Origin of the sequence: Massilibacillus massiliensis (assembly GCF_900086705.1) — a bacterium.
Classification (GTDB): Bacteria; Bacillota; Negativicutes; order FLKF01; family FLKF01; genus Massilibacillus; species Massilibacillus massiliensis.
The window spans coordinates 2,857,516-2,915,186 of record NZ_LT575483.1 but is presented as its reverse complement, the minus strand read 5'-3'; the positions used below and the strand labels follow the sequence as shown (position 1 = coordinate 2,915,186).

The following is a 57,671-nucleotide window of genomic DNA, read 5'->3' as shown; positions in this document are numbered from 1 at the left end:
GGCGGACTTGGAACAAGAATCAGTGAAGAGTCCCACTTAAAACCAAAACCAATGATCGAAATCGGCGGCAAACCAATACTTTGGCATATCATGAAACTATATACGCATTATGGATTCAATGAATTTATCATCTGCCTTGGGTATAAAGGTTACGTCATTAAAGAATATTTTGCAGATTACTTTTTACATACTTCTGATATCACATTTGATTTTGCTAATAACAATCAGATGATTGTTCATAATAATGTCGCCGAACCATGGAAAGTAACATTAGTTGATACCGGCTATAATACTGCTACTGGAGGCCGAATTAAACGTGTAAAAGATTATATTGGCAACGAACCATTTATGTTGACCTACGGGGATGGGGTAAGCGATGTAAATATTGAAGAATTGGTAAAATTCCATCAACAGTATAAACCAATCGTAACCATGACTGCAATCCAACCTGGTGGACGCTTTGGGTTACTGAATATTGCTCATCACAGCAGCACCGTTAATAACTTCGTAGAAAAAGCCAAAGAAGACGGTGGTTGGATTAACGGTGGATTCATGGTTGTAGGCCCTAAAATATTTGATTATATCGAAGGAGATGAGACCTTCTTTGAAAAATCTCCACTTGAAACAGTTGCACAGCAAGGACAATTGCAAGCGTTCAAGCATTATGGGTTCTGGCAGTGTATGGATACCCAGCGTGATAAATGGCTTCTAGAAGATTTATGGGAAAAGAAAAAAGCACCTTGGAAAATATGGTGATTACCTTAAAAGGTATAGACCGACAAAAACAATCTTGAGACCTCATAAAATTTTGTGTAAAAAGAATAAAAAAACTTCCTTATTAGGTAATAATTGTAATATAAGAATTTCAAACCTGAAAGGAAGTTTTTTCTATGTTAACTGCACCTAAAGATTTAATGAAAGAGTATGTACAAAGCCAAAATTTCACCTCTACTACTGAAATTATGCAAGCCATGAAAGATATGTTTAAAGACGTTATCCAGCAAGTTATGGAGTCTGAATTAGATCAAGAACTTGGTTACGAAAAAAGTAAACGTCTGGATGATTCTGTCGATTTATCAAAGTCTCAAAATTATCTCTAAAAAGACTGTTAAAACTCAGCTTGGTGAAATTAACGTCAAAATTCCTCGTGATCGCAACGGTGAATATGAACCTCAAATCATTGCTAAATATAATTGTAATGCCGATGGTATGGAAGAAAAAATACTCTCTTTTTATGCCTGTGGTATGAGTCAAAGAGATATTGCTGAACAAATAAAAATCTCTACGATGTTGAAATTTCTCCTGAGCTTGTAAGTAAAATCAGCGAGAAGATCATGCCCGATGTAAACGCTTGGAAAACCAGACCACTTGAAGCAATTTACCCCTTTATTTTTATGGATGCCATACACTATAAAATCAAAGAAAACCATCAGATCGTTACAAAAGCTGCCTATGTTATTCTTGATATTACACTAGATGGAAGTAAAGATATTCTTGGTATTTGGATAGGCGAAGGGAGTGTCAAGAATTTTGTGTAACAAGATTAAAAGTGTTGTTCATATTTTTGAAAAATCGGCTGAATCCTAGTATCAATTGAAAGTTGGTTTCGAACCATAGACCAATTGAGAACTGGGCGATCATGCCATTTTTTATAAAGTTCTGTAACTCGTAAATACAATACTTTCAGTATGGCGTTTTCATTTGGAAACGCTCCTTTTTTTGTCACTTTTCGGAAACTTGAATTCACGCTTTCTATGGCATTTGTTGTGTACATAATCTTTCGCACTGCACTACCGTAATTAAAAAGCTGCTCTATATGTGAGAAATTCCGTTCCCATACGCTAACGGCTCCAGGATAGTTTGCCCACGCCACTTTAAATCGCTCAAATTCCGCAATTGCCGCTTTTAAACTTGAAGCTCCATATACTTTCTTTAACTGGGCTGTAAATCCCTTATAGTCCTTACTTGGAACATATTTTATAGAATTTCTTATTAAATGCACGATACATCTCTGTACATTTACGTCTTTAAATATTGCTTTAGCTCCATCTTCTAATCCGCTCAATCCATCCATACAGATGAATCCGATATCTTGTATTCCTCTAGCCTTGAGCTCATCGAAGATTTGCATCCAGGTATGCTTACTTTCATTTTCATTGATCCATAATCCTAAGATATCTTTATGACCATCCATGTTGTACCCAAGAATCGTATAAACTGCGCAACTCTTAACTTCATAATCTTTTCGAATTGTCACGTACATGCAGTCGACAAAAACAAATGGATAGAATGGATTTAAGGGACGTTTTTGCCATTGATCGAGCTCTTCTAATATTTTATCTGTGATGATTGAAATTTGTTCATGAGATATTTCAAAACCATAGATATCTTCAATCGTTGCGGCTATATCTCGTTGACTGAGTCCACGCGCATACATCGCTAAAACTTTTTGCTCAATGTCAGATACATTGGTTTTATGTTTGGGTATAATTTGTGGCTTAAAAGTCGCTTGACGATCACGCGGAACATCAATTGGAATAGAACCCAAAGAACTTTTAAGAGTTTTTTGTGAATACCCATTACGACGATTTGAGGATTCTTTTTCACCACGATCATTACTTGAATAACCAAGATGGTGATCTAATTCACCTTTTAGCATTGCTTGGAACATCGGTCCGAAAATATCTTTTAAGGCATTTTGCATATCTTCGACAGATTTTGGTTGATATTTTGCAATAATTTCTTGGGCAAGCTGTTCTTGTTCAGAGTTTTTTCTAGCCATTTTTTCGTCCTTTTCGTGTTTAATATTTTTTATTATCCAATATTAAAATAATCTGTGCAAGTTTTATACTTACACAGATTATTTTACACTCCCTAGGCGAACACGAAAGTAGCAAGTTTTGGTTAGGTGTCTTAAACGACCTGAAAAGTCGCGGAATACTTGATGTCTACCTCTTTTGTGTAGATGGGCTAAAAGGTTTCAAAGAAGCTATTAATGTAGCTTCTTTGAAAGCACAAATACAACGCTGTATCATTCACCAGATACGCTCTAGTACAAGGTATGTAAGCTATAAAGATATCAAAGAATTGATGGTTGATTTAAAACAAGTATATCCGTCGGTAACTGAGGAAGAAGCATTAAATCACTTAATGGAATTCAAAGAAAAATGGGTAAAAACATATCCATCGTGCGTAAAGAGTTGGGAAGAAAATTGGGATATATTATCAGCGTTTTATGCATATCCACCAGAGATACGGAGAATAATATATACGACTAACATAATGAAGGATTGAATCGACACTTTAGGCAAATAACAAAAAATAAGCCATCGTTTCCAAATGACGATAGCTTAAGAAAAATATTATATTTGGCATCAAAGAAAATCGTCGAAAGATGGACGCAAAGATGTCGAAATTGGGGATATGGTGTTAGACCAGTTAAACATCTTATTTTCAGATAGAATTGCCTGATAAAATACATTAGAAATAGTATCTCCCAATGGTTATAGTCGTTATTCACACTTTGGTGATAAATATCACTATAGCCATCGGGATAGAAAAATCACAAAGTATTTTAGGGCTATGCTTTTCAGTTACAAACTATACATTATCTTATAAATTTTACTTGTTTGGAAAATCAATTTACACAAAATTATATGGGCTACCACAATCTGTTTTTGTCGGTCTATACTTTTCATCGTATTATGTACTATTTTAGATAGTAATCTTCTTCCTATAGTTGGCACATAAATTTTATTTATCAATTTTCAATATTTTCTTGACCAAACTTTCAACACTCTCTGAATTCTTTAATAAATAACTCTGAATTCCATATTTACGTCCAGCTTCTACATCTGATACCGAATCACCAATCATAAACGAATTAACTTTATCAACGACATAAACTTTTTCTGCCTGCAAAAACAACCCAATATCAGGTTTTCGACAAATACATTCTCCCAAATCATGTGGACAATAATAAATAGCTTCAATTTCGCCTCCAAAATCAGCCACAGCTTCTATCATTTTTTTATGAATTTGATTTAGCTCATGCTCAGTTATGATTTTTCTAGCAATGCAACGTTGATTTGTAACAATAATAACTTTATATCCAAAATTATTTAACAATTTTATTCCTGAAAGAGCTCCATTTCTGAATTTAAATTGACTCCAGTTTGTTACATAACAGCCTTCCAGCATTTTAACATTTATAACACCATCACGATCTAGAAATGCTATCTTATTTAAACTAGAAATACTTTGATTTTTCGTTTCTATCACTCCTCGCAATATGTTTTTGTAAACAAATACACCTTTAGTATAAACTTGTTTTTATTTAAAATTTTTATCACATAAAAAAATCTTTTTAAAAGCTACTCGTTATGTTTAACCAATAATATGCTCAAATTTATTTACTGTTTTAGAGCCGAATCTTCCATACCGCAAAACAATTTTCCTCATATCTTGAAAATCTATTTTATTTTGATGCAACATTTCCAATAAATTTTTAAGCTCTTTTTCAGAATAATGATCGTTCTCCCATGCTCTTACTTGATGCATAAAGTCAATATTTTCATTTATATCTTTCATTCTTGAATCAGAAACACAATCTTTTAAATATTGGTTTTCTTTTATTAAACTAAAATAATAATCTGGAAATACCTTACAATCATAACCTTGTCCCAAAGTTAATCCTGCGGAAATACATTGCTCACAACGTAGATGTGAATATTTTTTTTGTATCAAAACATCAATATCATCTTTGAGCAAATTACCGCAAAGGATATTTTTTTCATATCCTTTAGGAAATGAAGAGCATATTCTCACATCTCCATCTACATTAACAGAAAGATAAGATTCTTGAAAATCACAATAATTACGCGGTGAAACCCTAATTTGCTCATCCAATACGCCTAAAAACAATTCCTTAGAAAGGTCTTTAAGTTCCTCATAAACCATGGTATTACTTACATAACTCATACATTTGTTTTTATCCATCAATATCGCATAATTAGGTGCAAAACGTATATCATTCTTCTCACAAAAAATTCGCGCATCTTCAATCTCATTCATATTAAACTGATAAATATGGTAAGTCATATCAAAAGGGATATCAGAAAAACATTTTTTCAATTTTAATATATTATTTTTTATATGTTCAAAATTAAAACCATGAATCTTATCATAGGACCTCTGCGAAAAACCTGGCATAGAGATCAGCACACGCTCGACCGCTTTTACACCTTCCGCATCAACATTAGGAACAACACTAGCATTTGTGCTAATATTTGTATGCACACCACATTTATGCGTAATTTTCAAAATTTCATTAATCTCTGGATGTAAAAGAGGTTCACCAAGACAATAAATTTGAAAAGCAGTTTCAATTGAAAAGTACATTTTATATTCCTGAAATTTATGTAATAATGCCTCATACTTTTCTAATGAAATAAATTCTCCTTTGTGAGAAAAATCATTTCCTGCTGGACAATATTTACATTTCGCATTGCAAAAGCCACTAATATCTAATGCAATTGATTTAAAACCTTTAGGAAATTTATTTTGCCATTGTTCTAGGGTTTTGACTGTATCACTCACAAATAATCACTCCTTGAAAGTTATTGCTTATATTTCCAAAAATATTTTTATACAAATTCTTTTAATAAACTAATCGTCTAAAACAATAATTTCATTTTTTAGTTTCATTTTATTAATAATTTGTTGTTTAATTTCTTCTTTAAATCCTATTGAGCCAATTAATATTTTATAGTCATAATCTTTTAAAGCCTCCGGAGGTAAAACCTTTATATTATTCCACTTTCCATCTGCGTATTTAGCGTTAGAATCAACAAAAGCTATAATATTACAATCTTTTAGATGTGTCAAAGTTAACGCTTTCATTATAAAAGTTCCTACGCCCCATATAATAATAGGTTCCTGCGTAGACACTAAACTCATAAATTTTTCATCAATATGCGCTAAAAACTGCTTTGACTTATCAGCATATTGATTCAAAACTTGCTTAGCTTCAATATCCTTTATACAATCCAAATTTTCTTTTCTTTTGCCATTTCTCAAAACAACTCTCAAAATAGGTTCCGAACTTGCACCATTGTTGATCCATTCTATACATTGATTGTATTCTTCAACAAAAAATCCATAATTACTAAAGAGATTTTTTAAAGAATGAACAGTAAAATAATTAACATGCTCCGAACTAAATTGTTGAAAGGGAGCGTCATAGCACTCTAAGAAATTACTTACATCTGGCACACTAAGAAATAGAGTCCCATTTTCTTTTAATAAGATCTTAATTTTTTTTATTACAAAATCCAAATCCACAACGTGTTCCAAAACTGCACTTAAAACGATTGAATCATATTTTTTATCTGAGACATATGATTCAATATCCGACTTTTCTGCCTTAATCTCATAAGATATTTGCAACGAATCTACACAGTTTTGCGCTGGATCTATTCCCTTTAAATTCTTATATCCATGGGATTTTAAAACACGTAAAAAAGTTCCCTGCCCACATCCACAATCCAAAACACTACTGTCCGGCTGTAAATATTTTTGTAGAAATAAAACACTTTTTTCGTAAAATTTTACATTCGAACATTCATTCAAAGGCATAGCTTTAATAGGTTCATATTTGGATTGTTGAGAATAATAAACATTTAAATTTTCTGGTTTTTCTATATTATCGGCGTACGCCATGCCACAATTATCACAAACTGCTACATCGTATGATTTTATAAAAGTAACCTTCTGTATACTCTCAAAATTCTGTTTAGCAATCAAACTTTTATTTGCGCTTCCACAAACAGGACAGTCTCTTCTATTTTCTTCTAAATTAATTTTACACATAGCACATCATCTCCCACTACGATTTAGTTAAAATAAAGGAATTTCATTTATTAACATTGTCTTATATTTAAGATTCCTGTAAATCATTTTTTATTTTCCAAAAAATCCCTTTTCTAACATAGCACATAATGTATGATAAATGGGCAAATGATAATCCTGAATTTTGTAAACAGCATCCGCTGGAACAGACAACACATAATCAGACATACTTTTTAGCCTACCACCATTTTCCCCTGTAAAAACAACAGTCTTCATACCTTTAATTTTCGCTATTTTAACAGCATTTATGATATTCTGCGAATTGCCAGAAGTACTAAATCCAATAAATACATCATCCTTATGTCCATAAACAAATACTTGCTGTGCAAATATCATTTCTGCACCAACATCATTCATAATAGCTGTCAGCAATGCCATCTGGGAATTTAACGAAATTGCTGATAAGCCCTGCTGTAATTTCATACCCAAATCTCGTTCATCTTGTTGGGCAAATTTCGATAAATCAACTGAATCCAAATTGCGCGGCAGTAAAAAACCCTTCATTAATTCCGCAGTCATATGCTCAGCATCCGAAGCACTGCCGCCATTTCCACAAATCAATATTTTCCCTTGATTCTTATAACAATGGCATAACAATAAATAAATTTCATGTACCGACTCTTTAAGTATTTCCAACTCTGGATATCTTATAAAAAGATCATTATAAAAACTTTTCACCATTTTATTCACTGCCAATTATCTCACTTTCCACTTAATAGACCTAAAAAATCATTCTGTGCCTTCCAGTAATCCTCTGGAATTCCTATATCGATAAAATACCCTACACTCTCATAGGCATACAAATTAAAATTTTGCATATAATCTTGTAAAACTTCTTTTTCAAAAGAAAATTTCTTTTTCTCAATTCCATCTAACAAGGTTTTTTTCATCAAATATAATCCACCATTAATATATCCTCTTGATTTCTTGTATTTCTCATGAAATTCAAGAATCCTATCATCCTGACATTCAATTGTTCCATAACGAGCGCAATCGCACATCATCTTTTTTGCAATTGTAAGATCAGCCTGTTTTGAACAATGAAATTGATACATTTTAGACAAATCTATTTCAAAATATGTATCCCCATTTAAAACAAAAACATTTTCCTCTTTGCAGTATGACAAAGCTTTCTTAATAGCACCACCTGTAAATAGAGGTTCTTCCTCAATCGAATACTCAATTGCCATTCCCTTGTAATTGTTTTTAAAATATGTTTGTATCTGTTCTCTTTTATAATTTACTGCTAAGATAACTTTTTCAATTCCCTGCTCGCATAAATTATCAAGAATATATTCTAAAAAAGGCTTTCCATTTACAGGTGCCAAAGGCTTTGGTAAATCCTGAACAGCTTCTCGCAATCTTGTACCCAATCCGCCCGCCAAAATAATAGCTTCCATAACTAAATCTCCAACTTCAAAAAATACAACGCAAACTACGCATTATAATATTCGCTCTTATGTACAATCTGATAAGCGTTCAACAGCTCCTTGATGCCTTCGGCAATTGTAACTTTCGCTTTATATCCTGCTTTTAATAATTTTTCATTACTTACAATATAATCACGTTTATCAGGATCTTCACCTATTCTGGCTTCAAAAATATTTAGCTGTGAAAGTTGCTTTTTGATTTCCTGACAAAGCTCCATTTTCGTATAATTTGCTTCATCTAATCCTAAATTATAAACTTCATCTTTCATTTGCTCAAAATTATCCATCGCAAATAAAAAAGCACCTACAACATCACGAATATGTACATAATTACGTTTAAAACTAGACTCAAATAATACAATAGATCGATCTTGATATGCACGATAAACAAAATCATTTACTAGTAAGTCCATTCTCATTCTTGGGCTCGCACCAAATACTGTTGCTAAACGGAATACAACACAATTTCCACGTTCACGAATCATCTGTTCTGTTTCAACTTTTAATTTACCATATAAAGATACAGGTCGGAGCGGGCTCTCTTCTGTACAAGAAGCTTCGCCATCACCAACGCCATATCCAGAGTTTGTATTTGGATAAATAATTCTTTGATTTGGCTTTAACATTTTTAGCATACCTTCCACAGCATCCCGTGTAACTGTAGTCGCTCCTATAGGATCTTGTTTCGATAAAGGAAAACCAGTAAAACAAGCCAATGGAAAAATATAATCTACATCTTGTACTAATTCTTTAACTAATTCTAAATTACGAACATCGCCACGAACCATTTTAAATTTCAGATTATGACAGCATTCAAGTAAAGAATTTTGTTTAAACATAAAATTGTCTAAAGCTACTACTTCATGACCTTTTTTCAATAATTCAGGTACTAGTACCGAACCAATATATCCTGCCGCTCCTGTTACTAAAACTTTCATATATAAAACATCTCCTTATTTTTTCATATCGCTAATAACAACTTATCCATTTCATTTTTTATTATTTCACTTACCACCTTAAAGCCTTTCTTAAGTTTACATTAAAAATTAATCTATTTAAATTGACTATAACCACGTTTTAATAAACTACTAGTCATTTTAATAATATCATTCAAAGTTTTCTCACCAAACATTTTATTTATTTTGTCTAAATATCTTGGATTTTTAAAATATACATCGAACGCATAATCTCTAAAGCTCAAAATTTCTCCTGACGATAAATAATTAGAATTTAACGGCATACACTCATAAGAATACTGAGAATAGCCTCTCCATGATTTCGGTAATGACACCTTATTTTCAATAGCCTCATGATAAAGTTTTGATCCAGGATAAGCCATGGTTGTATATAAATTTACCCATTCAGTATTTAATTCTATTGCAAATGCTAAAGTCTGCCACATAGAAGCAAAATTATCTTCGGGCAAACCAAAAATATAATTTGCATTGACATAAATACCCGATTTTTGTGTCATTTTAACTACCTTTTTCGTTTGTTCTAAAGTATATTGTCCTTTTGAAACATCCTTTAAAGATTTTTCACTTGCTGACTCAATTCCATATGCTAACCATTTAAAACCAGCTTTAGATAATTTCTGTAGAAGTATTTCGTCTACAGTGTCAACTCTTGCATATGCCCAAATATTTAAATCATAATTTCGCTCTATTAACAAATCACAAATTACATTTACATGTTTTTTGTTTAATACAAAACATTCATCTAGTATCTTTATATAATGCACACCATGATTTTTTACCAAGTGATCAATTTCTTCAATTACCTTTTCTGGCGATTGATATCTAACACACTTTTTCCCAAACAAGGCTGAAACAGCGCAAAATTCGCAATTAAATGGACACCCTAATGAAGTAGCTATAACAGCATAGTTCCCTACGCTTTGAACATCACCAAAACATTGCCAATTATGCGCCTTATACCGTTCCATCGGTACCAAATCCCATGCTGCCATTGGCATACTTGATAAATCTTGTTGAAGATCAATAGAAGGATTTCCTTTTTTCTCTCCGCTCTTTGTATAATAATAAATCCCTGGTATATCAAATTCTGTTTTATTTTGCTTTAATTCATCTAATAACGTACAAACAGAATTAAAGCCTTCCCCTTTTATAACAAAATCTATATTTTCTTCGCTTAAAGTTTGCTCTGGTAATGCGGCCGGATGTAATCCCCACATAGCCACTTTGCCATCGTAAACTTTTTTGATGCTATTGGCAAGGAGTCCTGCACCTTCCATTTTCCAAGTCGATGCTGATAAATTCGTACCAGTAACAATAATTTGCACCAATAATGGATTGATTTCTTTTACTTTATCGGCAACCTCATCTGGTGATAAATTATAAGTTTCTGCATCTATAATTTTCACACTAAAATTTTTCTGTCTTACAAATCCCGCAATTGTCGCTGCCCAAAAAGGAGGCTCACAAGCTGCTATTTGGGTTAAGTCTCCATAGATTGCTTTCTGATCATTCGGACGAATTAATAATAAATCCATATCTAAAATTCCTTTCAATCAAAAGGCTGTCGCTAATTTTCTCACCTTTTCTATGATATTTACAAAATCCATACCAAACTCACCTCGAATGGCTTCGCGTCCCCCATAATTATAACAATGTTCATAACCATTGGAGGTATCAAATCCAATTCGCTTCACCTTGATATTTACCTCAGCATCATTTAAGATCTCTAAAATATAACTGCCAAATCCGCCTGCTAAACTATGCTCTTCTAAAGTCACAACGCCTTTTGATTCCTTTAATAAACGAATCAAACTTTCTTCTTTTACTGGTAATTGAAAGATATCAACAACCCCAACATTAATACTTTGTTTACTCAAAGTATTAGCAACATCTAGTGCTGTTTTTACCATATTGCCAGTTGCTAAAATATTTATTTTAGTCAAACTTTTTAATTCAGAAAATCCATCATCGATGTTTATTTTCTCCCCATGCAAATTATCAAAAATTTCTCTGTCCAATCGAATAAATTTGGGTCCATTTCCATCAACTGCTAGTTCAGCAAATTTATCCGCCAAAAATGAATCTGAAGAATTTAATATCTTAATATTTGGCAATGCCCTCATAATCGAAAGATCTTCAATGCAATGATGTGTGGGGCCAGATTCACTGTAACAAGCTCCAGCCCCAACGCCTACAATAGTTACTGGTAAATTCATTCCACATGGATAAATACGAATTTGCTCATAACAACGTAATGTTATAAATTGTGTAATTGCATACGCAATCGGTTTTTTACCTGCAAGAGCCAATCCTGTAGCAACTAAAATTGCATTTTGTTCAGAAATTCCAACATTGATAAACTGCTCAGGAAAGTCAAGCCGAAACTTATCTAAAGCTGGAGCTCCCAAGTCAGCGGAAACAACAACAATATCTTTATCATTCTTTGCAAGTTCGTATAATTTATCAAAAAAAGCATCTCGCATTGCTTGTTTTTTCATATTTTTAACCCCCTACGAACTTCTTCTATCGCTCTTGATAACTCTTTTTCTTTTACTGCACACCCATGCATAAATGGCTCATTTTCAATAAAAGATACCCCTTTACCCTTGACAGTATCTGCGATAATAAGTAAAGGTTTTTCTCTCTTTTCAACTTTAGGATTTCCTATTGCTGCTAATATTTCAGGAAAACTATGCCCATTGACTCGTTTCACATCAAATCCAAATGCGTCCCATTTCTCATCTAATGATTCAATTCCTGCTTCACGTTCTGTGAAATGCACTGCCCCAAGTTGATTTCTATCAACAATCGTAACCAGATTTGTCAGCTTACGATAACCAATGTGCATTGCTGATTCCCAAATAGAACCTTCACGGCATTCAGCATCGCCAATCATACAATAGACCATATTTTCTTTTTTATTTAATTTTAATGCTTCTGCAACACCTGCTGCAATACCTAAACCATGTCCTAAAGACCCAGAGATAATTTCAGCCCCTGGCACATCTGCTTTTAATAAAACTCCTAACTTACCACCAGCCTGTGCAAATAATTCTAAATCTCTTTTTGGGAAAAATCCCAAATCAGCCAAAATACAATAAAGAATTGGATTAGCATGTCCTTTACTATAAATAAAATAATCGCGTCCTGTCCATTTGCAATCTTTATTATTATAGTTAATTAATCCTGAGTAATACAAACTTACCAATAACTCTGTACAAGAAAACGATGATGTTACATGTCCAATTCCTGCTTTTGTTGTCATACGTAAAATATCTTCACGTAATTGCATTGCCTTTCGCTCTAAAAAATCTACATTTTCCATATACCCACATCCTATATATACAAAGTTCACGATTTATAATATAGCACTCTACTACCAAAGTCTTCAAAAGCAAATGGTACATATAAAAATTTACTTAACGATTTTTTAATTATCGCCTGATTTTCCGGTGGAACAAACAGTAATATAAAACCACCACCACCAGCACCTAAAAGTTTCCCGCCTATAGCCCCATTCTTTAATGCCGTATCATAAATACTATCAATACTACTATTAGAAATTTTATTCGTTAAAGAACGTTTCAATAACCAGCTTTCATGTAATAATCGTCCAAAATCAGCAATATTTACATTTGTCGCTAAAATATTTTTAGCGACTTCTACCATAGAAGCCATTTCTAATAATTCTTGTGTTTTTTTCGGTGTATTCTTCACTTGTTCCCCAGCAACATCACTTGCAACACGGTGAATTCCTGTAAAAAACAACATAAGGTGATCATTTAATAGTTTCTTTCTCTCTGGTAAAATCACAAGTGGCTCTACTTGAAAATCATCGGCGGTGAACTTTAAGCAATTTAAGCCCCCCATTGCTACAGCGATCTGATCTTGAACACCAACATTTTCTTTTAAAACATCATGTTCCATATAAATAGCTTCTTTTGCTAAAGCCATCTTATCAACATACTCGCCTCGTAGAGCATGTAATGCATTTAATAGTCCAACCGTAAAAGCCGAACTTGTCCCCAGTCCAGCCCTTGCAGGCAAATCACCATCATGCAGTATTGATAATTTCTCCAATTTCAAGTAACGCATACTTTCCCTAACAACTGGATGCTGTATTTCATCATATGCATTCACATTTTCTACTTTTGAATATACAATATGAGACCCATGATCAAAGAAGGGTGGCAGCTTTCTTACATTTAGATAGCAATACTTATCTATTGTAGTCGATAATGCACAACCACCATATTTGATATAATGTGGCATATAATCAGTGCCGCCGCCAAAGAACGAAATACGATATGGTGTCTGTGTTATAATCATAATCTACTACAACCTTTACAACTTATTTAATATAGCACATAATTTTAAAATTTTCTCTTCTTCTAGTTCAGGATAATTGCCAATATACATACTATAACAATGGATATGCTCTGCATTTTTAAAACTAGATGCATCTAAACCAGGACATGCTCTCTGAATAAATGGCTGCCTTGCTTCGTTACCACCGCCAGCAGTTCCCCGTCTAAATTCAACTTTTTCTTCACGCAATTTATTACAAACTCTTTCAAATAACAAATCATCTGCATATCTTAAAATTAAAATAAACGCATAATTTACGCTGCCTTCAATATCAAAATCCGTATAATATTTCTCCGCATCTAAATTATCTAAAAACATTTTAAAATTTCTATACCGGATTTCATTATTGGCATCTAATCTACCTAATTGACTAAGACCAATCACGGCATTTAATTCTGTACTCCGCATATTATAGCCCGGTACACAAAAAGTAAACTCAGGGTGTACCCCTGGATACTCTTTTTGGTATTTTGCTTTTAATTCTTCATTATTACTTTCACGTACCATCCCATGACTTCTAAACATACGTGCATATTGATAAATCCGTTCATCATTTGTACAAATTACTCCACCTTCAATTGTACTCATATGATGTGCATAGTAAAAAGAGAAATTAGACACCAAACCAAATGTTCCTAATTTTTTATTATTAAATGTAGCACCATGTGATTCACATACATCTTCCACTAAAATAATATTACGTCTTTCTAGCTCATCTAACATTCTCTGGCTTAAGCCATTAAAACCTAATACATGCGTTAAAAATACAGCTTTCGTCTTTGGTGTAATAGCTTCTAACATCTTATCTTCTGCCATAGAAAGATTATGTAAATTTACATCAACTACGACTGGTTGATGTCCTGCTGTTATTACACTTGCAAAATCACTCGCCCACGTAATCGCCGGTACAATAATTTCACCTGCACCATATAGTTCTTTGATAATTGCCATTGTAATAAAATTTGCAGATGAACCAGAATTTACAAATACGCTATATTTAACACCCAACCATTCACTCCATTGTTTTTCAAATTCACATACATATTTATTCTGGGTAAATATATCATGATTTCGCAAAAAATCAATTAGACAATGCACATCTTTACGAATTATGTTATTACTCATTAATGGAATATCTAGAGCTTTTTCTATTGTCTTTTCTTCTATTACTTCTACACGATTTTCACACTGTATTGTATCGCTATTTTGCAAAAACCATTCATAAGTTTTTTGTAAACCATCAGAAAAATCAGTCTGACTTTTCCAGCCTAACTCCGTCATCTTTGTATTATCTAACAATTTTCTCATTGTACCGTCTGGCTTTTCCGGATCAAATAAAATATTTCCCTGATAACCTATGACTTTTTTTAATTTTTCTGCTAATTCTGCAATAGAAAATTCATTTCCACCTGCTAAATTAGTTAATTCAAAATTTTTCGCATGTTGCATCAGATATATAGCGCCATCTGCAAGATCATCCACAAACATAAACTGTCGTTTCGGATTGCCTGTCCCAAATAAAGTTACATTATCTTTACTTTGTTCATGTGCATTATGCATTTTTATCATAATATTAGCCAACACATGGCCATTTTCACTAAAATCATCCTCTATGCCATAATAATTTGGCATGACTACTGGTATAAACTCAGTCCCATATTGTCTATTATAAGCACAGCACATTTCAACCCCAGCTGTTGTCGCTGTTGAATATGCAACACTCGTTTTTTCCATCATTCCAGTCATAAATGAGGATTCTTGCATAGGCTGCTGGCACTCTTTTGGATATACGCAAGAACCCGTTAAAAAAATCAGTCTTTTTACTCCATGCAGATATGCACCATGAATAACATTATGTTGAACCATCAAATTTTGTGAAATAAATTCTGCCGGTTTTTCTTGATTTACGGCAATTCCACCATGCGGTCCAGCAAAACAAAATACATAATCCGGCTTATTTTTTATGTAATACTCAAAAACCTCTGCACTATTTAATAAATCAAGCGCTTCACTATTCGGTGCAAGAATATTTTGGTAACCATTTTTAGTTAACACTCTGACAATAGCTTTACCGATCATATTTTCAATATCTAAAACAAAAATTTTAGAACACAACTTCATTACTACTCCCCCTCGTATTATAAGTTTATAGACCTCCTATAGAGGCTATAGACTTATTTTTTTATGATATAGGTATTGAATCTTAGATACCTACATAACTAATAAGTTTTTATAATCATGGCCCCAGATGCTATACTTTGTTCATAAGAACTGTAGCTGTGGTTACTGCTTCACTCTCCCTGCAAAACTTTATGTTATTGCCCAAAAAGCATGCAGCCCTAACGCTACGCCAAGACTTATTACACAAATGCTGCATTCTGGTATCTAGCCACCCGCAGGGTATTTCTGCCAGACAATGCTAATAACGCGAGGTTTAGGGTGGCGTAGTGATCTGGGATCATCCATGATTACATTCTTTATTTTATTTTGAAAGGTGGTGATTTCCGTGAAGAAAATCGATTACCTATCAACGCTTTTTGTTGGGATTGATATTGAATCCCGTATTAATGTTGTTTCTGCACTTGATTTCCATCAGGACTATTTCATAAAGATGCAACCGGTTCCTAATTCTCTTGATGGCGCACAACTTCTTGAATCAATGATTGTTGATGTTTTAGCTAATAACCACCAGTTCAAGTTCCTCATTATCGCTATGGAGTCTACCAGTTTTTATGGTGTTCATATCGCCAACTATCTTTCTGCCAGTGATAAACTTGCTCCTTTCTCTGTACATGTTTATTGCCTTAATCCAAAGGAAGTTAAAAACTATAAAAAATCTTTTAACGACTTAGGTAAGAATGATGGTATTGATTCTTTCGTTATTGCTGATTATGCTCGGGTTGGACGTATTTCTATTAAACCCTGGCGCGGTTCCCAGTATTTAGCTCTTCAGCGTCTTTCTAGACATCGTTTACATATCACCGAATGTATTGCTCGAGAGAAAACATACATGTTAAATAACATCTTTCTGAAATTCAGTGAGTATGCTTTGCTCCATAAAGACGAACATCCTTTTTCAAACAAATATAGTGCTACTGCTGAAGCTATTTTGACTGAATTTACAACCAATGAAGATCTTGTAAATTCATCTGTCGAACAACTCGTTGCTTTCGTCAACTCCAAAAGTCGCGGTCGCATTGTTGATCCTGATGAAACTGCTAAGCTTCTTCAAGCTGCTGCCCGTAATTCATACAGGCTGGATAAATGTCTTTACGAACCATTAACCATTTCTATTGCTTCTTCTTTTAACTGCATCAGTTCTTTTGAAAAAGAACTCAATGCGATTGATAAAGCCATACTTCAAACTGTTCAAGGCTTAAACCCCAATGAGTATACAGTTCTAAATTCCATCCCTGGAATTGGTAAAGTCTACTCTGCTGGTATCCTTGCCGAACTCGGCTCTATTAAAGCTTTTCAAAATTCTAATGCTCTTGCCAAATACTGTGGTATTGTCTGGAATGATAACCAGTCTGGTGAATTTGAAGCAGAAGATAAAAGGATGAGTAAGTCGGGAAACCGTTACCTGCGCTACTACATCATCGAAGCTACTGGCAGTGTCATAAGGAACTGTCCTGAATACAAAAGTTTCTATAATAAAAAATATGTTGAAACTAGAAATCATCAACATAAAAGAGCACTCGCGTTGACTTCCCGTAAATTTTTACGTATGCTTTTTGGCCTGCTGGACAAAAACCAACTCTACTCTCCGGAAAAGAGTAGGTAATCTATATGTTTCGTCCAGCTTACGTTTTTTCTTTGAAAAACCGTAGGTCTATTCAAGTTGCCCTTTTCTAGCAAAAACATTTCAATTATGGTCTTGACATATTACCAAATTGCTTAAGGCTTGATCATATCTTAACTCAAGTAATTTTCATCAAATAAACCCTCTACAAAATTTCTTCTTTCTTTAGACTAATCAAAAAATAGCCTCTTTCGCTTATTTAATATATTCTATAACTTTAACCAAGCAATCGGTATAATTTTCTATAGAATACTTTTTCGCTTGATCAGATTTTAAAAATTTTTCTATATTCATTAAATAAGTATTATAATCTGCTTCATCCATTGTACTGATAAAATTATACAAATCATCACAACTTGGAAAATCTCTCAAATCAATAAAAGTTCCTTCCGGCACAACATCTTTAATATCTGGACAACCAAAATAAATAGGAACACTGCCAGCAACCATTGCGTCAAATATTCTCGGATCAAAAAACTCTGTACTTTTATGTATATAATTAGGAATGCTGATTACAAATTTAAATTTTGCAAGCGTCTCAATTCTATCATCGGCAAAACCTCTATAACTCTTAAATTTTTCTTTTGACCATCGTGCGCCATAAAATTCAAACTCATCACTATGATATTGATCAAAATAAGTAATAAGAGCTAATCTTTCCGGATATAGACAACGTTTATCTCGCAATTCACGAAAAAATCCTCCACCCGCAAATCCACACAATTTTTTATCCTTAAAATCATATCTTTTCTTAAAATTGAAATAAAAGTCAATAATTCCAGGCTGATAAAAATATTTTTGATTATCTATCCAGTCTTGATTGCCCGTCAAACAAAATAAGAATTCTTGATGACTTTCTTTTTTGTAATGATTAGGTGTTACAAAAGCCGGCTCACTTGATACACATAATATTGCTTTTTTTTGATTATTCGTCTTACAAACTATTTTTTTCCATTTTTCAACGTAAAGATTTTCATAAACTCTATGCGAAACAAAGAAAATATCCCCCGAATCCCACATAAATAAAATAGCTTTCGCCTGTTCTAGCAAATCATATTGTATAGGTTTTACAACATATCCTTTTTTAGATAATTCTTTAAAAAACAAGCCATATATATTGGTAATAGACAGACAATTTTCTAATGATATGCCTGCTTTGCCATGTGCCATAAGAAGCGGCAAAACAATCAATATAAGTTTCTTGTTCTCATCTGTCGAAAAAACCCCTATGTCAATTTCTGGTTCAGGGAAATCATGAACAACTTTTTCTTTTAATAAAACACCGATATTTTCCAATCCTTCTCCGCAGTTTTTTACATCATCTACAAGTAAATGATGATAATACCATATGGCATCTTTTCCGCCTGATTCCTGAATTGGAGAATAAATACGCTGTTCTTTTTCTGCAAAAGTAATTTTCAATTTTTCGTTCAAAACAATTTTATAACCATTTTGCCACAAATTCAGACAAAAACTCATATCATAATTAGGTAAGGTTGTGTAATAAGTATCCAAATACATCTCCGGAAAAGTTACATGGCAAAACTTTCTTTCGAAACCATTTATTTTTTTTAAAATCTCAGTTCTAATCAAAAAACAATCCAAATGTAAGTATGCATATTCTGAAAATTGATTTTGCATTGCTTTTGTCTGTATTTCTCTGCCGTAGTTAGATAATGGAACCATCATATCTGCGCCTGTTTTATTTAAATCACCAAAAATCTCATCTATTTTTTGATTTGAAATATCACTTTTACCATCCACAACTAAAACAAATCTGTATTTATCAAAAAGTCCTTTTTCTAAAGCATAATTTACAATATAGTCATGTCTTCCCTGTAAAACAGCCGGATAATACACATTTTTTCTATCATACCCACCATAATTCTTATAATCAGGTCTTCCTAAAATATAATTAGGCCAATAGCTTTGTCGCTGAAAGTCATCTATATAAAAAACAATTAACTCATTTTCCAACATACACATTCTCTCCTAAATTAAATAAGATCCCATTGTACAGGAGTTCCTTTTTTTACATTTCTACATACTCGCTTTCCATAAAAAGCATCATAATATTTCGGGCTCAGCCCTAGGCCTGGTCGAATCGCCCGCATATTCTTCTCCGTAATCACATCACCATTTCTCATATCTTCCACAATATATAAGCTACGTCTAAATTGTAAAGATTTTTTTTCCTGTTCACTAATGCCATAATGTACTTGTCCCATAGCTTCATAAGCACGATTCGCTTCTTCAACCAACATTTTCATTTCTGCTGGCTCTAATGAGAATGCAGAATCTACGCCTCCATTTGCACGTGAAATTGTAAAATGTTTTTCTATGACCGTTGCTCCTAATGCAATACTTGCAACTGCCGCTCCTATACCTAAAGTATGATCGGATAATCCAACATTACAATTAAAGAGCTGTTTCATATGTGGAATTGTTAATAAATTTGTTCCTGCTGGTGTTGATGGATAACTGCTTGTACATTTCAGTAATATCAAATCTGTACAACCATTTACTCTTGCTGTTTGTACCAAATCATCAAGTTCAGCTAACGAAGCCATCCCTGTCGAAGCAATAATCGGCTTACCAGTTTGCGAAACCTTCTTAATTAGTGGCAAATCAACATTTTCAAAAGAAGCAATTTTATAAAATGGTACATCTAAGCTTTCAAGAAACTCCACTGATGTCGAATCAAAAGGTGTACTAAACCCAATGATCCCAAGTTCTTTACACCGCTGAAATATCGGCTCATGCCATTCCCACGGTGTATATGCCTTCTGGTATAAATTATATAAAGAAGCGCCTTCCCATAAACTATTTTTATCTTTAATAAAAAACTCTCTTTCATTAATATCTAAAGTCATTGTATCCGCTGTATAAGTTTGAATTTTTAACGCATCCACGCCACTTTTTGCAGCCAATTCTACAATTTTCAAAGCTCGTTCTAAAGATTGATTATGGTTTCCTGACATTTCTGCAATAATAAAAGGTTTTGTTCTACTTTGTATTTTCAAATTTATCAATCCCTATCTTTTCTAACCCTTTTCGATAAACATTTTCCTTTATTTGATTCCATTTTTCTTTAAATAAAGTAAATAGTACTAAATCAATATACTTATCTTCTCGAAAAAGTTCATCTAGCATCTTTCCATTTTGCTCAAATCCTAAGCTTCTATGATAATTAATACTCTTTACATTATAATCAATTACTTCACTATTAATTTTATGAACTTTATATTTCTCAAATGCATAAGACAACGCATAATAAGCCATTATTGTCCCACAGCCTTTTGGAGCATTCTCTTCCCCAATATAAAATCCCCAATGACAATGATGATGCATTCTATCAATATCAATAAATGATACAATTCCTACAGGTCTATTTTCCACAAGAAAAGCTAAAACTTCTCTATCATTTCGCGTCTTTAAATTTTCAAACCATTGAAGATGTTCTTGCCATGTAATCACTTCATCATTAACCATACATTCTCTTATACGTTTGGCATTCCGCCATTGCAAAATCAATTTTAAATTTTGCTCATCAATTGGCATTAGTTTAAACATGAATCTATCCCTCAATATTTTTAAAATATTCATCAAAGAACTTGTCATTAAAATCACATTTAAAATCATTTAATCGTTCTATAATATTTTTCATTTCATTTTCACAAATCAATTTTTCTAAAGTATATCGTATATTTTCAACGACTATACTACTTGAATATCCTAAATATTTGATAATACCTGCTTGATCACAATCCTCACAAATTTTCACTTGATTCTCTGCAATCGCAATCACAATTGCTGGCAAACCAAGAAACCATCTTTCCCATGTTGTCGTACCACCAGCACCTATTGCTAAGTCTGCTCTATTCATCAAATCTGCCATATTATTTACCTGACAATAACAATACATGTTTTCGTATTGTCGACAGAACAATTCCACTTCACCTTTATGCTGATTGCTTCCGCCAACAACAACGTTCACCGCAATATCTTTTCTTTTCAATTTTTCAATTGCTTTCAGCGCTTTCATTGTTTCATTGGTCAAATCACTACCACCGAAAAACACGAGTATATTTTTTATAACACCATCACGAACATGCATTTTATTACGTGCATCATAAAATTCTTGACGTAATAAGGCATACTGTGGACCTAACAATAATTTACATTCAGGTGGTACTAATCGATTATAGCGATTATTCATATCACAATAATAATTTTGATCCAATAAAATATCACAATTATGCTTTCGATTTGCCAAATCGTCTATTACCATAATTTTTTTCGCATAGGGGCGCAAAATACGCTCCCATGTTTCATCTATAGCATAATGATCAATAACCATACAATCAGAAACTGTTTCACCGAGCAGTGTTTTGGTCTGCTCAGCATCCACTTTACCAGTAACGGTTAACCATTGCTCATAGCCCTGCAATTCTTCATTCCGTTCTACACTCGGCAATTGTAAAAGACAATATCCCTTCTCCCTAACCAAGTGATTTAGATTTCCCTGTAAATCTCTTGAAATAAAAGTAATCACTGCTTCTTGTTTTAAAATATCAGCCAAAGTCAAACAGCGCATCAAATGTCCTGTTCCCATTTGCGCGGAAGAATCCACACGGAAAGCTATGTGTTTCATTAACATCCTTCTCCAATAATTTACTCTAGCATTATAAGATTCCTACAATACTATGAATCTGAGATTTTCATATTATCCTTCTGCTCTTCTTCTAGTAAAAAAGGATATAAATCTTCAAGCCGCGAAGAAAGCATTTCACCATTTACGCCAATTCTACTTTTTATAATTGGCACAAATTCTACCTGTGGAGAACTAAAAATTTCAATAATTGCTGGCTCATCATCTGCTAAAGCCTTTTTTACTTCTTTATCTACATCCTGCACACTTTTAATGCAGTAATACTTAATTTTATAGGCATCAGCAATTGTTTTTAATTCTGGAAATGTAATGCCACTTTCTGGATTACATCCCGCAAATCTGCCCGAAAAATGCGATTTCTGCATAGTATAAATCTGTCGATATCCATCATTATTATCAATAAATATTTTAATTGGCAGCTGATATTGTTTGAGTAACGCAAGTTCCTGAATATTATGTTGCAAGCTGCCATCGCCCTCGCCCACGATTGTTCTGCGTCTTCCTGAAGCAATACAAGCCCCTATTGCAGCAGGCAAAGCCGTTCCCATACTCCCCAATCCCAATGGGCAAATATATTCCTGCTGCCCTCTCAATTGATAGATATTGTAAGTATAGGCATATGCAGAGGGAGATGCAACATAGACCTCATCTTCCTTTGAATACCGATCAACTGCCTGTGAAACTAGATAACCATCCGGCAATCCATCATCATGAGGAATAATTTCTTTTTCCGCCGGATATCTATTCCTCATTGCATCACAATACGTAATCCACTTTTCATAATGCTTCGTAGACTCTACTTGTTTAGAAGCATATTCCATAAGTTCTTGAATAAAGGATTTTGCATCACATATGATTGATTTCTCAACTGACATACGCAATTTATCAATTTCTGCCTGTTGAATATTAACAATAACCTTCTTTGCCTTTGGTGCAAATGCTTGTTCATTATAAGCCGTAATATAATAGCGTAATCCACTACCAATTACAATTAATAAATCAGAGTTTTGTAATACATAATTTGCATATCTTGGAGCAACTGCACCAACGCTTCCATAATAATATCTCCCGTTTTCTTTATGAAACAGTCGTTTAACTCGCCGCGAAGTAACTGCCGGAACTTTTAACATATTTACCATCTGCGAAAAATGCTCCGTAGCATTTGCCAAAACAATTCCTGTTCCTCCCAAAATACACGGACGTTTCGCTTTCTGTAACAATTGATAAATTTCTTCAATATCTTCTGATTCAATTACAGCTTCTTCACGATGAACTGTTGGAGAAAAACTTTTTAGTTTTTCTGGTTCAATCTCTTTGGCTTGAATATCAAGCGGAATATCAATCCACACAGGGCCTGGACGTCCATGTTTTGCCAAATAAACAGCCTTTTCTAAATGATATCGTATTTCAGACTCATCTATTATCGTCACAGCATATTTGGTAACAGATTCAACGATTGGTATAATGCCTACTTCCTGTGCTCCAGTCTGACGAACTTCGGGAGTAGTAGTAATATCTGACGTTTTTACTTGCCCCGAAATAACAAGCATTGGCGTAGAATCAATATATGCTGATGCTAGTGCCGTAACTACATTTGTTGCCCCTGGACCTGTAGTAGCAAAACAAACACCTAATTTATTAGAATACTGTGCATAGGCATCTGCACAAAATCCTGAACCCTGCTCATGCAAATTGTAATATTTTTCTATTTTTTCATTCTCTGCTAATGAATTTAAAAGATGCATAATTCCGCCGCCGGAAAGTAAAAACACGTCTTTCACACCATAATTTTCTAAAAAATTTACTACATAATCCGATAATTTCATAAAATTCATCCTACCTAAACGCCATTTTTAAAATATTATTGTAAAATCTCAGTTAAACATTCTACAATATAATTTTGTTCTTCATCCGTTAAATCATAATAAAGCGGCAATGTAAACGCTTCTTCATAATATTGCTCACTAATTGGGAAATTTCCAACTCTAAAACCTAAGTTCCGATAATACGGTTGCGTATGAACAGGGATATAATGTAAATTAAGTACAATCCCTCTCTCTTTCATCCGTGCAAAAATCTCTTTTTTATCCACTTTTACTTTATCTAATTTCAATCTAACTACATAAATATGCCAAGATGATTTTGTAGCTTCATCTTGATACGGCAACTTAAGCGGTAACCCTTGCAATAATTGATCATATCGTTCTGCTAAATATCGTCTTTTAGCAACAAATTCATCTAGTTTATTCATTTGACTTATACCAAGCGCAGCCTGCAAATCTGTCATACGATAATTAAAACCTAAATCCATTTGTTCATAATACCATGGATTATCCTGTTCTTTTGTTAATTGATTACGTTCCTTGGTAATTCCATGACTACGATATAATATTAATTTATCGTACAATTTTTTATTGTTTGTAAGTACCATCCCGCCTTCGGCAGTAGTTATAATTTTCACTGGATGAAAACTAAATACCACCATATCTGAATACTTACACGAACCAACTTTCATGTCCTTATAGGTTCCACCTATGGCATGTGAAGCATCTTCAATGACCATAAATTTATATTTTTGAGATAGTCTGTAGATTTCATCCATTTGACAGGATTGTCCTGAAAAATGTACTGTAATAACAACTTTCGGTAAAATATCGCCATTTTCTAATTTCTCTGCAAGTTTTTTAATACTCATATTATAAGTATTGTCATCAATGTCAACAAAATCAACCTCAGCACCACAATACCTAGCACAATTTGCAGAAGCAACGAAAGTATTAGGGCTGGTCCAAACTACATCGTTCCGCCCCACACCTGTTGCTAAACAAGCAATATGTAATGCCGAAGTAGCATTTGTAACTGCCACAGCATATTTAGCCCCACAATACTCTGCTACTTTTTTTTCAAACATTTCTATATCAGGACCCTGTGTCAACCAATCAGACTGCAAAACTTTAATAACTGCATCTATATCTTCTTGATTAATCTTTTGTTTGCCATAAAATATCATTTCACTCATTCCCTATATTAAACTTCTTTTAATAGTACTCTCAATTGTTCAATAGTCAACCAGACTGTATTTTGTCCAGAATTATACTCAAATCCAGCTCCAACTTTCTTCCCAGTAATGTTTCTAATTCTTTCGCGATTCCACCAATAATCATTGGTATAAATAATGTAATGCTGATCATATTCATACGTATGCGGTGAATCGTACTCCGTAATCATCACTTCATGAATCTTTTCCCCGTCTCTTATTCCAACTTCTTCTACTTCAATATTGTCTCCACCTATCGCCTTTGCCAAATCAACAATCCTAAATGATGGTATCTTTGATATGTAAGTCTCTCCACCTACACTTTCTCTAAAAGCTTTGACTACTAATTCAACACCTTGGTTGAGACTAATCCAAAATCTTGTCATTCTATAATCTGTGATTGGTAATACTGTCTTTCCTGCTTCCAATTGACTTCTGAAAAATGGAATAACAGAACCTCTACTACCAGCAACATTTCCATAACGTACAACAGAGAAGCATGTTTCTCTACCACGTGAATAAGCATTAGCTGCAATAAACAATTTATCAGAAACCAGCTTCGTCCCACCATACAAATTAATTGGGTTAACTGCTTTATCTGTAGATAAAGCAACTACTTTTTTCACCTCACAATCAATTGCTGCATCAATAACGTTTTGAGCCCCATTAATATTAGTTTTTATGGCTTCACTAGGATTATATTCACATGCTGGCACTTGTTTCATAGCAGCAGCATGAATTACATAATCAATTTCATGAAAAGCTCTAAATAAACGATCACCATCTCGTACATCTCCTACAAAAAAACGTAGTTTTTCTTTATCTGCTTTGAATCTTTCTGCCATTTGCCACTGTTTAAACTCATCCCTTGAATAAATAACAATTTTTCTTACATCATAATTTTCCAACAAATATTTTGTCATATTATTTCCAAAAGACCCAGTACCGCCGGTAATCAATATTGCTTTATTATTAAACAAATTCTATCCGCTCCCTCAAACACTAAATAAACATCACTATTTTTATTTGCAATTCAATCTACAAAATCATCTTTTTTCTATCATATCGCCAATTCCATCCAAGAAGCTTGTTTGAGGCTTCCATCCTGTATGTCCCTGGATTTTTTTTATTGATGGACGTAAAGAAACAATCATTCGATTTTCTTTTCCAAAAAACGCTTCTTTATGAGAAACAAAATTTTTATATATTTCTTCAACAAAAAATCGAAGCGGATGTACATCACCACTAGCAAGATTATAAATTTCTCCAGAATGTCCTTTCTGCCTTAAAGAAATCAATGCATTTGCAGCATCCGGAGCATATAAATAATCCCAATTTTGAAGACATTCCGTCAATTTAGGAGTTTCTTCATTCTCTAAAGAATGAATTAAATATGGAATCAAGCAATCTACTCCATCATACTTTCCATATATACTAAACACCCTTACCCATACCCATTCTATGCCTACTTGTTCAGCTCGAATTTTTGTTAAATGACATGTTGCCAGTTTCGCACTACCATATGCAGTATTAGGTTTAGGCAAAATTTCTTCCGTAATAATTTCATTACACAATCCATACTCCGCCTGCGATCCTGTGCAAATAAATCTTTTACACCCTATATTCTTAGCAATCTCTAACGCAGCCAATGTGTATTCGATATTTTTATTTTGTGCGAAGAAATCATTACGCCCACCTTCCCAAGCAAGATGATAAAAACACTCACAATCATTTAGATGCCTTTGCTCTATTTCAGTAATATTATTCATATCAATTTCAAGAATTTTTATATTTTTAAAATTTGCTAGTCGTTCCTTAGTTTTTGATTTTGGACGCACCACTGCATATACAAACACATTATCTTTTTGCAGCGCACTTACTAAGTGATAGCCCAAAAATCCACTTGCACCAGTAACAATCACGCTTTTCATAAAATCACCTCTTCGAACCGTATTAAGATACTTATCAGTATTTACGCCCATTTATTTAAAATCTTCAACTATTTCATCAAAATCATCTTTCAACAGAACTATTTTTTTAATATTTCTATTCTACATATTACTTTTATCTTTAAACTATATTTATAACCCAGTGATTTTTGCAAAAAGTTTGGTCGCACCATAAATATCTTTTACACCAAATTCACTAGCATCCAAAACCAATCCTCCATCTTTTTTAAAGCCGACTTGATAAATTCGTTCTGAAGATTTTATTAAAGGCTGCAAACTATACAACGATTGGCAAATTTCCTCTTTTACACAGCCTGCTACCGGAGTTCCAATTTGCTCTGCTGCATACTGTAACATACCTAATTTCTGTTCAATGAAAATATCATTTAAGGGTATTTTTTTCCCCATTTCATAATAAAATTCTTGCCAATTCACCTTATTCAATACTTTTATTGATACGCAATTCATTCCTATTAGCCGTAATAAACTTGCATAAACAGCGATTAACACATCCGCATCCGTAAAATTAGGAAAAATAAATTCTAACTTATTAAAAACGTAACAACTATATTGATTTTCTAACTTACTCTTCTTTACTTTGCCGCTTACGGCTTCCACTTCTTTTAATGTAGCAGCATCTGTAGCACCTATGGACAGACTAGACATCCCAGCAATAGTTATAGGATACATTAAATATGGGATAGTATCATTTATAACCAAATTTACAACTCCCATATAAATATCCTGACAACATCCATCCCAAAGACGCCCTGTTTTTTTTAACATTTTTTGCAGATATCTTCTTCTATATCCAGAGTTAATATATAAATTAGGCATAGTATACATATAGTTCACAGGTTCTTTTATGATATTATCTAAAAATTCCCTTGAATCAAATCTTGCTATTTCCAGATTAGATTTTATATAGGACCCGGGAATGCAAAACTGATTTTGCTGATTACCATTAAATCCTGGCCAAGCATAAAATCCTCTGGCCCATACTAAAATATCATCTTGCGTATTTTTCCCCAATATATCCTGTAAACTTTTTAACGCCCATGGCAAAACACCATCATCCGAACCAATTGAAAATACAAATTCCCCTTTTGTCTGCAAAAAAGCATATTCAAAACTTTTAGTTAAACTCAAATTTCTTGGTGTCTTAAAATATTTAATTCTCATATCATTTAATTCCTGATACAAATCATAAACTTCTGTATTGCCATCACTTGAATTATCACTTAAAACAACTTCATAAGTTCCCTCAAATCGCTGCTCTAAACATGTTCGTAAAGTATGACGAAGTGTTTTCGCCGAATTTCTGGCTGGTATAACAATAGAAAAATCATATTTTGCGGATTGATTAATCTTCTCATATGCATTAAAGTGATGAATTTGGCTAATATATGCTAAATAATCACCAGTCCAACCATATGACATATTTTTGTTTAGCACTTCCGGCATCCGTTTTGATAAACGTTGTGTATTTTTACACAAATTTGAGCATAATTGTAACTCATCCATTAAATCATCATCACAGCAGAGTATCGCAAGATGATTAGAATTCATTTTTTTTGTTATATATTCAATAACAAGACTCCTATTATTTCCAATAGATTTACCCATTTTTATAAGCTCTATTGGATAAAAAATTTTAATTCCTTCTTTCTCCCCGATATTTTCAATGCTAATCGCTAATGTATCTTCTATATTTACATGATTATCAACTGGGTAGGAAAAAGGGAGTCCCCCAAAAATAACTTGATGGCCTAATCGTTGCAGAACTTGTGCTACAACTTTGTAGTCTTTTTCATTTTCTATTGTATTTACAACTACAATAAAAGTCTGTGCGACTTTATCTGTTATCCGCTCTAGCAGATATCCTATATTAGGTAATTCTAATACATCTTCTTGGATATAGGCTTCGTACTCACTCCATTTATTTTCTTCTTTACACCAGAACATCATCAATAAAAAATATATATATGCATTTCGAGTAATATAGTATTGCTCTGCTAACGCTTTTATTTTTTTTGTATTAAAAATATCAACTAAAAATTCTTCTCGAGCTTGTAGTAAACTTCGATAATACATGCTTACATCCATATTTTGATCGTATAAAGCATTCAAAAATTCATATTTTTTCTTTCCCAATACATCTTCATCAGGTAACACTTCTTTAAACACTTGGCAATAATCAACCAATTCTTCATGATAATAGTATTCCTGATCAATACCTTCAAGAAAATTAATCAGCATTTTTCTCGCATATCCTTTTTTTAGCATAAGTTCGATCCTTGCAAAAAGATAAACTAAGCGATAAGGATATATATCTTTAAGTTTTTCTAAGTCTTTTTCAGCTTCTCTAAGTTTCTGTTCATCATCCAATGCAATTTTCTTTCGAATTTCACTAATATAATCCAAATATTCTTTTTCCGTCATCGCTAATCCTCTTATATTTCAAAAATTATATTTTTCACAAAACTCTTTAATCTTTTCAAGCATATAGTTTAATTTTCCTATTGTAATTCCTGGATAAACGCCAATCCAAAAAGTATGATTCATAATTCTATCCGTATTTTCTAAAGATCCAACCACACGATACCCTTGTCCATTTATACGCATTTCATCAAAACAAGGATGTTTAATTAAATTTCCTGCAAAAAGCATTCTTGTTTGTATTTTATTTTTCTCCAAATATTGTACAATTTCATCACGAGTAAACTTGGCTTTCGCTCTTACCGTAATCAAAAATCCAAACCAGCTTGGTTGTGAATTTTTTTGTGGTTCTGGTAATAAAAGTACATCTTTAAAAACTTTTAAATTTTCACGAAGATATTGCCAATTTTTGCGTCTGGTTTCAATAAACTCTGGTAGTTTTTCTAGTTGCGCACACCCAATTGCCGCTTGCATATCAGTAACTTTTAAATTATAGCCTAAATGTGAATAAACATATTTGTGATCATATCCCAATGGCAATTCACCAAATTGCTGTGTAAAACGATGCTGGCAAGTATCATCATGACCAGACTGACACCAACAATCCCTGCCCCAGTCGCGAAAGGATTCCACTAATCTCTTTAGCATAGTATCATTTGTATACACAGCACCACCTTCCCCCATGGTAATATGATGCGGTGGATAAAAACTTGATGTTCCAATATGACCTATTGTTCCTGTATATTTCCACTCACCATCAATAAAATACTTACTGCCTAATGCATCGCAATTATCCTCAATCAACCATAAGTCATGCTTATCACAAAACGACTTTACCGCTTGCAAATCAAACGGATTGCCTAATGTATGTGCAATCATGACTGCTTTAGTTCTATTAGTTAACGCTTCCTCTAACTTACTTACATCTATATTATAGCTAGGTAAGGCTACATCCACAAAAACAGGAATAGCCCCATATTGCAAAATTGGTGCAACTGTTGTAGGAAAACCTGCGGCAACAGTAATTACTTCATCTCTTTTTTTTACTCTACGCTCACCCAATTTATATGAAGTTAAAGCCATAAAAGCTAAAAGATTGGCTGATGATCCTGAATTTGTTAATGAACAGTGCCTTACTCCTAAAAACGTAGCAAATTCTTGTTCAAACTTTGTTGCATAACGTCCCGTAGTCAGCCAAAAATCTAAAGCCGAATCTACCAAATTACTTATTTCTTTCTCATCAAAAAAACGACCACCATAAGAAATATGATCGCCTTCTTCAAACGTTTTCTTAGTTTTATGCTTATATTCATAATATTTTATCGCTGCGTCAATTGCTTGTTGGCGTAGTATTTTTTCCGAATCTCTATTACTCATATAGTTATTCCTTCCTCGTAGTCACTATTTTCCAATCCAAATTTTCCATACTACTTTCTAACCAATTCATTTTTCAATTTAACGTCATGGAAAATTAACTGATTAATTTATTTTTCTCTACTCCATTTATACAACTGTACTATTTCTTGATCCTTGCAGCCATTTTCAATCGCTTGTTCAAAATATACCATAGCCTCTTTATACATAAATTGTTTATAATAGCAATATCCTATTTTTTTAGCTATATCATATTTCGTCTTATCATTATCAAATAAGGATTGGTAAAGTCTCAAGGCTTGCTTGTAAAAACTATGATCAGTTAGAATTTGTGCGATTTCAACTTTTTTTTCTTTTCCAAAGTCTTCACCACACGAAATATAATGATCCAATCGTTCTGTATCAAGCGTGCATAATTCCTGCAAAATTTCTTTATATCCCTCAAAATTATTTTCATCCAACTGCACGGTTTCATCATAAAATCTTATAATAATACTTTCATATCGATTGGGTAAAATCATTTTATACTGATTGACTTTGCTTTCATCATCACTCACAATCAAAGTCACCGCCAATAACAACATTCGTTCAGATAATCCATCCGCACTTTTCTCGTAAAGCTTTGCATAGTTTTTTAGCCCAATCATCTGATTTTGCCACATATATTCAGATGCAACAGAAAATTCCTGGTTTAAAATATTACTATAGTAAACAAAAACCTTATTCATGCGATAGTGTTGTAAATTATCGACAATAAATTTTATATCACGCTTTGTTCTGGCATAAACTCGGTTTAAAATGCTGATGATTTCTATAGACTCATATCGGCAAATTAAAAAATACAATCGTTGTAACGCCGATGCATTATATTTATACGCTATTAAAGATTCACAATAGTACTGTACAGCCTTATCATATTGATTTTTTAGAAAGAATAATTCTCCTAAAGCACAGTATAAATTTGTTAATTTACCATGAAAACTATCCGCTTCATAAATATCCTTCTTCTTGTTAATTTCTAAAGCTTTGAGAAAATATTGGATCGATGCTTCATACTCTTTTTGCTCACATAAATATCTCCCATATAGCGCATAAAAATCAGGAATACTAGGGAAAATTTGAATCGTCTGTTCAATTTCATTCTTAATTTCACTCGGTTCTGCATTACTCCTGATTAAAGAATCAATCACTTTCGTATAGACTGTACTTTCATTGGCAATAGATGAAATATTAGATTGGATGTGCAATCTACCGTATTTCACAGCCTCGTCATATTTCTGTAGTCCATGATAACAATCACACAAATACCGATAATACCGCGGACTTTCACCGTGTTTTTTTACTTCTTCTTGAATAATTGCTAGATTTCGTTCGAGTTTTTTTTCAACAATATGAGAGGAATATCCTGTATGATAGACTTCAATCACATCTGATAAGATAAAGATTTCCAGTCGACCTTTCGTATTATATAATTCTTCATGAAGTTCGTAACGATAACGAAAATGAGGTGCATTCCGAAAAATCCGCAAATTTACAAAAGATGACAGTTCCCTATTATCTTGGTCAACATCAATATTAATGATTCTAACGCAGATCGCATGACATTTTTTATTCAAATGCAATTTTTCAATATACGAGCGAACATTTTTAACTGTATCTTCCGAAAAATATTCATCTGCATCAAGAAAAATGATCCAATCTCCCTTTGCCTGCTCAATTGCATAATTTTTCGCCTTTGCAAAATCATTTTTCCAAGTATAGGCATATACTTTCGCACCATAAGACCGCGCAACTTCCAACGTCTGATCAGTAGATCCCGTATCCACAACAATCAGCTCATCAACAATCGGCTTCATACTTTTCAAGCATTTACCGATATTGTATTCTTCATTTTTCGCTATGATACAAGCGGAAATCTTCATTAACCTTTCACCTCACTTTCTCTTATCATTAAATTTTCTTCACTCCACATCATAAACGATGTCATCTCATTGTCTTTTTTATAGCCAAACGTCAAAGCTTTTTCAAAATATTTTATCGCAAATTCATAGTAGCCCAATTTATAATAGCAATAAGCCGTATCATATAAAATCGGTACGATGCCTTCAGTAATATCATACGTTAAAGCAAATTCATATAAAGAAACGGCTTGTAAGAAACATAAATTACGATTAAGAATTTTAGCTATTGCAAGAATATGAATCAACTCAAAATCTTTTGCACATGCGCAATATTTATTTAATATTTCATCTTCAGCTGCACGCATTATTTCTAACAAAATCTCCTGATAAGCATCAAAATTCTTTGCTGTTAAACTGTCTTTTTTTCCATAAAACCGCAAAACTACGTTTCTATGTGTATCTGGTAAGAAATCAATATCAGTAGTTACTTGCTTAAAATTGTTCTGTAAAATCGCCGCACAACTCATAAAATTAATTTTTCCTGTTAATTCTTCTGTTACAATATTTTGTATAGCTGTGTACCGTTTTGCACATTCAAGTTCCAATAGATCAACGTTCTTAGTTTTCTGCAATTTTTGTTTCGCTTGCAAATAATATGCGAGTATTTTTCCTTTTGTAACAGTGCTTATATTTCGAATTAAAAAATCTAAGTCTTCTATTTTAGTTTTATCGTATATCTGATTAAGAAAAGCAATCACATAAACAGGTTCTTCTCTAAAAATAAGCTTAAATAAAGCGATAAAAATCCCCGTCTCATATCTAGCTTCTCGTAATACTTGCTCATAAGATTCTATCGAATTTGAAACAGCATTTTTCTTCTCATAGATCAATCCAAGTAAGGAATTTGTTAACTTGAAATTATTTTGAAATAAACTGGTTTCAATCGCATCATAAGTTTCATTTAATCGGATTGCTTCTTGCATAAGTTCTAAAGCTCGATCATAATCGCCATATTTAAAGAATAATAAAGCATACTCTGCATAGAAATCCGGCAATTCCGGAAAAGTTGTAATCGCTTGTTGAATCGCCGCTTCAATTTCCTTGAAATCTGCCTGTATACGCCCAAGTGCATTGACTAATATACGATAAGAACGGCTAGCATAAGCTAGTTCCTTTTTCCCGGTAGTAAGGTCTAATCTTGCGTATTTTATCGCTTGTTCATATGCATCCAATCCGTAATACGTATCCGCCAAATAACGATAAAGATTAATGTCTTCCTCGTTTCCCTGCAATTGTGCAAGCAAAAGGTTTAAATTCCGCTCACATTTTTGCCGAATGATATGACCGGAATATCCCGTATGGTATAATTGAATTTCGTCTGCATTAACTTTATACCAAGCATTTTTTCTTCCTGTCAAATTATGAATCTGCTCATGTACTTTCCCTACAAAACGCATATTCAAATCATTACGAAAAATTCTCACTGTAAAAAACTGATCCATGATTTTATTTTCTTGATCCACATCAATATTCACCATTTGTGTTAGAAATCCATCGCATTCATGTTGATGTTTTTCAATTACATCTAGAACATTTTCGACTGTTTCGGCGGTAAAATACTCATCGGCATCGAGAAAAATAATCCAATCTCCTCCAGCCTTATCTAAAGCAAAATTTTTCGCCAATGCGAAATCATCCTGCCACTCATATCGATAAACTTGTGCACCATACTTTTTTGCGACTGCAATTGTCTGGTCAGTAGAGCCAGTATCTACAACAATCATTTCATCCACAATATCTTTTATACAATCTAAACAAACACGAAGATTTTCTTCTTCATTTTTTGCAACTACACAAGCAGAAATTTTCATTTTTATGCAACCTTTCTATAAAACAATAAATCATTCTTTAAAAATGAACAACCTACTTTCGACTATTTTATTCACCTTTAAACAATAATTTCATCCCACAATATAAGAAAAGGAGGATGGCTATCTACACACCCATCCTCCTTTTTCCATATAGTCAATAGATTACAAGATTATTGTAATAAGCTTAATACGCCTTGACCATTCTGGTTAGCTTGAGCAAGCATAGCTTGAGAAGCTTGTTTTAAGATATTATTTTTCTGATATGTCATCATTTCTTTCGCCATGTCAGCATCGCGAATTGTTGATTCAGCGTTTGTTACATTTTCACTGGAAGTTGTTAAGTTCTGTGAAGTGTATTCTAAACGACTTTGTGCAGCACCGATTTTTGTTTGTTGATTCAACGCTCTTTGTATTGCAGAGTCAAGTACGTTGATTGCAGCAGTTGCACGTTCTTGTGTAGTTACATCAAGATTAACATCACCATCTGCTGTGGAACCTTGTAATCCAAGAGCTTTTGCGCCCATATCTGCAAAAGCAACCGTAATTGTTTGATTGGATTTTGTACCTACTTGCAGTTTCAATGAATTATCGCCAGATCCATTTTCTGCTGCGATAGACTCGGAGAAAGCATCTAATTTTTCGATTACATTCTTTTTCACGTTATTATTTCTGTCTGTAACATTAATTGTAAAGCCTGCAATTGCGCCTTCAACACCTGCAGAAGCTGCTGTAATGCTAATCACATTTGAACTGTCTACAGTATTTACAGTATATCCGTTTTTATCCATTCCAATTACGCTTGTCGCTGCTTTTAAAGTGCCTTTTGAACTCATTAAATCTGCCACACTTTGCAAGCTTGTACTTGTTCCAACAGTTAATGTAGAAGTTACAGTTTTTCCGTTTATAGTGTAAGAAACTGAAATATGGTCGCCAGAAACAATTCCCAAACTATTCCCACTACGATCAGTTATTGTAGTAAGTACGCTGCCAGCAGCTGTATCCTTATGCAATTTGTTATTTGTGAATACATTATTAGTCGCACTTTTAACTTCGCTGTTCATAGAACCATTTACTAAACTTTTACCATTAAAAGTAACATTAGCATTGTCATTGATTTGGTCAATGGATTGATCAAGTTCCGATTGAATAGCTGATAATTCACTTTCAGTGTTTGTGCCATTTGCAGCATTCAAAACTTTTTCTTTTAGAGTTTTAAGGATTTCTACTGTGGAGCTTACAGCACCTTCAGCAGTTTTAAGTAAAGAAGAACCGTTTTGTGTATTAGCATTTGCTTGATCCAAAGAACGGATTTGCACTCTCATTCTTTCGGAAATTTGGTATCCGGAAGCATCGTCAGCTGCGCCGTTGATTTTCATACCGGAAGATACCTTTTTCATGCTTTTGTTCAATGCTGAACTATTGGAATTCATAATGTTTAACGTATTTAATGCGGATAAATTGTTTTTTACTACTAAACTCATTGTATTTCCTCCTTGATTTTCAGATCATTTTAATTTAGGCATCCTATACCTAATTACTATAAAGTATATAGTAGCACTTTCTGCCGATCGCTCAGAAAATGTCACTATTTAACTCTCTATTGTATATATCGTAAGATTTTTGTAGAACTTAAGTGTTTTTTGAAAAAATTTTCAAATATTTTTTATAGGTTTTTAAAATTGTTTATCCCAATTAAAACCACTGTTCTCAAAGCCTAGGGATTCATAAGCACGACTGATATTCCGCTGATTTCGGCTTTGATTTAACCACCGCTGACATTTTGGACGCAAGCTTTTATTTAATTCAATCATTTTTTTTAGTAATTGCTTGCCTTTAGTAGTTTTAATGAATACTTTATCCTCTAGCTGTATAATTTGTTTTTCAATAAAAACACGTTGATCAATTAATTCTAAAAAAGTATCCGTATCATCCTGGTCTAGAAATTTACCCATTTCCTCAGTCAGTATTTCATATTTTTGCCACAACTGTTCTTCCGAAAATTGTTGGTTTTGCACGACCGCACTCATGCCTGTTCACCGACTTTATTGATTTTATCAAGCTTCATCGCTTCTCGCCAGGTATCTCGAAGTTCCGTAAGCAATTCTTTTGCTTCTTCCAATTTGGCAATATCATTATGTAAATTGCCTTCTACCAAGCAAGTCTTTATGTATTCATAAAGATTTAACCAATCTGCAGAAAAATCATAGTCCATTTTTAAGGTAACCATAAACTCAGAAACAATATTTTGTACTTTTAACGAACTTGCATTTGCCTGTTCATATTTTTTAGCTTGCAATGCTTTCATTGCCTCATTCGTAAATTTAATTGCGCCATTATACAGCATTAAAGTAAGTTCTGCTGGAGTTGCTGTGAGTACTTGCTGGGTACGATAGGTTTCAGCACTGCGTGCGGCGGCATTATTATGATACATCCTTAAATCTCCTTTTGATTGATTCATTAGCCTAGCATAGATGTTAGCGAGCTAATTGAACTATCTAAAGAACCAATCGCACTTTCCATTTTATTATATTTTGTATAATAGTAATTCTCTTTATCTTGTAATCTTCTTAATAACAATTTAAGACTGGCATCCATATCGGTTAACTGCTTTCCCAATGTACTGCTATAGTCATTACTATAACTCGCAGTTGTCCCTGCTTTCTTTGATATGTTCTCCATGCCATCTTTCATTATATTATATAAACGATTCGAAACCCCTTGTGTGCTGATGTCTGTTGTACTGAGATTTGTGTTATCCGATGCAAATATTTTATTTACAACATCAGGATCTTCAGCAATCGCTGCTCTAAGTTTCTTTTCATCAAGATGCAGCTTTCCATATTCTTTCCAGGCTGTACCACTTTTTGCTGTCGCAATACCAAGACTAGCCGCGGTTGTGTAATTGCCTGTTAAACCTTCCACTTTTTGTGCTAATGCATTACGCATTTCACTAACGATATTTGAAATAATTGAATCATTTTTCAGCAAGCCTGATTTAGCTTTTTCTTCCCATTTCTCGACCTGCTTATCGCTCATGTTTTCTTCTTCTTCGGTGGTTAGTGCACCATAGGCACTATACTTCGTAGCATGAAGCTGCGTATTTAATTTATCAAGAAGTTCATTATAACTATCAACGAATTTTTGTACAGATTTAACCAAGGCTTCTGTATCAGTAGAAATAGTAACCGACGTCGATGACGTGCTTTCTTTAAGTGCTGTATAGGTAACACCATTAGAAACAACCACATTAGAAGAACTTGTGTACTCACGGCCATCAATCGTAATGGATGCGTTTTCGCCTTTAATATTCCCACTAGCTAAAGCAGTCGTATCAACAGCAGTTAACGTTCCCGAAGTATAAGAACCTAAATTCAGATTTGTCAATAATGTATTTGTATCTTCACTAACTGTTGTAGAAGTATTATCTGCTGCAGTATTGGCTGTAATTTTTATAACATTATCTATACCAGATTTGTTATTATAGATACTCATATTATCGTTGGCAGAATCATAACTCGCGGTGATATTTAGGCCTAACTTTTTTATATCAGAAGCAAAATTATTTAAAGTTTTATTCTGCAAATCTTTGTAGGTATAAGAAACGGTATGCTTTTGGGTAGAATCAGCACTATCTTGCACATCAAAACTAATTGCGATCTCCTCTGATTCTTTATTCGCATCGGTTATTTCAATTCCCGCTATATCGGCCAATTTTATACTGGTAGCTGACGAACTGCTCGCTGCGCGCGTAATACTTGTCATGGATTGCAAACTTGCATTTTTTGCAATTTTATTTACTTTTACATCATGCGACATATTAATTGCATCACCATTTGCCGACGCAGTAACAACACTACTATCGCCACTTGTTACTGCATGTGATGTAGTTGCGGCTAACCAGCGAAAATCATATGCTGTTCCATCGCGAAATGTAGATACCGCGCTATAAATATCTGCATAAGCCGTTTTGGTCCATTCTGCGGTAATCTTTTTCTTATAAGCTGCGTCGTATTTATTTTGATAGGTTGCAACAGAATTTTTAACTAAAGTATCGATATCAAGTCCTGAGTTACTAATGGTTATTCCTTTAACTTGTGACATTTTTCTCACCCCTATATTTTTTTATCTAGCATAATTCCAATCCAATCGTGAATCTTGGTCAAAACTTTGATCATTTCTTGCGGTGGAAATTCTTTTAAAACCTTATTCGTCTTTTTTTCTATAATTTGCGTGGTCAACCGATCCAATTTCTCGTAATATTTAAACTTAATATTCACATTCATTTTATCTGCTAATTCATTCAATTGTTCAGTAATCTGGGAAACTTCTTCTTTTGTGATTTTTTTGTTTTTATTTTCTTCATTTTCTGCATCTAATTCTACCGACTGCAAATTTCGACTAATCGAATTTGCAAATTGTGAAGTTACTGAATTATGATTTTCATTTTCTGCTATTGCACCAGCCGTTTTGATATTTTGTGACTGATCAAAGTTATAATTCGCACCGAAGTCCCCGGCACTATTCAATCGACTCATCGTATCAATCATGACTAAATCCCTCCATAGAATCTTAATCTCATTCCTTTATGATAATGAAAAAATATATCCATAATTATAATAGAGCTTTCACATATTACTTCACATAAGTAATATGTGACTTACTATTTTTTATCATTCTTAGGCAAGACTTTCGTTAAGTCTAAATTTTGCACCGATACTGCACCCAATGCCGATTTATTCTCAGCTACAATCGCCTGATAAAGTTCACCGCGAAAAATTTTTATTTCTTTCGGTGCCTCTATGCCAATCCGTACATTATCTCCTTGCACATCAACGATATGGATCACAATATTATCGCCGATCATAATATCTTGCCCAGGTTTTCGTGTAAGAGCTAACATATCAAGACTCGCCTCCTTTATCGGAAACGTCTGCAGGAACAATCCTGTGTTTTGTTTGATATCGGCTTTTTTCCAATACGATCTGTTTTGCTTGCCTTGTATGAATATTCACGACGATAGGAGCAACCAAATTTGCTGTAATTTTATCCGCCTCATTGTTAGAAGCTGTAATCATAGTGTAAACAGCAATATCTTCTTCAGATTTTACACCTAACTCATTCATATTGACTTCATCCATAACAAACTCATAATCATCGAAAAATAGAAACGGACTTGTCATAAGAAAAGCTAAGTAATCTTCTTCTACCGATTGTAAATATAGAAACGGGCTGTCTTTTTCATATGGAAGCATAATAAATTTATGCGCATCTAAAAAACCAGGCAATCCATGCTCGAATGTGACAATATCCTTTTCATCAATTTCAAGCACACCAAACTTTCTTGTATTAACTTGCACACTCTAACCACCTTTCAGGCATATATATCATATTTTTCACTTACCCACATACGTACTTCTCCTTTTTGCTTTAAATAGATATTGACCTTTGCGGGTGTATAGTTGAAATCTATTTCTTTTTTGTCTACTTTTAGTTTTACTGGAGTGAGTTCAGGCTTAATTTCAATAGTACCCGGCGTATATTTTATGCTAGGCGCAGCTACCTGACATAATTGCACTTTCATTTCGACTTGCCTAGCAAAAAGCTTTGATTTTTCACGTCTTGCTATAACTTTGCTAGCACTTTTGCTAAAGAATTGATTACCTTCTTGCACAATTTTAGCAATTCCTTCTTGCGCCTTTTGCTGCGCTTTCCTGCTTTCTTGTAAACTGCTATCCGCAATCGAGATTACCCCATAAGACGCTCGAGAGGGATATTGATCGATTTCTAACTTATCTGAAGTAGTGTTCAGTTTAATATCCACTTTTGCATTTTTTATATCAAGTTCTGCTTGCGGCGCATCCATCTCAAGCTTTCCCTTGGTTGTTTGCATCCCTATTTGCGGCTGCTGCGATCTTATATTAAGTACCTTCATTTGGAATCAGCCCTTTTTATCTTAAATAATCTGCTAATGACAATGGTAATATATTACTACCAACCTGCAACGACATATTGTACAAGGTTTGTGTTGTTTTTAGCTGTACGATCAATTTTGCAACATCCGTAGCACTTGTATTGGTAATATCGGTTTGAATCTGCGTATTTTGATTTTCCATCGTTGTTTTGGATAAATCATAAGAGCTATAACGCGCTGCTACTTCAGTTTCTGCATTAAGGACTTGGTTATGCGCATCATTTGCAAGTGTAATCCCATCCGATGATAGCCAATCAGTATCTCCATTTTTCATCTTTCTAGCAATTTCATATAAATTATTAATCAATTCCGTTCCATTGCCATTAAACAGATCCGTTCCGAAGACATCGACGCCAGTAGAATTCACACTATCATTTCGTGGTGTATTCGCCACACCACTCTGAATTGGTACAGATATTTTGACATTATCACCGGCATAAACCGCTACTGTTTTATCACTTGTTGAAAAAGTAAGCGCTGTCGATGTTCCATTCATTGTTGATGTAAAAGAATTCGCAGTATTAAGCTGTCCTTTTACATTGAAAGTAGCCCCCACGCCGCCATTTGTTTCATTTGTGAATAAAGTCGCAGCATTAAAACCGTCTAATGTACCAACTTTATTTCCTTGCACTGCTGCTTTCTGATCTGCCTTTGTAGCTGTAGAATTATCTGTTAGAGTCTTTTTATATCCTTTATCTACATAATCCTTACTATATAAATTTCCACTGGCTGTATCTAAATAATATGTATTGCTGTCACTATCCGTCATAACCAGCATTTCTTTCGTTCCAAAAGCCGCTGTCTGTGCATCATCTAATGTCTTAATATCTGCTTTATTTTCAATAGTTTCCGTAGTATATGGTTTCGTTTTATCCGCTTGTCCAGAAAAAATATATTGATCACCTAACTGCGTATTCGCTTGCGAGACTAGCTCTTCAATTAGTTTTTCAATTTCTTCACCAGTTGCAGCCGTATCTTTTTCAGTATTCGTACCATTCGCAGCAGCAGTTGTTTTTTCTACAATGCTTTTTAGAATATCGGTCATTGCCACCATTGTATTATCCGTCGTTTTCATCCAGGATAATGCAGTATTTGCACTATCTTGATTTTGTTCATTTTGATCCAAACTACTTTTATACGTCATTGTTTTTACAAAAGCCACAGGGTCATCTGACGGACGATGAATTCTGCTACCATCCGATTGCTCCATTAAATCGGACTGCTGTTTGTATTGATTATTCAGTTGTCTCAGATAATTATTCGTCATCATTCCACTACTAACACGCATTGATTACTTCACCTTACCTTCCTACTGTTCCAGTACTATTAATTAATTTATCTAACATTTCATCCATTGTCGTCAAACATCTTGAGGCTGCACTGTATCCCTGTTGGAATTTAATCATATTGGTTAATTCTTCATTGGTGTTTACGCCCATAGTTTCTTGCCTTAAATTTTCAATTTGCGTCATGACAGTTTCTTGTGTCATCATTTTCCGGTCGACTGCGGATGCATCCACCCCAAGTTTACCAAGTATACCAATGTAATACGCTTTTAAGGTTGTATTATTCAGTTTATCGCTGCTTGTACTACCAATTAAATTTTTCAGCAAAGTAGCATTCGCGCCGCCTGCTGTATCTTCCCCGTTAGACGAACCACCTGAAGATGGAGTTTTAGCCGATTTGGCTGCAATTAAATCTGTACCGCCGCTTTGATAAAATACATCATTTACAGTAAACTCACTAAAAAGATCTTGTAAATCTACTGTAGCACCATTCATCTCCCAAGTTTTTGTAGTTTGGTTATAAGCTAATGAGCTGTAATTTTTACCATTTACACCAAAGAAATTTGTCCCCGTTGTTTCATCATTATCGATTCCATAGCCAGCTTTATGCTGATCATTAAAGGTAGACAATAGATATGCTGTCATCGTACCTAGACTTTCTATATAATCCTTATTTGCAATATTGGAGTCTTGTAACCCTTTCAGCTCTCCGCCTGTAGGATTAAAACTTGTTCCAGTCTTCTTCACAACAATTTCAATGTCTCGTACCCCATAATTGCTGTTCGAAGACACTTTCGTTGCAAGTTCCATAGAACCATCACCATCGGCCAAAGTATTGCCATTTGAAGTAATCGAGTAACTACCATTATCCTTCTCAGTAACTTCGATATTAATTAAAGCAGATAATTTATCCACTAATAGATCACGGCTATCCCGAAGATCATTTGCCATCCCACCAGTGGCCTCTTGTTGTACAATTTTTTTGTTCAAAAGATAGATTGAACTCGTTAATTGATTTACACTTTCAACTTTCAGTTCAATAGAACTATTATTGTCCTCAATTAAATCTTGGAATTTTTCAACATCACTAGTAATTTTGGTTGCTAAGTCCTTGCCGTACTCACGAACTTGAACACGCGTACTATAATCACTCGCTTTACTGCCAGACAAAGTTCCCCAAATTCCTTCAAAATTATTTAACACAGTTTGCAACCCTGAATCAGTGCTTTCATCAAATATTGTCTCAACTTTATCATAATTCAATTGTTGTGCAGTATAATACTTCGTACTGGATTGTTCCTGCCAATATTGTCGATCCGCATATACATCACGTAATCTATTGATCGCTGGTGCGTCAACCCCTGTTCCAATTTGAACAGTTCCATAAGAATTGTAGATTGTTTGAGATGGTGTAGCAATAGTCTCGACCCTTTGTCTTGAGTATTGTTCAGTATTTGCATTCGTAATATTATGCCCGACTGTATCCAATTGCAATTGACCGGTCATCAATCCGCGAACCATTGTATTTAAGCCTGCAAATGTAGATCGCATATATCATCACTCTCATTTCTTCATATTGATTGGTCAAACATTTTTCTTTTACTCACGGCAGTACCTTCCTGCCCTTTCGCTGCATATGTTGTTCCAGCCGACGTACTCGTTATCAGATTCACATTAAAATCAATAAACTGCATCGCCTTTTCGAGTAAAATCTTATTTTGATTGATATATTCCTTCAGTTCTGCTGTCTTTTCTTCTAAATCAATTACAAGATGTACCGCATTTTCTTTATCTTCGGTATGATTTGGAATCTTTTCAATCAGCTGTCTAAGGGTAAGATTCTCACTCATTTTATAAGCCGCTCTGCATGCAGTTATACTCTCTTGACGCTGTATCTCCAGCTTAGATAACTGCTGCATAATTTTTTCTATCTCTTTTGCAGCTTTTTGTACCTCTATCGCATCATTTGCAACCAATTTTTCTGTTTGCTGTTTGCTTAATTGAAGCAATTGTCCATAAAGCGTACTTTGCATTTTTAAAATCACCGTTAATTGTTTCATTCAATATGCTTCCTTTCATTACGCCTTATAGTCAAACCGTTTTACACTAGAAACTTGTTCTCTTCCCTGCTGCGCATAAGTCGGACCGACACTCGTCTCTGACAATAGATTCAAATTATAATTCACCACAGATAATGCTTGCGTCAGCAAATGATTATTCATCTTGTTATTTTCGTCAAGTGCCCCTAACGTTTCTTTGAACTGTTGATGAAGTTCTGTGATCTTATTGCCTGTTTTTTCATCGCAAAACATGACCAAATCGAGCAAATGCTGATTTGGTGCGGAAATATTTTCTTCGGCTAATAATGCTGTAAGCGCAGCTTCACGCTGTTGCTCCAATTTACCGATTGCCGCAATCATGCCCTGTTCTTGTCCCACAATCTTTTCGAGTTCTTTCATCTGTACTTTTACAATGACCATACGTTTTTCATTACTTAAAATCAATAGCTGTTTATATACATCCAAAATCTTCATTAAAACGGAAATCAGTTCTTTCCACATGGATTAAAATTCCCTTCCATCTAAGTTACTAATATCTGATATTCAACATTTTCTCTGCAATCGCCGCTGCATTTACAGCATAAGTACCCGCATCAATTTGCATAGATACTTGATTCACTCTATCAGCCCTAACATCAGACATGCTCTGTGCCTTTTGTAAAACTTGGCTGAATTCCTGTGCTTGTGAAGACAAAACAACCTCGTCTAATTTTGCTGTACCTGCTGTTTTATTTTCAGTTTGCATGTTTTTAACAGTTTTATTATCACCATACGCCGTTAAAATACTTTGCACATTATTCTTAATAATCATGATCTTACACCCGCCTCTTGGCATTTTCTTATTCTTTATATAGTATCGAAAAAAAAAGCAAGGATATTAATCCTCGCTTTTCATTAAATTTACTTCAAATGCTCGTAAATACTTCTTTATTCTTTTATTATCTTTATTATACGCCTTTTTCAGCTGCAAAACATGATTTTTACTAAGTCGCGGTCCTATCTCACCATATTTTTTGTATACATACCACCACGACGACGTTCTTCCTCTTCTTTTGCTTTTGTGAAACGTGCAGATTCTGATTCTTTTACTTGATTCAAAAAATTCGCATTACACTTATCGCATAAACGACCTTCATAAATCGGGCTTCCACAGCTTTCACAAGGGTACGAAATTTCGGATATATCCATAAATCGGCCATTCTTGATCATACGAAAAATGGTTTTTTCTTTTACGCCAGTCGCCTTATGTATTGCTTCAACAGAAGATCTAGGATGGTCACGTACATACTCCGCCACGATCTTTTCATTTTCTTCTTCTAGCTTATAACAATCCAAACACATGCCTACCGCTGTTTTCACATATAATTTTCCGCATTCCGGACAATTTCCCAAATTCATCTTTGCCACTCCCTCTCCACACACCAACATGTCTCATTACCTCTATTATAATTGCACAAACAAAAATTTCAAAGAAAATTTTTAATCATTTCCAATTTCTTAAGCATCACTCGCAATAGTGAGCCCAATTACCCGCTTTGCTCCGGCATGCTTTAAAACTTTTGCACATGCATGCATTGTCGCCCCCGTCGTAAAAATATCATCGACGAGTAAAATCGTTTTGCCTTGAATTTCACATGTAGCGATGAGCGTAAACGCGTCTTCCACATTTTTCTTTCGCTCTGCAATCGTCAACTTATATTGATTCAGCGTAGATTTTTTTCTTTGCAGTATCTCTTGCCATACCAAACCCGCTCCGATCGCCCAAGGTCTAAAAATTTTTTCCGTTTGATTAAAACCGCGTTCTTTAAACCGTTCTTTGTGCAATGGAACAGGTACAACAAAATCTATCTCTGGTATAGCAGTCAGCAGAGACGCATTTTGTAAAAGCCAAATCAACGGTTTGATCAGATACAGCTTTTTACCATACTTTATTCCATGGATCATTTGCTTGATTCCCTGTCGATAATGACAAAGCACCAAACAAGATTCCAAATCTCTTACTATTTTTACATCTAAAGCAACATAATGTTTTGCTGTAACTTGGCTTAAGCAGCTCGTACACCATGGTTGGTCATGTACATCCAGATAGGCATGACAAATCGGGCATTTAGGAGGAAAAAGCGTATCTAAGACCGCTTGATAAAGTCGTTTTAGCATTTCTTAGCTGCCTACTTCCTGCCGCAATCGTTCTGCGAGCAATGAATAACGTTTCTGTGTACGATCATTCATAATGGCAGTATTAAGTGCTGCTTTTGTCCCAAGTAAAATCACACGTGCTTTCGCTCTGGTGACTGCAGTATACAATAAATTGCGCTGGAGCATGATATGATGCCCAGAAATCAACGGCATAATCACAATTGGATATTCACTGCCTTGACTTTTATGCACACTCATCGCATAAGCTAACCGAAGTTCAACAAGCTCATTTTTTTCATACGTAGCCTCATTATCCGGATAAGCAACTTTCGTCTTCTCTCCATCAATATCCACAATAAAACCAATATCACCATTAAAAACATTTTTCGTATAGTTATTCCGAATTTGCATGACCTTATCACCAAGCCGAAATGTTTGCCCAGCGCCCGCAATCGCCAGCTTATCTATTTCAGCAGGATTTAAAGCATCCTGCAATAATCTATTCAGATTCTCCACACCGCAATCTAAACGATGCATCGGTGACAAAACCTGTACATCTCGCTGCGTATCGAAGCCTAATTCTTTTAGCTCACGCTTGCACAGAAATACAATTGCTTCTGCAACCTCTCCGCTTGCCTGAATTTCGCGAAATTGAAAATCTTCACTCGTTTTGTAATCCGGCAACAATCCCCGATGAATTGCATGCGCATTCATAACAATCATACTTTCGCCTGCCTGCCGGAAAACCTCAGTAAGCCGCACAACGGGAATCGTTCCCGAACGCAATATATCTTTTAAAACTGACCCCGGGCCTACAGCCGGCAATTGATCCACGTCACCTACCAAAATAACGCGACACCCTTTGGCAATTGCCTCTAGGAAGTGATGCATCAAAACAATATCCATCATGGAAACTTCATCAAGAATTACGACATCAGCCTCTAAGGGTTCATCACCATCACGGGCAAAGACCTGTAATCCGCCCTCTCCGCCTGTAGACTCCAATAAACGATGCACGGTCGCAGCCTTTCTGCTTGTAGCTTCACTCAATCGTTTCGCTGCGCGTCCGGTCGGTGCACCAAGCAAAATTTGCAGGCCCTGCTGCTCTAACACAGCAATGATCCCCTTCACCACTGTAGTTTTTCCTGTCCCCGGTCCGCCGGTTAAAACCAATACGCCATGCTCTAACGAAGCAGCCACCGCCTGCCGTTGTTTTTCTGCAAGGCGGATCGCATTGGTTTCTTCCCATTCCTGCACCTGCTCCATTGCATCCTCACTGGCAATCTGCCGTGCTTTATCTTTTAAATACAATAATTTCTTTGCAACATTTTTCTCTGCACAATACAAATGACGCGGGTAAATCAATGTCATTCCTGCAATATCCTCGGTACAAAACTGTTCCCTTGCCAATAAATCTTTCAATATTTCAGCAATCACTTGCGAATTCACACCAATAAGCTTCGCTGTCTGCATAATCAAAGTTTGCTCCGGGACGCAACAATGACCGGCATTGGCAATTTGTAAAAGTGCGAAATCAAGTCCGGCATGTACACGATCTGCTGAAAATTTTTCAAGCCCAAGGGATCCAGCAATCTGATCCGCAGTCCGAAACCCGATGCCATCAATTTCACGTGCTAAACGATAAGGATCTGTCTGCATCACGTCAACTGAGAAAGAGCTGTACTTCGCAAAAATTTTTGCTGCGTAAGCACTAGAAACTCCATGCGTTTCCAAAAACAGCATAACTTCACGAAGCTCCGCCTGCGCACTGTATGCTTCGTGAATATCCGCGGCCTTTTTCTTCCCAATACCGCTGATTTCCTGCAACCGTTTAGGGCTGCTTTCAATAACCGCCAATGTATCCAAGCCGAACTTATCCACTAACCGTTTTGCCATGGACGGTCCAACACCCTTAATCACCCCTGAGGCCAAAAATCGTTCAATTCCGCTCAAGCTTGTAGGCGCAACATGCTTCATAAACTGGACTTTGAATTGCTCGCCAAACTTTGCATGCTGCATCCATGCGCCTTCCAGTTCCAGCTGTTCACCAACCAAAGGAGCCGGCGCATTCGCCGTTACACTAACCAAGGCTCTATCTTTCCCCGGTCTAAGCCTAAATACGGTGAAACTGCCTTCGCTATTTTCAAAAACAATGGACTCAACGATGCCTTCTAGCTTTTCCCACTCTGCTTCCACAAACCAATCCTCCGCACTCATGTTCTACTTCTTAAAAATCTATATTCCATTTTTCCACAAAAAGTCCTGCTACAACTTACATTTCTTAACTATAAAAAAGCTGTCCTAAAAATGGAAATATTGCGTTATAATACAAATAAGGGCGTAGTCCCCACTACGCCCTTAAACTGAATACAGGAGGTGATCCCCTTGAAGTTACGCATTTCGTGTTCAATCGGTGATGCGATACTAGTAAGGGTAATAGCACTGATAGCTCTTATCCTAAAAGTGTTGTTCACCTAATGCATTCAACCGAAACGTCCTGTTCTCCTCAGGACGTTTCTAGTTTATTTAGTATATGTTTATTATATCCGATTTTATACATCTTGTAAATGTATTCACGATCTATACATAAATCGCTGTACCTTCTCAATTCCACGATTTTTTAAATTATAAACCGCCTGTGGTGTTACCCCCAAAAGTTTCGCCGTTTCCGTTAAACTCATCCCAGAGACAAGCGTAAGCAAAATTGCTTGTCTCTGCTTTGCAGGCAGCCGCTCCATTTCGTGCAGCAAATCTTCTCCCAGACATTTTAGCTCAACTTCTTTTGCAATATCGATATCACTCATCAGATTATCTAACAAAGAATAGGCCTCCCCCTGCTCTGCCTCTAATGCGGCTTCATGCTGCCAGCGATTTCTCTCCCGCTTAAACAAATTCCACATTGCAAATTTTATTTTACTCTGTGCATATCCGGCAAAACTTATCTTTAAATCGCGATTAAAACTTTGAATCGCCTCAATAAGTGCTAAATATCCTACTGAAACAGCTTCTTCATAAATCAGTCTAAGATGTGCTTGAGACGCAGATTTCTTCACAAGCCCTGTAAATCTTTTACAAAGATCCGAAAAAATCTCCGCATCGCCCTGCTGAGCAAGTACCACCATATCTTCTATATTCATTTACTCTCACCTTTTGGTGAGAAACCGGCTTCTCTATCGTATTAGCGCTTAGCTATACTATAAAGTCCGCCCTTTTAAAAAACAAAAACCGACTCGGCGCAACTCAGTGCGCCAGTCGGCTTTTGTTTCATCTATTCTTTTAGACTTATTCAATATCTTCACTATAGTGCGCCCAAAGATCATATTTTTCAGCAAGTTCTTTTGAAACTCGATCATAATCACTTGCCAACGTCTGACTTTGCATAGCATCCGCATGACTTGCGGGATCATTCAATTGAAACTCTATGCCTTTTAATTCTAATTCCAGCATCGCAATTTCGCCTTCATATTTTTGCGCAAGTTTTGCACGATCTTGCGGCTTTACTTCTCGCGACTTTATTTTTCTTTGTGGCTGCGATTTTTCTACTGCATTTTTTCCCTGTTCCTTTTCAACTTCTGCAGCTTCTTTTTTCAACTCGAGTTTCTTTGCATGATAATAACTATAACTGCCGTTATACTCTGTTAATTTACCATTTGCCAGCTCATATGTACAATTTGTTACTTTATCAAGAAAATAACGATCATGCGAGACTGTGATAAACGTTCCCGGAAAAGCCATTAAAGCTTCCTCTACAGCCTCTTTCGCCGGAATATCCAAATGATTGGTTGGTTCATCTAAAACCAAAAAATTTGCCCCTGTAAGCATGAGCTTCAGAAAAGCGAGCCGTGATTTCTCGCCCCCACTCAACTCTCCAATAATTTTATAAACCTCATCCCCTTGAAACAAAAATGCACCTAAATAATGCCGTGCTCGTTCCTCGGTAAGATCATATGCATACATCAACTCGTCCAATAAACGATTTCCAAGATTCAGCCCTTCATGCTGTTGAGAAAAATACCCCAACTTCACTCGACTGCCGAGCTTTATTTTTCCACTGCTGCCTTCAAGTTCACCGACCAATAATTTCAGCAAAGTCGTTTTCCCCGCACCATTTGGTCCAACAAGTGCAACACCATCCCCATTTCTAACCAACAGAGATAGATCCCGAAAAATTTCATGACTGCCATAAGAAACCGCGACTTCTTCTAATTCAGCAACACGCTGTGCACATTCACTGGGAGGATTAAACGAAAAGAAATTAAAGCCGACACTATTGGGCGGTAAAACAACCCGTTCTAACCGGTTCAGCTGTTTCTCCCGTCCGCGTGCCTGTTTTGACTTGATTCCCGCCTTATAGCGACGAATATATTCTTCGGTTTTCTGAATATGCACCTGCTGTTTTTCATATGCACTCTCAAGTGCAGCAAGACGCTGTGCTTTGACTTTGGTAAACCGACTATAATTGCCGCTATAAACGGTAACCGTTTTATTCTCCAGTTCAATCACTTGATTTGCAACACGATCCAGAAAAAAGCGGTCATGTGAAATAATCAATACGCCACCTGAATACCCAATCAAAAACTCTTCCAGCCATTCCACCATTTCAATATCCAAATGATTTGTAGGCTCGTCTAAAAACAGAAAATCCGGTTGACGAATTAATGCTTTTGCCAAGCAAATCCGCGTCTGTTGTCCACCAGAAAAATGACGAACCGGTTGATCAAAATCTGCCTCATGAAAACCTAATCCAAAGGCTACCTTCCTTATTGTACTTTCATAATCATAACCACCCGCACGTTCAAATTTATCCACAACTGCAGCATACATTTTCATCAGCGCTTCTACCACAGTCTTATCTTTCTCCGCAGCAATTTTTTCTTCTAAAACTTTCATCTCATCTTGCCAATTCAATACATCAGCAAACGCCCGGCTAAGCTCCTCACGCAGTGTCCAATCTCCCAAACTTGCTTCTTGCTCTACATACCCGATCGTATCGGTTTCAGACAAATGAATCTGACCTTTATCTACTTCCTCCAGCCCCATCAAACAGCGCATTAACGTACTTTTTCCCGTTCCATTCGCACCAATAAAACCAACCTTGTCCCCACCCGAAACATCAAAACTAACATCATGAAATAATTCCTCTATACCAAATGCTTTACTCAATCCGCTCACACGTAACAAACCCATATATCCACCTCAAAAGATAAAATTCTATAGAAACGATTTACACTCGTTTTTCATATCTAAGCCCTTATCCTCATTATAACAGAAGCCTTCAAATTTTTAAAATTACGCACACTTGCCTTTTTTTCAAATCTTTGCTATATTAATAAATACAAAAGAACATACGTTCTGTTTTTGAAATTTAAAGGAGGTTTTCATTTGACTTACACATTGCCTGACAACAGTAAAATCGCCGCAGTTGTTCCACAATACACAAAACACGGCGATCAAACATCGATTTATCTGACAGATGGTACACATATTATAACATCTTTAAAAGTTGCCACCATCATTCGTCACTTAGCCAACCGACAAATTATCGATCTATCCAGCCTAAAAAATAAAACGAAACAGATTACAAAATGTACACTTTGGCATCCCCTAGTACTGGCCCCTGATCTGGTACTAGTACCAATAAAAATGAGAAAGCCAAAAATCAGTGGAGATGCGACTGGCGGTTACATCAATTTTCATCATATTAAAACCGTCCACGAAGCAATGAATTGTACATGTATAAAACTTACCGGTGATCATGAAGTCTGCGCCCTTTGGAAAATAACAACGGTTCATGAACATATCCAACGTGCACACTTTACTTTTCTTGCCACAAACAAACCGAATTTTACTTTCGAAAGTTTCGCGAAATATCTATTCGTCAATCATCTAGCCAATTTATAAATTATTTAGTAATTGGAGTCACATATCGTGTTTGGGCATTACGATTTTTTCACTTGCCTGTTTAACCAGCCAACAAATAATCGTAAGAAAATGTACAATATCAATCTTATTTACCGTATCAATCACATGCACAATGTTTCCTGTACAATATGGAAGTGCGTCTTCTACCGCAATTGCAAGTTTAGAAGAATGCAGCGCAGTAATTTGATCAAATTCTCTGCTTAATCGTTCAATAATCGGATACGTCAAATCTTCTGAATTACAATCTAATACAATCACATCACACATCAAATCAGCATCCTCAATTTCTAACATAAGATGTCGCAGCATTTCTTCAATATCTTGTTCAATATTTTTCACCACAATGATAAAACTGATACTCGGTACTGTTCCTATATAAGGCGCGACAAACCATGACCACATATCTTTACAAAAACACCATAGCCCAAAGATTGCAAAGGATATTAAAATAACACTCACACCATAAGTTAAAACCACGGTATTGCCCTCCTTTCTTAAAGTTAAAATATTTTATGCCAGATTTCATAAAATGCTACTACAGGACGACTTACCTTATACACAAAAATCCCGAGTTACACACAAATTCTTGTGTATAACTCGGGATAAAGTGTAGACATATAATATATTTATGTCGATAACTTAGAAACCAACGAAATTCGTTCCACTTATAAACCAGTACGAAGATAGGTTGCCGGTTGATGAAAAGTGCTCAGATGCTAGGCGCAGTAAGGAGTTGTGAAGGAGTCGTACTTTTGTACGTCGACGAGCAGCACCTTGCTGTAACGACGCAGATGAGTGCTTTTCACCGGCCCGCTGCCTATCTGTCCATAGTTTATCTACAAGCTGTCCCGAGTTACACACAAGCCGTTGTGTATAACTCGGGATTTTTTTATTTCGTATAGTCTTTACCAATAATCACCGTTGCCTGACTTCCATCACCGCCGGATTGCAGCGAATATTTAAACGGCAGGCTGCTAAATTTATCGGCTACACCCTCATTTTCTGTATTCGCTCGAATCACGGTATTTTTATAAGGTGCAGTCAAAGTCGAGACACCTGTTACAACAAAACCTCTTCGCCTCAAGATTGCTGCAACCTCTGCACCAGCACCATCAACACCACTCGCGTTGACCACTTCCACACGAATTGTTTCCGGCGTCTTACTTGCAGATTTCTTTTCAGCATCTTTATCCTTTGCAGTTTTGTCGTCTTTCTTTGGCTCCTCTTTCTTCTTATCCTGCTCTACTTCTTTCTTAGTCTCTTTCGGCGTATCCAAAACCTTCATTTCCTTTGGAATTGAAGTTTCATATTCATCAGCTTCCTGTTTCATCGCCCGCACAATTTTATCATCCATTTTTATATCTAAAGATTGCGCCAAGCCTTGACGTAAAGCGACTACATCCGGAAGCCAATAACTAATATCCTGAATATAGGCAGGCTTTCCTGGAACCATTGTCGTTTTTAGCCCTTTATCTTTCGCATCCTTTAAAATACTGACTAAACTAATCATCTTGCTAACTGACATATCCGTCTCAACTGCCGAACTAACTTCCTGAATGATGGTCGGTAATTTTGTAATAATACTTGGCGATACAACCTTATCCATAACAGCCTTCATGAACTTTTGTTGCCGCGCAATACGACCAATATCGCCTTCTTCATCACGATAGCGAACATATTGAATCGCGGTTTCACCATTCATATGCTGCATACCAGGACGCAAATTAATTACAAGCGGATGCCCTTCACTGTCGTCATAAGGATCTTCATAATACATCCGCTTCTCAACGTCAATATCGACACCACCAATTGCATCAATAATCCGCGTAAAAGCCTTAATATCAATTAAAATATAATAATCCATTGGCACGCCCAATAAATTTTCAACCGAATCTTTTGTTAAATTATGTCCGCCAAATGCGTATGCATGATTGATTTTATCATAACCATGACCACTTATTTTCACCCGCGTATCACGCGGTATAGACAAGATAGAAGCTTCCTTTTTCCCTGGATCAACAGTTGCAACCATCAATGTATCTGAACGACCAACATCATCGGCCCTTTTATCCACACCCATGATCATGATATTCATTTTATCTTGTGCTACCATCATTCCACTGTCAACATTGCGTTTATTTCCAAAAAACCTCGAATCAAACCAATAATACGATGCCCCTACAGTAGCCATAAATATAAATAAAATCAGCACTATAGTGAGTATACGCCTACTCCGATTTTTTCTCTGCTTCTTTACGCGTTCTTGCAAAGAACCCAATAAGCGCACCTCCTTTATTCTAAAAATTTCATCCACATAACAAAATAAACAAAGCCCCTTCTTTTGGGGCTTTGCTTAGTATATCAAATATTTACTTATTTCGTCAATATTTTAATAAAAATTATCTAGATCATAAACTGCAAATTTTTATTATATCATTTCCTATTCAATGCTTTGATAATCTATAAGCAGCACCAATAAGTGATCCAGTTTTTTTAAGCCTTTCAGCTGTATTCTAGCTCTCATCAGAATGCTAAATAAACGCAGACTCTGTTTATTAAATTTTAGGGAAAATTTGATTGATTTCTTGCCATATACCCGGTTCTTCCTGACCTAAACGCCAAATTGCAATACCACCAGGATTATATTTGGCAACAACCTTTAATTTAGCCGCCGTACTTCTTGCATTTTCGAACCAAACTTCATGACCATCATATTTAAAATAAGGAGCTTCAGCAGTTTCATCGTATTGTATCTCCGCACCTTTTTCCTCTGCTAAAACAATTGCATCCGCATATGTGATTGTCTCACCCTTATTATTTGCATCCCAGTTATATCCGTATGCACTAACGCCAACTAAGACTTTGTTCGCACCACCGCAATTTTCAACCGCATACTGAATATTTTTTTCGTACCAGTCGATTGGTGCAATCGCACCTGGTTCAGAAGTCGACCAATGCCTGTCATACGTCATGATTTGAACATAATCTGTATTTTTTGCCAATTGTGGATAATCATACGCACCCGATACAGACTCATGCACCTCTACCTGTGGAAAAACTGAAATAATCACGACTTTATTTAATGCTTTCAATTTCGGATACAATTCTTCCATAAAAGCCGTCAGATCTTGCCTATGTTCCGGATCAAGTAACTCAAAATCAATGTTTATCCCATCGTAACCATTATCTTTAACTAACTTTACGATATTATCCGTGGCGATTGTTCTAATATCCGGGTCACCAAGAATGGCATCTGTTGCTTCACTTTTATTGGTTATCAAAGGATATACTTTTAAACCCAACTCATGCATTTTGTCATAGACCATTTTGCTCTCTTTAGACTCAATTGTTCCATCCTTTGCGATCTTATACCAAAAAGGGCCGACCGCTGAAAGACTACTAGAAAATGATTTTAAGCTAGGATATGAACCAGTCGTATCATTGGTGCCTTTCCATGGGTTTTCATAATACCCAAGTACAATTCTCTTTTGCGGCTTCAAATTATCGACGATTCCTTTCAACCAGTCAGAAGTTTGCTCTGATTGAATTTTAGGTGTTTGATCCAAATCACAACCAAGCATCGTAATCAATAGAACTATATTTAACAACAATACCAAAAATACACTTGATTTCCTTTGCCACTTCATCGTCTCACCTCTTCTACTTATTTCGTCAAGGCCCTTGCGCATCTACTGCTATGTTAATATCGTGCAATAGATGAACCACGAACCATTGAACTATTCTGACTAAATTTTAAGGACTTTACGCAGTCACCTAAACAAGCCTTTATTTATATTTTATTATGACCTATGTTCTATTTTTTATGTAAGAATCATCGATTAACAATAAATTCTTGATAAAATAATATACTTTATAATATAATGACATAATAAGTATTAAATTTTGGAAATTTGTATAAGGATGTTAGTTAAATGCAAAAACTATCTACTGAAAATTTAAAAGTCGGTATGAAAATGGCACGAAGTATTTATGACGTGGATGGTCAACTACTATTGAGTAAAGGAATGCTTTTAACTGATACCTATATTCGTCGACTAGAATTATTACAAATTCCTAGTGTTTATATAGAAACAACCATACCTCATTTAAATATAAAATATCCTGATGATCACGACGTTGACGATGATGTAATCGGTGAAAAACTTAGAATATCAACAATTAGAAATGTCTCTCAAACCTTTCATAAATGCCAATTAACAGGCACAATAGACGAAGAAAGTATACTTCATACAACGGAAGATATTATCAATGGATTACTATTAAATCCTAATAATGTAGTCCAGGCGACAGATATCCGCCGATATGATGATTATACTTTCGCCCATTCAGTAAACGTCTGTGTGCTTTCTGTCATGTTAGGACTATTATGTGAATATTCCAGGCAAAAACTTGATGAACTTGCACTCGGTGCTCTACTACATGACATAGGGAAAACCAAAATTCCGTTAAGCATATTAAACAAACCCGGCGCTTTAAGTGACGAAGAATCTGAAATCATGAAAAAACATTCAGAAATTGGTTTTGAATTATTAAGGAAAACAACTAAGTTTTCTGTTGTGCCGATGCATATAGCCTTTCAGCATCATGAAAAATATGATGGCAGCGGATATCCTCGTGAACTTTTCGGCAATAATATTCACGAATACGCTCGTATTGTTGCCATTGCCGATGTTTATGATGCACTGACATCAGACCGTCCTTACAAAAAGTCTTGTCTGCCACACATCGCCTATAAAATTATGATGGAAGAAGGCTCTAGTCATTTTGATCCGGTACTGCTAAAACTTTTTTTTGATAATGTAGCAATTTATCCTATAGGTACCGCTGTACAAATTAGTACAGGTCAATATGGAATCGTAATCAATACGCTAAAAGGTTGTACCTTAAGACCAGTTCTGCAACTCATCGCCAATCAAAATAAAACCTTAATTTCATCTAATTTTATTTTGGACTTACGTGACTATAAAAATACATCTATTCTCCGTGTTATTCGCGAAGATGAATTAGCCGATATTTTCTCTATAGATTGGGAACAAAGTTCCTAAAAATTAAATTAAAAGAGATCAAAATTCGATTGATCTCTTTTTTCATATACGAATAAATTCTTAGAATCTGTCTAAAAATTGAAATGTGAAATTTTCACACAACAAAAAAGCACTCACGTTTGTGAGTGCTTTCCATCTTAACCGGCAACTACCTATCCTCCCAGGGCGTTTCCACCCAAGTACTTTCGGCGTTTATAGGCTTAACTACTGTGTTCGGTAGTGGAACAGGTCGATCCCTATAGATCAGTCCGACAAAACGAGCGCACCACATCTGCGTTGTCACTCCTGCGATCCTTCATTTCGCGTACATTAGTACTGCTCAGCTCAGGTTCTCGTCCTTCCTAGCATCTGCAGCACTCTCGTTTGTCTTGTTCCTTCGAATCTATTTTCTTACACAAAAAAACTCGACCTAAGCCGAGCCTTTCAATTTAACCAGCAACTACCGACTTTCCCAGGGCGTTTCCACCCAAGTATCCTTGGCCTCTAAGTGCTTAACTACTG

General features: G+C 35.0%; 52 protein-coding genes, 2 rRNA genes and 1 pseudogene (2 of these 55 only partly in view). 8 read left to right on the top strand and 47 right to left on the bottom strand.

From position 1 onward, the window contains the following. The 4 genes from rfbF to BN6559_RS19760 form a co-directional block, all read left to right on the top strand. Nucleotides 1-756, top strand: the 3' portion of a protein-coding gene (rfbF, locus tag BN6559_RS14020) for a glucose-1-phosphate cytidylyltransferase (protein ID WP_110955306.1). The gene continues 21 nt to the left of window position 1, outside the view; only the last 756 of its 777 coding nucleotides appear in the window; its start codon lies off the left edge, out of view; its stop codon occupies nucleotides 754-756. 134 nt (nucleotides 757-890) lie between these two features. After that, entirely contained in the window at nucleotides 891-1,100 is a 210-nt protein-coding gene (locus BN6559_RS14015) for a hypothetical protein (protein ID WP_110955305.1), read from the top strand. Beyond that, complete coding sequence (locus BN6559_RS19765) at nucleotides 1,060-1,314, top strand: transposase (RefSeq protein ID WP_110955304.1); 255 nt, start codon at nucleotides 1,060-1,062, stop codon at nucleotides 1,312-1,314. Before BN6559_RS14015 ends, BN6559_RS19765 begins: the two co-directional genes overlap by 41 nt. 20 nt (nucleotides 1,315-1,334) lie before the next feature. Further along, nucleotides 1,335-1,538 carry a transposase gene (locus BN6559_RS19760; RefSeq protein WP_324609414.1) on the top strand — a complete coding sequence of 68 codons (204 nt, stop codon included), beginning with the start codon at nucleotides 1,335-1,337 and terminating at the stop codon, nucleotides 1,536-1,538. A 5-nt stretch (nucleotides 1,539-1,543) separates the two neighbouring features. On the opposite strand, the gene BN6559_RS14000 is transcribed toward BN6559_RS19760, so the two are convergent. Next, complete coding sequence (locus BN6559_RS14000) at nucleotides 1,544-2,782, bottom strand: IS256 family transposase (protein WP_110952991.1); 1,239 nt, start codon at nucleotides 2,780-2,782, stop codon at nucleotides 1,544-1,546. 41 nt (nucleotides 2,783-2,823) lie between these two features. On the opposite strand from BN6559_RS14000, the pseudogene BN6559_RS13995 reads away from it, so the two are divergent. Continuing rightward, a pseudogene (locus tag BN6559_RS13995) lies at nucleotides 2,824-3,471 on the top strand (IS256 family transposase). 282 nt (nucleotides 3,472-3,753) lie between these two features. Here BN6559_RS13995 and BN6559_RS13990 read toward each other — a convergent pair. The 11 genes from BN6559_RS13990 to BN6559_RS13940 all read right to left on the bottom strand — a co-directional run bounded on the left by BN6559_RS13990 (nucleotide 3,754) and on the right by BN6559_RS13940 (nucleotide 15,805). Further along, a complete protein-coding gene (locus tag BN6559_RS13990; protein ID WP_199884015.1) occupies nucleotides 3,754-4,281 on the bottom strand; it encodes a D-glycero-alpha-D-manno-heptose-1,7-bisphosphate 7-phosphatase in 528 nt (175 codons plus the stop codon). 105 nt (nucleotides 4,282-4,386) lie between these two features. Beyond that, on the bottom strand, nucleotides 4,387-5,598 hold the full coding sequence (locus BN6559_RS13985; protein ID WP_110955301.1) for a radical SAM protein: 1,212 nt from the start codon (nucleotides 5,596-5,598) through the stop codon (nucleotides 4,387-4,389). A 69-nt stretch (nucleotides 5,599-5,667) separates the two neighbouring features. After that, a complete protein-coding gene (locus BN6559_RS13980) occupies nucleotides 5,668-6,870 on the bottom strand; it encodes a class I SAM-dependent methyltransferase (protein ID WP_110955300.1) in 1,203 nt (400 codons plus the stop codon). Nucleotides 6,871-6,960: 90 nt separating this feature from the next. Then, nucleotides 6,961-7,599, bottom strand: coding sequence for a D-sedoheptulose-7-phosphate isomerase (locus BN6559_RS13975; RefSeq protein ID WP_234407930.1), 639 nt, complete (start codon nucleotides 7,597-7,599; stop codon nucleotides 6,961-6,963). A gap of 11 nt (nucleotides 7,600-7,610) precedes the next feature. Then, complete coding sequence (locus tag BN6559_RS13970) at nucleotides 7,611-8,309, bottom strand: nucleotidyltransferase family protein (protein ID WP_110955299.1); 699 nt, start codon at nucleotides 8,307-8,309, stop codon at nucleotides 7,611-7,613. Between the two features lie 35 nt (nucleotides 8,310-8,344). Then, the gene (locus BN6559_RS13965) at nucleotides 8,345-9,277 is read right to left on the bottom strand and encodes an NAD-dependent epimerase/dehydratase family protein (protein ID WP_110955298.1); all 933 of its coding nucleotides are present in this window, start codon (nucleotides 9,275-9,277) and stop codon (nucleotides 8,345-8,347) included. Nucleotides 9,278-9,390: 113 nt separating this feature from the next. Then, complete coding sequence (locus tag BN6559_RS13960) at nucleotides 9,391-10,851, bottom strand: B12-binding domain-containing radical SAM protein (RefSeq protein ID WP_110956410.1); 1,461 nt, start codon at nucleotides 10,849-10,851, stop codon at nucleotides 9,391-9,393. Between the two features lie 18 nt (nucleotides 10,852-10,869). Beyond that, complete coding sequence (locus BN6559_RS13955) at nucleotides 10,870-11,814, bottom strand: transketolase family protein (protein ID WP_110955297.1); 945 nt, start codon at nucleotides 11,812-11,814, stop codon at nucleotides 10,870-10,872. Continuing rightward, nucleotides 11,811-12,641: a transketolase gene (locus tag BN6559_RS13950; protein WP_110955296.1), complete on the bottom strand. Its 831-nt coding sequence runs from the start codon at nucleotides 12,639-12,641 to the stop codon at nucleotides 11,811-11,813. Before BN6559_RS13950 ends, BN6559_RS13955 begins: the two co-directional genes overlap by 4 nt. A gap of 26 nt (nucleotides 12,642-12,667) precedes the next feature. Next, entirely contained in the window at nucleotides 12,668-13,645 is a 978-nt protein-coding gene (locus tag BN6559_RS13945; protein WP_110955295.1) for a GHMP family kinase ATP-binding protein, read from the bottom strand. A gap of 15 nt (nucleotides 13,646-13,660) precedes the next feature. After that, nucleotides 13,661-15,805 (bottom strand): DegT/DnrJ/EryC1/StrS family aminotransferase, encoded by a 2,145-nt coding sequence (locus tag BN6559_RS13940; RefSeq protein WP_110955294.1) that lies wholly within the window; start codon nucleotides 15,803-15,805, stop codon nucleotides 13,661-13,663. A gap of 385 nt (nucleotides 15,806-16,190) precedes the next feature. Here BN6559_RS13940 and BN6559_RS13935 point away from each other — a divergent pair, with 385 nt between their 5' ends. Then, on the top strand, nucleotides 16,191-17,468 hold the full coding sequence (locus BN6559_RS13935; protein WP_110955293.1) for an IS110 family RNA-guided transposase: 1,278 nt from the start codon (nucleotides 16,191-16,193) through the stop codon (nucleotides 17,466-17,468). A gap of 213 nt (nucleotides 17,469-17,681) precedes the next feature. On the opposite strand, the gene BN6559_RS13930 is transcribed toward BN6559_RS13935, so the two are convergent. The 30 genes from BN6559_RS13930 to BN6559_RS13785 form a co-directional block, all read right to left on the bottom strand. Beyond that, nucleotides 17,682-19,466, bottom strand: a complete 1,785-nt coding sequence (locus tag BN6559_RS13930; protein WP_199884013.1) for a glycosyltransferase family 10 domain-containing protein — start codon at nucleotides 19,464-19,466, stop codon at nucleotides 17,682-17,684. Nucleotides 19,467-19,483: 17 nt separating this feature from the next. Further along, a complete protein-coding gene (pseI, locus tag BN6559_RS13925; protein ID WP_110955291.1) occupies nucleotides 19,484-20,509 on the bottom strand; it encodes a pseudaminic acid synthase in 1,026 nt (341 codons plus the stop codon). Further along, complete coding sequence (gene pseH, locus BN6559_RS13920) at nucleotides 20,493-21,059, bottom strand: UDP-4-amino-4,6-dideoxy-N-acetyl-beta-L-altrosamine N-acetyltransferase (protein ID WP_199884012.1); 567 nt, start codon at nucleotides 21,057-21,059, stop codon at nucleotides 20,493-20,495. Before pseH ends, pseI begins: the two co-directional genes overlap by 17 nt. Nucleotides 21,060-21,063: 4 nt before the next feature. Then, nucleotides 21,064-22,140, bottom strand: coding sequence for a UDP-2,4-diacetamido-2,4,6-trideoxy-beta-L-altropyranose hydrolase (gene pseG, locus BN6559_RS13915; protein ID WP_110955289.1), 1,077 nt, complete (start codon nucleotides 22,138-22,140; stop codon nucleotides 21,064-21,066). Between the two features lie 50 nt (nucleotides 22,141-22,190). Continuing rightward, nucleotides 22,191-23,984 carry a thiamine pyrophosphate-binding protein gene (locus BN6559_RS13910; RefSeq protein ID WP_110955288.1) on the bottom strand — a complete coding sequence of 598 codons (1,794 nt, stop codon included), beginning with the start codon at nucleotides 23,982-23,984 and terminating at the stop codon, nucleotides 22,191-22,193. Nucleotides 23,985-24,019: 35 nt separating this feature from the next. After that, nucleotides 24,020-25,168, bottom strand: coding sequence for a UDP-4-amino-4,6-dideoxy-N-acetyl-beta-L-altrosamine transaminase (gene pseC, locus BN6559_RS13905; protein ID WP_110956409.1), 1,149 nt, complete (start codon nucleotides 25,166-25,168; stop codon nucleotides 24,020-24,022). Between the two features lie 17 nt (nucleotides 25,169-25,185). Continuing rightward, nucleotides 25,186-26,175: a UDP-N-acetylglucosamine 4,6-dehydratase (inverting) gene (gene pseB / locus BN6559_RS13900; RefSeq protein ID WP_110955287.1), complete on the bottom strand. Its 990-nt coding sequence runs from the start codon at nucleotides 26,173-26,175 to the stop codon at nucleotides 25,186-25,188. A gap of 66 nt (nucleotides 26,176-26,241) precedes the next feature. Next, nucleotides 26,242-27,126, bottom strand: coding sequence for an NAD-dependent epimerase/dehydratase family protein (locus tag BN6559_RS13895; RefSeq protein WP_199884010.1), 885 nt, complete (start codon nucleotides 27,124-27,126; stop codon nucleotides 26,242-26,244). 150 nt (nucleotides 27,127-27,276) lie between these two features. Next, nucleotides 27,277-29,586, bottom strand: coding sequence for a glycosyltransferase family 2 protein (locus tag BN6559_RS13890; RefSeq protein WP_110955285.1), 2,310 nt, complete (start codon nucleotides 29,584-29,586; stop codon nucleotides 27,277-27,279). An 18-nt stretch (nucleotides 29,587-29,604) separates the two neighbouring features. Further along, nucleotides 29,605-30,960: a lipopolysaccharide biosynthesis protein RfbH gene (rfbH, locus tag BN6559_RS13885; protein ID WP_110955284.1), complete on the bottom strand. Its 1,356-nt coding sequence runs from the start codon at nucleotides 30,958-30,960 to the stop codon at nucleotides 29,605-29,607. Nucleotides 30,961-31,067: 107 nt separating this feature from the next. Next, nucleotides 31,068-32,879, bottom strand: coding sequence for a glycosyltransferase (locus tag BN6559_RS13880; RefSeq protein ID WP_110955283.1), 1,812 nt, complete (start codon nucleotides 32,877-32,879; stop codon nucleotides 31,068-31,070). After that, a complete protein-coding gene (locus tag BN6559_RS13875) occupies nucleotides 32,879-34,729 on the bottom strand; it encodes a tetratricopeptide repeat-containing glycosyltransferase family 2 protein (RefSeq protein ID WP_110955282.1) in 1,851 nt (616 codons plus the stop codon). The genes BN6559_RS13880 and BN6559_RS13875 overlap by 1 nt, the downstream gene beginning before the upstream one ends. A 170-nt stretch (nucleotides 34,730-34,899) precedes the next feature. After that, on the bottom strand, nucleotides 34,900-36,210 hold the full coding sequence (locus BN6559_RS13870) for a flagellin N-terminal helical domain-containing protein (protein WP_110955281.1): 1,311 nt from the start codon (nucleotides 36,208-36,210) through the stop codon (nucleotides 34,900-34,902). 192 nt (nucleotides 36,211-36,402) lie between these two features. Beyond that, complete coding sequence (locus BN6559_RS13865) at nucleotides 36,403-36,744, bottom strand: hypothetical protein (protein ID WP_199884009.1); 342 nt, start codon at nucleotides 36,742-36,744, stop codon at nucleotides 36,403-36,405. Nucleotides 36,745-36,752: 8 nt separating this feature from the next. Then, complete coding sequence (gene fliS, locus BN6559_RS13860) at nucleotides 36,753-37,160, bottom strand: flagellar export chaperone FliS (protein WP_110955279.1); 408 nt, start codon at nucleotides 37,158-37,160, stop codon at nucleotides 36,753-36,755. A 26-nt stretch (nucleotides 37,161-37,186) separates the two neighbouring features. Then, nucleotides 37,187-38,830: a flagellar filament capping protein FliD gene (fliD, locus tag BN6559_RS13855; RefSeq protein ID WP_110955278.1), complete on the bottom strand. Its 1,644-nt coding sequence runs from the start codon at nucleotides 38,828-38,830 to the stop codon at nucleotides 37,187-37,189. Between the two features lie 11 nt (nucleotides 38,831-38,841). Further along, nucleotides 38,842-39,276, bottom strand: a complete 435-nt coding sequence (locus BN6559_RS13850) for a flagellar protein FlaG (protein ID WP_110955277.1) — start codon at nucleotides 39,274-39,276, stop codon at nucleotides 38,842-38,844. 113 nt (nucleotides 39,277-39,389) lie between these two features. Further along, nucleotides 39,390-39,629 (bottom strand): carbon storage regulator CsrA, encoded by a 240-nt coding sequence (gene csrA / locus BN6559_RS13845; protein ID WP_110955276.1) that lies wholly within the window; start codon nucleotides 39,627-39,629, stop codon nucleotides 39,390-39,392. Between the two features lies 1 nt (nucleotide 39,630). Next, nucleotides 39,631-40,086 carry a flagellar assembly protein FliW gene (gene fliW, locus BN6559_RS13840; protein WP_110955275.1) on the bottom strand — a complete coding sequence of 152 codons (456 nt, stop codon included), beginning with the start codon at nucleotides 40,084-40,086 and terminating at the stop codon, nucleotides 39,631-39,633. A gap of 14 nt (nucleotides 40,087-40,100) precedes the next feature. Beyond that, nucleotides 40,101-40,661: a DUF6470 family protein gene (locus BN6559_RS13835; protein ID WP_110955274.1), complete on the bottom strand. Its 561-nt coding sequence runs from the start codon at nucleotides 40,659-40,661 to the stop codon at nucleotides 40,101-40,103. A 16-nt stretch (nucleotides 40,662-40,677) separates the two neighbouring features. After that, nucleotides 40,678-41,988 (bottom strand): flagellar hook-associated protein FlgL, encoded by a 1,311-nt coding sequence (gene flgL, locus BN6559_RS13830; RefSeq protein WP_110955273.1) that lies wholly within the window; start codon nucleotides 41,986-41,988, stop codon nucleotides 40,678-40,680. Nucleotides 41,989-42,001: 13 nt separating this feature from the next. After that, complete coding sequence (gene flgK / locus BN6559_RS13825; RefSeq protein ID WP_110955272.1) at nucleotides 42,002-43,537, bottom strand: flagellar hook-associated protein FlgK; 1,536 nt, start codon at nucleotides 43,535-43,537, stop codon at nucleotides 42,002-42,004. Nucleotides 43,538-43,557: 20 nt separating this feature from the next. Then, the gene (locus tag BN6559_RS13820) at nucleotides 43,558-44,046 is read right to left on the bottom strand and encodes a flagellar protein FlgN (protein WP_110955271.1); all 489 of its coding nucleotides are present in this window, start codon (nucleotides 44,044-44,046) and stop codon (nucleotides 43,558-43,560) included. Nucleotides 44,047-44,064: 18 nt separating this feature from the next. Continuing rightward, a complete protein-coding gene (locus BN6559_RS13815) occupies nucleotides 44,065-44,547 on the bottom strand; it encodes a flagellar protein FlgN (protein WP_110955270.1) in 483 nt (160 codons plus the stop codon). Nucleotides 44,548-44,575: 28 nt separating this feature from the next. After that, nucleotides 44,576-44,857 (bottom strand): flagellar biosynthesis anti-sigma factor FlgM, encoded by a 282-nt coding sequence (gene flgM, locus BN6559_RS13810; protein ID WP_110955269.1) that lies wholly within the window; start codon nucleotides 44,855-44,857, stop codon nucleotides 44,576-44,578. 185 nt (nucleotides 44,858-45,042) lie between these two features. Next, on the bottom strand, nucleotides 45,043-45,444 hold the full coding sequence (locus tag BN6559_RS13805; protein ID WP_199884008.1) for a hypothetical protein: 402 nt from the start codon (nucleotides 45,442-45,444) through the stop codon (nucleotides 45,043-45,045). A gap of 99 nt (nucleotides 45,445-45,543) precedes the next feature. After that, the gene (locus BN6559_RS13800) at nucleotides 45,544-46,203 is read right to left on the bottom strand and encodes a ComF family protein (protein WP_110955267.1); all 660 of its coding nucleotides are present in this window, start codon (nucleotides 46,201-46,203) and stop codon (nucleotides 45,544-45,546) included. Between the two features lie 3 nt (nucleotides 46,204-46,206). After that, nucleotides 46,207-48,378, bottom strand: a complete 2,172-nt coding sequence (recD2, locus tag BN6559_RS13795) for an SF1B family DNA helicase RecD2 (protein WP_199884007.1) — start codon at nucleotides 48,376-48,378, stop codon at nucleotides 46,207-46,209. A 377-nt stretch (nucleotides 48,379-48,755) separates the two neighbouring features. Then, nucleotides 48,756-49,319, bottom strand: a complete 564-nt coding sequence (locus tag BN6559_RS13790; RefSeq protein ID WP_110955265.1) for an RNA polymerase sigma factor — start codon at nucleotides 49,317-49,319, stop codon at nucleotides 48,756-48,758. Between the two features lie 145 nt (nucleotides 49,320-49,464). Beyond that, complete coding sequence (locus BN6559_RS13785; RefSeq protein ID WP_110955264.1) at nucleotides 49,465-51,369, bottom strand: ABC transporter ATP-binding protein; 1,905 nt, start codon at nucleotides 51,367-51,369, stop codon at nucleotides 49,465-49,467. A 195-nt stretch (nucleotides 51,370-51,564) separates the two neighbouring features. On the opposite strand from BN6559_RS13785, the gene BN6559_RS13780 reads away from it, so the two are divergent. After that, nucleotides 51,565-52,083: a hypothetical protein gene (locus BN6559_RS13780; RefSeq protein WP_199884006.1), complete on the top strand. Its 519-nt coding sequence runs from the start codon at nucleotides 51,565-51,567 to the stop codon at nucleotides 52,081-52,083. A gap of 18 nt (nucleotides 52,084-52,101) precedes the next feature. Here the strand turns inward: BN6559_RS13780 and BN6559_RS13775 are convergent, their stop codons facing one another. The 3 genes from BN6559_RS13775 to BN6559_RS13760 form a co-directional block, all read right to left on the bottom strand. Then, entirely contained in the window at nucleotides 52,102-52,581 is a 480-nt protein-coding gene (locus tag BN6559_RS13775; protein WP_110955262.1) for a glycosyltransferase, read from the bottom strand. A gap of 412 nt (nucleotides 52,582-52,993) precedes the next feature. Then, nucleotides 52,994-54,382, bottom strand: coding sequence for an LCP family protein (locus BN6559_RS13765; protein ID WP_110955260.1), 1,389 nt, complete (start codon nucleotides 54,380-54,382; stop codon nucleotides 52,994-52,996). 277 nt (nucleotides 54,383-54,659) lie between these two features. Beyond that, nucleotides 54,660-55,751, bottom strand: coding sequence for a glycosyl hydrolase family 18 protein (locus tag BN6559_RS13760; RefSeq protein ID WP_110955259.1), 1,092 nt, complete (start codon nucleotides 55,749-55,751; stop codon nucleotides 54,660-54,662). Between the two features lie 285 nt (nucleotides 55,752-56,036). On the opposite strand from BN6559_RS13760, the gene BN6559_RS13755 reads away from it, so the two are divergent. Further along, on the top strand, nucleotides 56,037-57,170 hold the full coding sequence (locus tag BN6559_RS13755) for an HD-GYP domain-containing protein (protein ID WP_110955258.1): 1,134 nt from the start codon (nucleotides 56,037-56,039) through the stop codon (nucleotides 57,168-57,170). 139 nt (nucleotides 57,171-57,309) lie between these two features. Here BN6559_RS13755 and rrf (BN6559_RS13750) read toward each other — a convergent pair. Continuing rightward, nucleotides 57,310-57,426, bottom strand: a 5S ribosomal RNA gene (rrf, locus tag BN6559_RS13750). A 174-nt stretch (nucleotides 57,427-57,600) separates the two neighbouring features. Continuing rightward, nucleotides 57,601-57,671, bottom strand: a 5S ribosomal RNA gene (gene rrf / locus BN6559_RS13745) (it continues 46 nt past the right edge of the window).

Bases quoted from the DNA above. Each gene is read 5' to 3' on its own strand.
- BN6559_RS14015 (WP_110955305.1), top strand. From the start codon at position 891: ATGTTAACTGCACCTAAAGATTTAATGAAAGAGTATGTACAAAGCCAA.
- BN6559_RS19765 (WP_110955304.1), top strand. From the start codon at position 1,060: ATGATTCTGTCGATTTATCAAAGTCTCAAAATTATCTCTAAAAAGACT.
- BN6559_RS19760 (WP_324609414.1), top strand. From the start codon at position 1,335: ATGCCCGATGTAAACGCTTGGAAAACCAGACCACTTGAAGCAATTTAC.
- BN6559_RS14000 (WP_110952991.1), bottom strand. From the start codon at position 2,782: ATGGCTAGAAAAAACTCTGAACAAGAACAGCTTGCCCAAGAAATTATT.
- BN6559_RS13980 (WP_110955300.1), bottom strand. From the start codon at position 6,870: ATGTGTAAAATTAATTTAGAAGAAAATAGAAGAGACTGTCCTGTTTGT.
- BN6559_RS13970 (WP_110955299.1), bottom strand. From the start codon at position 8,309: ATGGAAGCTATTATTTTGGCGGGCGGATTGGGTACAAGATTGCGAGAA.
- BN6559_RS13965 (WP_110955298.1), bottom strand. From the start codon at position 9,277: ATGAAAGTTTTAGTAACAGGAGCGGCAGGATATATTGGTTCGGTACTA.
- BN6559_RS13960 (WP_110956410.1), bottom strand. From the start codon at position 10,851: ATGGATTTATTATTAATTCGTCCGAATGATCAGAAAGCAATCTATGGA.
- BN6559_RS13955 (WP_110955297.1), bottom strand. From the start codon at position 11,814: ATGAAAAAACAAGCAATGCGAGATGCTTTTTTTGATAAATTATACGAA.
- BN6559_RS13950 (WP_110955296.1), bottom strand. From the start codon at position 12,641: ATGGAAAATGTAGATTTTTTAGAGCGAAAGGCAATGCAATTACGTGAA.
- BN6559_RS13945 (WP_110955295.1), bottom strand. From the start codon at position 13,645: ATGATTATAACACAGACACCATATCGTATTTCGTTCTTTGGCGGCGGC.
- BN6559_RS13940 (WP_110955294.1), bottom strand. From the start codon at position 15,805: ATGAAGTTGTGTTCTAAAATTTTTGTTTTAGATATTGAAAATATGATC.
- BN6559_RS13930 (WP_199884013.1), bottom strand. From the start codon at position 19,466: ATGTTGGAAAATGAGTTAATTGTTTTTTATATAGATGACTTTCAGCGA.
- pseH (WP_199884012.1), bottom strand. From the start codon at position 21,059: ATGTTTAAACTAATGCCAATTGATGAGCAAAATTTAAAATTGATTTTG.
- pseG (WP_110955289.1), bottom strand. From the start codon at position 22,140: ATGAAACACATAGCTTTCCGTGTGGATTCTTCCGCGCAAATGGGAACA.
- BN6559_RS13910 (WP_110955288.1), bottom strand. From the start codon at position 23,984: ATGAAATTATCGGATTATGTAGTAAATTTTTTAGAAAATTATGGTGTG.
- pseC (WP_110956409.1), bottom strand. From the start codon at position 25,168: ATGATATTTTATGGCAAACAAAAGATTAATCAAGAAGATATAGATGCA.
- BN6559_RS13895 (WP_199884010.1), bottom strand. From the start codon at position 27,126: ATGAAAAGCGTGATTGTTACTGGTGCAAGTGGATTTTTGGGCTATCAC.
- BN6559_RS13890 (WP_110955285.1), bottom strand. From the start codon at position 29,586: ATGACGGAAAAAGAATATTTGGATTATATTAGTGAAATTCGAAAGAAA.
- rfbH (WP_110955284.1), bottom strand. From the start codon at position 30,960: ATGAGTAATAGAGATTCGGAAAAAATACTACGCCAACAAGCAATTGAC.
- BN6559_RS13880 (WP_110955283.1), bottom strand. From the start codon at position 32,879: ATGAAGATTTCCGCTTGTATCATAGCGAAAAATGAAGAATACAATATC.
- BN6559_RS13875 (WP_110955282.1), bottom strand. From the start codon at position 34,729: ATGAAAATTTCTGCTTGTGTAGTTGCAAAAAATGAAGAAGAAAATCTT.
- BN6559_RS13870 (WP_110955281.1), bottom strand. From the start codon at position 36,210: ATGAGTTTAGTAGTAAAAAACAATTTATCCGCATTAAATACGTTAAAC.
- fliS (WP_110955279.1), bottom strand. From the start codon at position 37,160: ATGTATCATAATAATGCCGCCGCACGCAGTGCTGAAACCTATCGTACC.
- fliD (WP_110955278.1), bottom strand. From the start codon at position 38,830: ATGTCACAAGTTAAAGGAATAACCATTAGTAACTCAGGACTTGATATC.
- BN6559_RS13850 (WP_110955277.1), bottom strand. From the start codon at position 39,276: ATGATTGATACGATGAGTCGATTGAATAGTGCCGGGGACTTCGGTGCG.
- csrA (WP_110955276.1), bottom strand. From the start codon at position 39,629: ATGTTAGCTCTTACACGAAAACCTGGGCAAGATATTATGATCGGCGAT.
- BN6559_RS13835 (WP_110955274.1), bottom strand. From the start codon at position 40,661: ATGAAGGTACTTAATATAAGATCGCAGCAGCCGCAAATAGGGATGCAA.
- flgL (WP_110955273.1), bottom strand. From the start codon at position 41,988: ATGCGTGTTAGTAGTGGAATGATGACGAATAATTATCTGAGACAACTG.
- flgK (WP_110955272.1), bottom strand. From the start codon at position 43,537: ATGCGATCTACATTTGCAGGCTTAAATACAATGGTTCGCGGATTGATG.
- BN6559_RS13820 (WP_110955271.1), bottom strand. From the start codon at position 44,046: ATGAAACAATTAACGGTGATTTTAAAAATGCAAAGTACGCTTTATGGA.
- BN6559_RS13815 (WP_110955270.1), bottom strand. From the start codon at position 44,547: ATGTGGAAAGAACTGATTTCCGTTTTAATGAAGATTTTGGATGTATAT.
- flgM (WP_110955269.1), bottom strand. From the start codon at position 44,857: ATGATTATTAAGAATAATGTGCAAAGTATTTTAACGGCGTATGGTGAT.
- BN6559_RS13805 (WP_199884008.1), bottom strand. From the start codon at position 45,444: ATGAATTTGGGAAATTGTCCGGAATGCGGAAAATTATATGTGAAAACA.
- BN6559_RS13800 (WP_110955267.1), bottom strand. From the start codon at position 46,203: ATGCTAAAACGACTTTATCAAGCGGTCTTAGATACGCTTTTTCCTCCT.
- BN6559_RS13790 (WP_110955265.1), bottom strand. From the start codon at position 49,319: ATGAATATAGAAGATATGGTGGTACTTGCTCAGCAGGGCGATGCGGAG.
- BN6559_RS13785 (WP_110955264.1), bottom strand. From the start codon at position 51,369: ATGGGTTTGTTACGTGTGAGCGGATTGAGTAAAGCATTTGGTATAGAG.
- BN6559_RS13760 (WP_110955259.1), bottom strand. From the start codon at position 55,751: ATGAAGTGGCAAAGGAAATCAAGTGTATTTTTGGTATTGTTGTTAAAT.
- BN6559_RS13755 (WP_110955258.1), top strand. From the start codon at position 56,037: ATGCAAAAACTATCTACTGAAAATTTAAAAGTCGGTATGAAAATGGCA.